The organism is Abyssogena phaseoliformis symbiont OG214, from assembly GCF_016592595.1.
Classification (GTDB): Bacteria; Pseudomonadota; Gammaproteobacteria; order PS1; family Pseudothioglobaceae; genus Ruthia.
This window is the reverse complement of sequence record NZ_AP012977.1, coordinates 1232440-1288777: the sequence shown is the minus strand read 5'-3', so window position 1 is coordinate 1288777 and position 56338 is coordinate 1232440. Positions and strand designations below refer to the sequence as shown.

Here is a 56338-nt window from a genome sequence, read left to right as displayed (position 1 = left end):
ACAATAGGTGTGTAGGCATGTTGGGCATTATTTTTGGTAAAGTGTCCATCAAAAATACTTTGCACTTCAAATTCAAACATATTGGGCTGGATTGCTTGCATTGCTAATTGGTGCGCTTTGATTGAAATATTAGCAGCTTTTTGCATGGCGCTTATCTCAAGTTTGTCTTTAATAAGGCGCATCTCATGCAAAGTTGGGGCAAGTGATTTCAATTGATGGTTTGATAAAAGGCGTGCAATGTTGTTGTCTAATTGGCAAGTTTTAGCATCAAAATAAATTTGATTATTAAGGATTATTTGGAGTAATTTTTCTTTTAATAAATCTATAGAAAAAGCATGATTTGATTTTAAGACATGGGGTGCATCATCAACTCCTAAACGTTTTCCATCCCAAATTTCACGTGTTTTGTCTTTAGGGCGTAAAAATATTGTGTAGTTGTCTTTAGAAAAAACTGCCAGAGCCTCAGGTTCTTGGAAGCCAGTTAGATAGTAAAAATCACTATGTGCGCGGAAAGGATAATTAACATCACCAGAGCGATTTTGCTCAGGATTGGTACTAATAATAACAATTGCATTGCCGTCAAGCTGGTTTAGCAGTGCGTGTCGTCTTTTTTGATGTATCATTTTTTATCAAATATGGCTTAATTGTATGAACATTTCTATTCACTATTTATTACGCACAAAGATACCATGAAACACGTACGATTGTAGCAAAATCCCCCTTGAAAATTAATGAGAAATTAATGCTTGATGAATATGTATCACGCCATTTAGAAAAATTATTACGTTTTCCATAAGGTTAAGAGATTACTTTATTTAATGGTGATGGCAAGAACTATTTAGCCACACTTGTGCAAGTAAAAAAATATTGAGAGGTTGAAGTGCACACTTGCACTCAAAATACGTCTGAGTCTAGATTGGACATTACTTTGGTTCAAGGTATTGCCAAAGGTGAAAAGATGGATTTTTTAATGCAGAAATCGGTTGAATTGGGGGTGAATAAAATCATGCCTATTTTTAGTGAGCGCTGCGTGGTTCGACTCAAAGGCGAAAAATTACAAAAGCGTATGGCGTATTGGCAAAAAAATCATCATCATTGTTGCTTGCGAACAATCAGGTAGATCTATCGTGCCAAGTTTAGCACCAGCAATGAATTTTGAGGATTTTATTAACACTGAGTTTGGCGATGGGGGTTTGTGCTCCAGCATCGTGCTAAGCACTCATTATTAGAAATGAACAAGGTTAAATCAAGTAACTATTATTATCGGACCAGAAGGTGGATTGAGTAACCAAGAAATTGCAAATGCAAATGTGTAAGGCGCTCAAAGTTTGCTATTAGGCTCAAGAGTATTAAGAACTGAAACTGCCTCATTAGCAGCCATTGCCAATATGTAGTTGTTATGGGGTGGTTAATATGTTTAAGGCTTTTTGAATAGGCTCTAATACGTTGATAAGTTTTTTACGAATGGCAGAGCCTGTTAAATTGTGCGCTGAAATGGTGCTGACGACTAAGCGTTCACTCACGCCTGCTAATAACATTCTAGCAAAGAGTTTTTCTTTTTCATCTTTAATATCACGAGTGATGACATTGGCTTGATTAATAATATCGTCAATAGATTCTTTACAAGTCATTAAGGGGTGAGATAGATATCGTCCAAGCACGTCCAATGTGCGATACAAAATAGTTTCTTGGTTGATTTTTTTTAAGATGTGAATTAAAGTTGCTAGTAGTAATTGCGCCTGTTCGCTAGAAACGATTTGCAGATCTTGATGTTTGAAATCAAGCGGAATTATGTCAATTTTCCTGGGTAGATTGTTTTTCATGCGCTCAATAAAACCAACTAAAATTGCTGTTTTCCTTTGGCCTTGTTTCCATAATTTAGCCTTTTCTTCTTTGTTAATCAAATCTTTTTGTAATATCAAATTGGTAGTATCAATTAATTGTTCTACATCCTGTGTAAATGGCAAAAACTCTAGTAAATAGTGGGCAATATCTTTGCCAACTTCGGTATTAATACATAAGCCTTTGGTAAGTAAGAAACGCCCAATTTCGGCTTGATTGTCAGTATTGGTGGCGCACCACCAAGCTAGTTTTAGTAAATCTTTATCAAGGTTGGTTGCATTTGACACCGCTACAACTGCTTCAACTTCACCCAGTTTGAGTAATGATGCAAGGTTTGATGATGCCACTTGCCCCATTCTTGACCAGCGTTTTAAATATGACGGGTAGCCACCCGTTGCACCTAGTATTTGGTTAATCAGAAGTTTTTTGACTGCCTTAATATAGGCGTCGCTATCACCCACTGGGTTTAAATTAATCACTTGTTCTTTGAATTGTGCATTGAGTCCAACCACGACCAATTTGTAAGTATCAATACGAATTGCAATTGAGGTGGCAATAAGAACATTTAGTTTAAGGGTATCTTCAGCGCTTAACATTTAAAAGTCTATTGAGTTGTGATAATGAGTGATTGGTAACAGAGTCTTTAAAAATAACTAGAGACTGTTTACCGATGTTGATTATCACTAAAAATCTAGATTGATATGCACAGTAAGTTTGAGGTTATTTATGAGTCTGATGGTGGTTATTTATTGTTTTAATTGAGCCTTTGGTAAGGTTAATTTCTTTAATGGCATTGTTTGTTAGTAATAAAATCTGCCTACTCAAATAATACCAATGCGCAATAAGCTAATAACAAGACTAGTATATAAATTAAATGCGTACTGCCAAACAGTAAACAAAGTTAATAGATGTAACAGCGTTGATAAAATAAAATAACTTTTTGAGGGTTTAAGTTTGATGTTTAATGATTCACTCATCACGACCCAGTTCTATACCTATCTCATTTGCTCTATCAAAAGCAGCACGCATTGCATGGGCAATAATCACTTCAAAATCCTGATCTTGGAAAGACTCAATTGCTGCTTGAGTTGTGCCATTTTTTGAGGTGACTTTATTGCGAAGTTGTTGGGGCGAATCCTTAGAGCTGCTTGCCATCATACTTGCGCCCAATGCAGTTTGAATGCTTAATTTTTGTGCCACTACCTCATCCAGCCCTAATGCCGCACCAGCTTTAGTCATCGATTCAAGCATTAAGAAAAAATACGCAGGGCCACTGCCAGAAACTGCCGTGATTGCATCCAGCAAACCTTCATCGTCTACCCATAAGCATTTGCCCACAGAGTTGAGTATGTTCTCTGCTAAGGATTTTTGCTTGCTTGATACTTGCTTATTAGCAAATAAACCTGTGATACCTTGGTTGAGTAAGGCAGGTGTGTTGGGCATTGTGCGTACAATGGCTTGGCTATCACCTAGCCAGCGCTCAATATCACGTGATCTAACGCCTGCAGCAATGGATATAATGAGCGTGTTGGTTGTAAGTTTGTCTTTTAAGTCTTTACAAATACTAGATAATGCCTGTGGTTTAACAGCAAGAACAATAACGTTACACTGTGTTGCGAGTTTGGTATTATCCGTAAAAACCTCAAGGTTAAATTCAACCTTTCGAAGGGATAATAACGCCTCATTGGTGTCACTAATTTTGATTTGATTGTGCTTAGTACCATTGTTAATAAGCCCAGAAATGATAGCATGTGCCATGTTGCCAGCGCCGATAAAACCGATGAGTGAGTTTTGCATAATGAATGTTTGAAGAACATAATAATGTATATTCTACCAAAATAGTGTTGTTAAAAAATACAAGGATGACAATGAAAAATTTTAACCCAAAATTAATTATGATTGATGTAGATGGAACCTTGGTTGATAGTGTTCCAGATTTGGCTTATTGTGTTGATGAATTGATGAAAGCGATGAATAGAGCGCCATGGGGCGAGGCCAAGGTGCGTCATTGGGTTGGTAATGGCGTACCAAAACTAGTAGAAAGGTCACTGACTGGCGAGCTTGAAGCCAGCGTTAATAAACAAGATTTTGACAAAGCCTATCCAATTTTTTTAGAACTATATAGCGTTAATACTTCTGTGCGTTCATGTTTATATAGTGGTGTAAAAGAGGGTTTGGATTATCTAAAACAACAAGGTTATATACTAGGTTGCGTAACCAATAAGGCTGAACAATTCACCTTGCCAATTTTGAAAGATTTGGGTATTTTTGATTATTTTGGGTTGGTGGTTTCTGGTGATACCTTGGTAAAGAAAAAGCCAGACCCGTTGCCACTATTACACAGTGCTGAATTTTTTAACATCAATCCACAAGATTGCTTAATGCTTGGTGATTCAATCAGTGATGTAGTCGCCTCACGTGCTGCTGGATTTGAAGTTATTTGTATGTCGTATGGGTACAATCACGGCGAGGATATTCAAAATGCCAATCCAGACTTGGTGATTGATTCAATGGCTGAACTTAAAGATTGTTTATAGCCAGTATCAGTAAAATGTATTCATATGAATACATTTGATAACCAACATATTTGGCACCCATATGCCAAAATTCCTAACGAGGTTCCCACCTATTTAGTTGAATCGGCTAAGGGTGTTTATTTAACTTTAGAAGGCGGCAAGCGTGTTATTGATGGCATGAGTTCATGGTGGTCAGCCATTCATGGTTATAACCACCCAGTACTTAATAAAGCAATTGAAACCCAGTTAGGGAAAATGTCCCATGTCATGTTTGGCGGGTTAACCCATCAGCCTGCAATTGACCTTACTAAAACGTTATTGAAAATCACGCCTGATCATTTAACCAAGGTATTTTTTACCGATTCTGGCTCAGTATCAGTAGAAGTTGCACTCAAAATGGTACTCCAATATTGGCATAATAAGCACCAAGCCAATAAGCAAAAATTTATCACCATTCGGGGTGGTTATCATGGCGATACGTTTGGTGCCATGAGCGTGTGCGATCCAGACAATGGCATGCACCATTTATTTTCAGGTGTATTGCCACAACACTTTTTTGTTAAAAGCCCGTCTATCGTATCCATGAATGAGGCATTATCAGATTTAGAAGTTGTATTAAAGCAAAATGCCAATTCAATTGCAGCCATGATTTTAGAACCTGTTATACAAAATGCAGGTGGTATGAGAATATATAGCCCACAATATCTACTTAAAGCCAAAGCGCTTTGTGAGCAATATCATGTTTTATTCATCTTAGATGAGATTGCCACTGGTTTTGGTCGTACTGGACGATTATTTGCACTTGAATATGCTAATGTTAAGCCTGATATCTTATGCCTAGGCAAGGCATTAACAGGTGGCTATATGACCTTAGCAGTCACACTAACCACTGATGATGTCTCAAATGCAGTAGGTACGCTCATGCATGGTCCTACCTTTATGGCAAATCCTTTGGCTTGTGCTGTAGCCAAAGCCAGTATTGAATTATTGCTTAATTGCCCTTGGCAAAACAATATTGCCAATATCGAGAAAATATTGAGTGCAGAATTACTACCTCTTCAAAAGCACACACAAGTCAAAGATGTGCGAGTTTTGGGCGCTATTGGCATAATAGAACTCACACATGAAGTTGACACACAAACAATTCAAAAATATTTAATCGAACTGGGTGTTTGGTTAAGACCGTATGGAAAATTACTCTATACCATGCCACCATTTATAGTTACTGATGGCGAACTTTTAACAATTACTAATGCTATTAAAACTATAGCAAGTAGACTATAACGCTTGAATTTAGTTAGTGCAATAGACTGCTAAATGAAATTACTTGTTACTATTTGCTACAGTTGCCCTTTTCAGCCAGTTCTAATTTAGAAACAGCCCTCATGCCTTTATTAGCATTGATAAGTTCAAGCCTAGCACCGTCAACGAAAAAACCAAATTTTATATATTGCCGTATAAAATAATTCTGCCCTGTTTTTGTTGTTATAACCAAATCATTCGGCGAAAATTCCGATATCTGTAGATATAGCATGTTTTTTATTACCATCAACTTCTTCATAGAAGAATATATCTGGAGCTGACTCTCCAATACACTTACCATCAACCCAAATGTCTTTTTTTAGAGCGGCGCCAACAAAAGAGTCTCTATAAATATATAATCCAGAATCCCCTTTTGATGGTTGGTTAAACTGTTTAGCTTTATTAGATTCTTTTACAGTTTTTAGAGGAGCTGTTGCACAACCTCCTAAAAATAAATAGCGTTGTTATTTTGGACATTTTTACTCCTTTTAGGTTTGGATTAAAATTCATAATGATGTTGTAAAAAAGTTCTATTTTATACAAAAAACATCACTTAATGCTCAACAGCTAGTGATTTGGAGTGGGTAATGTGGGAGCTAGAAAAAAAGCACTCAAGTACAGGCTTTATTAATTTTTTTAATAATTAATATTTGTATTTTTTCTTATTTTTTTTTTGGAATAATTAAAGATGTTGTGAGCGCAAACAATCAAAAGTAATAATATTGCTTACCATTCTGCCTTATTTCCTTAGTTTATTCTGAGTTTTTGTCTCATTTTTCAAATCTTTGCACATTTCTTATTTTTATCTTTAACAAATCTGCTATTTCAGCTTGTGTATAGCCCTCTATCTTCCTTACTAATTTTAATTTTTCGTTAAATTTCATAAAACACTTGACGCGACCATATAGCCGTATCTTTGCTGGTATGGCTATTTAGCCTGTTTAAAACCAAATTAAACCAAAAATATACTATAATTTTAGCATGTTAGTAGATGGATTTACCCAAGAATATATAGAGACGGTTGTCAGATGCTATGTTAATATATTTATTACTATGGCAGTATCTCCAGTAACTGAAATTTCATTTGAAAAATATGCTGATATGACTGGTATTCCTCACAAACGTGTTAAAGATTGGTGCTTACAAGGTGTCTTAACTTGTAGGCGATTGGACGACAATGGTAAAGAAATATCAGATTGGTCTAAAACCCCAAAATTAGGTCATTGGTATATTGATATTGCAAAATGCATAGGCGAATGTTAGGTGATAATAAGTCACCTATTATTCAACTGGGTCAATATCTAAATACCAGCGTACTTTGTTTTTGAGTTTAAGTGTGCTGATATGTTGATTGAAAGTGGATAGCATTTGGTGGAGTGTTGCTCGGTTGTTGGATTGTAGGTACAAGTTGAAGTAGTAGTAGTCTGATTTTTTTTCAATGGTGTTAGCCACTGGTCCCCAAATTTCTACTGAATCCATTTGTATGCTTTTTAATAAAACGGCTGCTTCACGCAAGAAATCCTCAGCATTTTGTTTGTTTTTTGCATTGGCACATAATAACGCTTGGTGTGAAAAAGGCGGCATCATTGCGCTTAGGCGTTGTTTGAGGAGTTGGCTGGCAAATTGCGTGTAGCGGGATGATAAAACAAAGTTAAAGATTGGATGGTCTGGATAGCGGGTTTGGATAACGACTTCGCCTTTTTCTTTATGTCTGCCAGCACGGCCTGATACTTGAATGAGTAATTGAGCTAAATACTCAGTTGCCCGAAAGTTAAGGGATAAAAATCCAGCATCAATATCCAAAATACCAACCATTGCAAGGTTGGAAAAATCATGCCCTTTAGCTAACATTTGCGTGCCAATAATAATACAAGGTTCGCCAGCGTTAATTTGCTCTAAGTGTTGTGCAAAAGCTTTTTTACGTCGTGTGGTGTCACGATCAATGCGGATAATGGGGGTATCTACAAAATGTGAAGATAGTGTTTCTTCTAATCTTTCTGTGCCATAACCTAATACTTCAAGGCTTTGCTCAGAACAGTTTGGGCAAGTGTGTTCTGGCATTTTCTCATCACCACAATGATGGCATTTAAGACGATTGATATGGCGGTGATAAACCATGGTCGAATCGCAATGGTCGCATTGCGCTTTCCAGCCGCATTGTGTGCAATAATAAACAGGCGCATAACCTCGACGGTTAATAAACAACATGACTTGTTTACCGGCGGATAAATATTGTTTGGTTTTTTCAACCAGCATTTTAGACAATGCGCCATCAGTGTTGCTGCGCATGTCAATCAAACTGACCTTTGGTAAGGTGGCACTACCTGCGCGTTTGGTGAGTGTGATGCGTGCGATTTTTTGATCCATCACATTTTTTAACAATTCTAATGAAGGTGTTGCTGTGCCTAAAACTAGTGGGATATTGGCCTGTTTAGCGCGGATAAAGCTTAGATCTTTAGCAGAATATCGAAAATTCGATTGTTGTTTAAACGAATTGTCATGCTCTTCGTCAATAATAATTAAGCCTAAGTTTGGCATCGGTGCAAAAATGGCGCTTCGTGTGCCGAGTACCACACCAGCCTCACCGTTTTTAGCCATAAGATAAGCATCTAGTTTTTGAGTTTCGTTGAGTTGTGAATGAATTGCCACTACACGTGTTTTTAGGCGTGATTCAAAATGCGTAATCATTTGTGGCGTTAGCCCAATTTCTGGCACCAATACTAGTACTTGTTTTTTTTGGTTAAGCATTGCTTGGGTGATATGTAAATACACCTCAGTTTTGCCACTACCAGTCACGCCGTGGAGTAAAAAAGCGTGATATTGATGGGTCGATTTTAAGATTTGCGCGATGGCAATGTTTTGTTCATCTGTGGGCTTAAAGTCTGGTTCCTGTGTTTTATTTGGCAAGCCTATGACTTTTTTAATGTTTGCTTCTTTACCTAAACGCAGACTCTTAGGCAGTGCAGCTGAAATCACCTCACCAATTGGATGATGGTAATAATTGGCTGACCAAAATAAGAAATCCAAGGTTGGTTTGTCTAAAATTGGTGTTTTGTCTAACACTTCTTCAACGGATTTAAGTTTATCAAAATCACTTTTATCCTTAATAGCTAGTACAATACCGATTACTTTTTTACGCACAAAAGGCACTTTAACGCGCGCGCCCACAAGCACCTCATCATCACATAGATAGTCAAAAGTTTTATTTAGTGGTACGGGTATAGCAACTTCAACGATTGATGACAAGATAATAGACTTTTGATAAAATAAGCTATTTTATCAACAAATATCATTAAGCCCGAGATTAAGTATGGTGGTTATTCAAAATAGTATTCATGATTTATCTATTAATGAGCATGATTTAAGCTGCACTTTGCAGACAGTAATTAAAGAGCTGGGTAAGGGTGAAAGCGAGTTGTTGATTCGATTGGTTAATGAAGCAGAAATTCAAAATCTTAATAAAATTTATCGTCATCAGGACAAGCCCACTAATGTATTGTCATTCCTAAGTGATTTGCCGATTGAAATTGATGAGGCGATTTTAGGCGATGTGGTAATTTGCACGCAGGTTGTTTTAAAAGAGTCTATTGAACAGCATAAATCTTTTAATGACCACTTAACTCATATGGCAATTCACAGTACGTTGCATTTATTAGGCTATGACCATATTGATACTAAAGATGCGCAGCAAATGGAAAGCCTAGAGGTGCAAATTTTAGCAAAAATTGGAATTAACAATCCTTACTAAGCTAGCAAGAAACATCACTATTCACTTGGAATAAGCAAGATTTATTTCTCTAAGCATTAGATACTTTACCGATACGCTCAATAGCGCATAATTTATTATCAATGTAATACATTTTTAACTGACTCCTTTCCCAAGGCGGAATACTAGCCTCTTGTAAGACTTTTTTTAGTGATTGAGTGTGCGTTTTTCCTAGTAATTTAATGCGCTGACCTTCTTGTCGATAACGAATTGAAAATTTTTTAAAATTCTTAAATTCTTCATAAAATGGACAAGATTCGTTTTTTCTTAGTAGGGCTTTATTGATGAAATATAATTCATTTTGGTAACGTCTAATCTCATATTTATCCCAACACACCAAAGGGTTGGCATCTTCTTTTGTGTGTAGTAGTTCAATAATTTGGTGCATTATTTTATCGCTAGGTGTTAAAAAGTTAAGCAAATTTAGATGATGACGAAGAATATTTTTAATTCTGTGGGTTTCAAGTTTGATAAGTTTGCTTGTATCGATGCGATTGGTATTATTGATAATGTGATGTGTCTTAATATCTATATCAGCTAATTCACATATAAGTTTTAAGGCTTCTGATTGGTGTTTTGCGCTTCTGGCAAGTGTTCTGGTTAAATTTTTATACACGTCAGATAATTTAGGTAGAATTTCTAAGCGCAAAAAATTACGCCTAAAATCGGTATTTTTGTTGCTATCGTCTTCTAACCAGTTTAATTTGTTATTATTAGCATAATCAATAATTTGAGACTTGTTAATTGTTAAAAAAGGACGATAGTGAACACCTTTGCCTAAAGGTTTTTCTTTAGGCATGGCGGCTAATCCTTTGACGCCACTACCACGGAACAGTTGTAGAAGTAGGGTTTCTGCTTGGTCGTTCTGATGGTGCGCCGTGCAAAGCACCTCATTTTTTTTTAATGAGTTAGATAGCGAATGATAGCGTTTTTTGCGTGCATTTTCTTCGATATTAGATGTATTATCAAAAAATAAATCAATACTTAAATAGGTAATATTAAGGCTTAAGCATAGTTTTTCGCAAAACTTATCCCATTCGTTACAATATTGAGACAAATGATGGTTGTAATGAATGATGCTTATTTTATTGGGATAGTGCGTGTTTAAATAATGCAACAGTACGATAGAATCAATACCACCACTAAGACCAAGGATAATTTGCTTACCCTTAAGAAATAAATCTTTAGTCTTTAAATCTTCCAAAACTTAAGAGTTTTTCTTGTCTGTTTTGTAACAACTGCTCTATTGGCAGTTGTTTAATCTTATTGAGTTGTTGTGTTAACACCTCTTTTAGTAGCACTTTTGCTTGCGAAGGGTCGCGGTGGATGCCGCCTAATGGCTCATCAATAATGATGTCAATCAATCCTTCTTCTTTAAGATGGGTTGAGGTTAACTTTAAGGATTCAGCTGCAAGGTTAGCCTTGGTGGCATCTTTATATAAAATGGAAGCGCAGCCTTCTGGGGAAATCACGGAGTAAATACTGTATTTAAACATCATGATTGTATCTGCCACACCAATTGCTAGCGCACCACCAGAACCGCCTTCACCAATAATTACCGAGATAATGGGTGTTGCAAGGGTTGACATTTCAAATAGGTTTTTAGCAATGGCCCCACTTTGACCTCGCTCTTCAGCACCAATACCAGGGTAGGCACCAGGCGTGTCAATAAAAGTAACAACGGGCATTGAGAATTTTTCAGCCAGTTTCATTAAACGCAAGGCTTTGCGATAGCCCTCAGGCCTAGGCATGCCAAAATTGTATTTGAGTTTTTCTTGAGTGGTTCGTCCTTTTTGCTGACCAATAAACATTACTGGCTGGGCATCTAATGTTGCAATGCCGCCAATAATAGCATGGTCATCACCATAGGCACGATCGCCGTGTAATTCAGTAAACTCATCAAATACATGAGCAATATAATCAAGTGTATAAAGACGTTTAGGGTGGCGTGCTAGTTGGGATATTTGCCAATCACTTAAAGAGGAGAATATTTTTTTGGTTAAAGCACTGCTCTTGACTTTAAGCGCCTTCATTTCATTAACAATGTCTGCTTTGTCCTTAATATTGTCAAGCGCTTGTATTTTTTCCTCTAGCTCGGCAATGGGTTGTTCAAAATCAAGATAATCTAAGTTCATACTCTGGTTTAAAATTCGTTCATATATCAATGTTTAGAATTATAGCAGAAACACTGGTATTTTTAGCTTTTGTCACTTTTGTCACTTTTGTCACTTTTGTATTTGTTATTTGAATGTATTTGAGTTAGTTTTGTAAAATTTATATAGACATTTTGTGCAATTTAAATGAGTAAGATTTGATACATTTTTGTTAATTATGAGAAAATTAATGCAAAATTCTTACTAATGGTTAAAAAAATAAAAGACATTAATGTTGTTTTTTAGTAAAAAAGGAAGAAAAATGGATGTAATTTATTGGCTAATTCCCAGTATGATTTTTGTTGGCGTTGTTCTTGTTATTCTTTTAATGATAAGCATTAAAAATGGTCAATTTGACGATTTAGAAGGAGAGGGGTGGCGCATTTTATTTGACGAAGAGCAGACAAACTTAGAACTTAAAAAAAATATGAAAAATAAGGTTAACAACTCATCTTTTTGATAGAAAATTTGCATTTAAAGATATTAAAAAAAATAAGGTAAATAAAATGGCTAAAAATATAATTGACGGCCTATTTGGTAAATCACCCATTAGTCCATTACAAAAACATATGACACAAGTGCACTCATGCATTTCAGAGCTCAACGGTTTTATGGTCGCCATCCATGCTCAAGATTGGGTGCAAGCTGAAGAAATTAGAAGCGATATCGGTACCAAAGAAGGCGAGGCAGACATTCTTAAAAAGAAGTTGCGTTTGAGTTTGCCTTCAACATTTATGATGCCTTTTTCACGTAGAGACTTGCTTGATTTATTGCTGGTTCAAGACTCTATTGCCAACATTACTAAGGATGTTTCGGGTTTGATGATTAATCGTAAGATGGCTTTGCCAGATGAGATTTTTGATGATGTTATAGAACTGACTAAGGTTTGTATCAAAACATCATCCATGGCGCTTAAAGCCGTTAATGAGTTGGATGAGTTGCTAGAAACTGCATTTGGTAGTCGTGAGCGTAAAGTTGTTGGTTCTATTATTAAGGATGTGAATGAGCTTGAAAGTAAATCTGACAAAATTCAGCATGAAATTCGTGCTAAATTATTTCCACTAGAGTCTAGTTTACCACCTGTTGATGTTATGTTTTATTATCGTGCTGTGGAATGGTTGGGTGAGCTTGCAGATGCTGCGCAAAAAGTTGGTTCAAGACTAGAAGTACTACTAGCAAGATAAGGAGACTGTCATGGATATTATTGCAAATTATGCTGATATTTTTATTATGTTGGCGATTGGATTTGGGTTATTTATGGCTTGGGGTATTGGTGCTAACGATGTTGCTAATGCCATGGGAACTTCGGTGGGTTCTGGCGCTATTACCTTTAGGCAAGCAGTTGTTATTGCAATTATTTTTGAATTTGCAGGTGCAATTCTTGCGGGTGGAGAGGTGACCGCCACTATTCGTAAAGGCATTTTAGATACAACATTATTCACCGATAGCCCGCACTTATTAGTATATGGCATGCTTGCTTCGCTTTTAGCGGCAGGCACATGGTTGTTGATTGCCTCATCTTTAGGCTGGCCAGTTTCTACGACACATTCAATTGTTGGTGCTATTGTTGGTTTTGGTGCAGTAGGCGTAGGCGTTGATGCAGTTGCTTGGGATAAAGTGATTAAAATTGTGATGAGTTGGGTGGCATCCCCAGTGCTTGCCGGTACGCTCGCTGTTATTATCTTTAAAAGTTTACAATCCTTGGTGATTGACACCAAAGACCCACTAGCCAATGCTAAAAAATACTTACCATTTTATGTATTTTTTGTTGGTTTTATCATTGCATTGGTCACGCTATTTAAAGGCCTCAAACATGTCGAGGCTTTAAAATATATCTCTAAAGATGCCTCCTTAAGTGTGATGATTGCAGTTGCAGTTGGTATCTTGGCAGCTGTGATTGCTGCGTTTATTATGAGGCGTATCAAGATAGACCCTAAGGACGACAAAGATTTCCATTACGCCAATATGGAAAAGCTTTTTGCTGTGCTTATGGTAATTACCGCATCTGCCATGGCATTTGCACATGGCTCTAACGATGTTGCTAATGCCATTGGCCCGCTGGCTGCGGTCTATAGTATTGTGGAAGTTGGTGGCGATATTGCTTCAAAAAGTGCCGTACCTTCGTGGGTTTTGCTGGTTGGTGGTGGTGGTATTGTATTTGGTTTGGTGACTTATGGATTTAAAGTGATGAAAACCATTGGTAAAGGCATTACAGAACTTACCCCTTCTCGTGGCTTTGCCGCTGAATTGGCTGCTGCAACAACGGTAGTTTTGGCTTCATCAACAGGCATTCCTGTGTCAACCACGCAGGTTTTGGTAGGGGCAGTATTGGGTGTTGGTATTGCTAGAGGTGTGGCAGCACTTAACATGCGGGTTATTAATACAATTTTCTTATCTTGGTTAATTACTTTACCCGCAGGTGCAATCATGTCTATTTTATTTTTCTTTGCACTTAAAGGCACGTTTGGAGTATAGGTGATGATATTAGAAGAAATTCAAGCAAAAATTCAAGCAGGAATAGAAAATTCAACAGTTACTATGGAGGGTGATGGTTGTAGTTGTTCAACAAAAGTAGTGTCGCCAATTTTTGAGGGTATGTCACTATTGGCTAGGCAAAAAATGGTACTTGCTGTTATGAATGAAGAAATTACCAATGGTACACTTCATGCACTCAGTATCAAAACACGTACGCCAGAAGAAGACACCTAAAAACTTTTAAAGCTTATTCATTTTCATGGGTCACTTGTAAATGTACTTGTTGATCAAAGTCTATATTAATTGGATGACAACAAACTGAACAATCTTCTATGTGGTGAAGCTTTGATTAGGTGCCGAACAATCAATGTTCAGTTCAATTAACTCGCCACAATAAGGGTATTGGACGCTTTGTTGTTGGCATTTATTCATCGATATTTCGCTCTTTAAGATCCTTTATAAGGGGGCTGACAATATACAGCACCTCAGATGGACTTTTAACAGTCTGATATTTATTTATATATCCATTATAGGATGCTAATGTAAAATGCCTGTCTTTATTTAAAATATTCTCTAATATGGGTTTTTCAAAATTAGGCTTGTCTGATTTAATTCTTAAAGCCATCGAGCAGCAAGGATACAGCGAGCCATCACCAATACAAGTTCAAGCTATTCCAGCTATTTTAAAAGGCAAAGATGTTATGGCCGCCGCTCAAACCGGCACGGGAAAAACAGCAGGATTCACTCTACCTATTCTTGAAATATTATCAAAAGGTAGCCCCACAAAATCCAATCAGGTTCGTACACTAATTCTAACCCCCACGCGTGAATTAGCCGCACAAGTCAGCGATAGTGTAACGACTTATGGCAAGCATTTACCGCTTAAATCAAGTGTGGTGTTTGGTGGTGTAAAGATTAATCCACAAATGCGAAAGTTGCGTGGTGGCGTTGATATCTTAGTCGCCACGCCAGGGCGGTTGTTGGATTTATATTCTCAAAATACAGTGAAATTTGACACGCTAGAAATCGTTGTATTTGATGAAGCAGATAGAATGCTAGACATGGGGTTTATTTATGATATTAAGCGAATTCTAAAGATTCTACCACCAAAAAAACAAACACTCATGTTTTCAGCCACTTTTTCTAATGACATTCGAACACTGGCAAAGAGTCTGGTTAATAATCCTGTGGAAATATCAGTTACCCCGAGAAATTCCACCGTTAAAGCGGTAAAGCAGTGGATTCATCCTGTTGATAAATCCAAAAAACAAGCACTACTCACACACCTTATTCAAGAACATAGCTGGTACCAGGTGCTGGTATTTAGTCGTACTAAGCACGGTGCAAATCGCATTGCCACTCAATTAGAAAAGAAAAAAATTAGTGCAACTGCTATTCATAGCAACAAAAGCCAAGGCGCTCGCACAAGAGCTTTGGCAGATTTTAAAAATGCCAAGGTGAATGTGTTAGTGGCAACTGATATTGCAGCAAGGGGTATTGATATTGATCAATTGCCACATGTCGTTAACTTTGACCTGCCACATGTACCAGAAGATTATGTGCATCGTATTGGTCGTACGGGTCGTGCTGGTTCAAAAGGCGAGGCGATTTCATTAGTTAGTGCTGATGAAGCTAAGCAATTATTTGATATTGAACACCTCATTCAAAATAAATTAGATCGCGTAATGGTAGAAGGATTTGTACCAGAACACAATTTGCCAAAATCGGGCAAAAAAACCTTACCGCCAAAAACTAAAAAACCAAAAAAAAATAAGAGTCGTAATAAGCCTAGATACAACAAAAATAGCTTTTCTCAAGAAAACAAATCAAACAATAAAAAATCTACAAGGAAAACAACATGAGAATTAAGTTAATCGCATTTATTGTCATACTACTTTTAACCCCAGCTCATGCTGGGTTGTGGGAAAAAATAACTACAATGGGCGTTAAAACAGTCACGCCAACCTCAGAATATTTAATTGAAACACCAGGCTGGAATGTTCGAGTATACGAATGGACACCTGCTGATAATCCCAATACGCGTTGCCTATTTGCAGCAGGCTCACAAAAGGGCGGTGTGGCTTGTTATTCGATTAACGATTAATTGACGTGTTTTAGAAATAGCCAATAATGGCTTAATTTGGTGGAGATGGCGGGAATTGAACCCGCGTCCGAAAACTTTCAAACAAGAAGTCTACATGCTTAGCTTGGTCTATTTTAGTTAGCCGCCTACCACCCGACCATCAGGGACGTAAGTAGCGATTTCCAACAAGTTTTAACCGAATTACGTGGAAAAAATAATTCTAGCGAGTCTGTAAGCGACCGTCATCCTAAAAGTACAGACACCCTCTAAGCAACGGCTAGCTATGCAGCTAGAGCGTAGTTGTTTTCGTTTGCAACTATCTTTTTAAAGCGTATTTTACGAGTTGTCTTTATCCTCGGCATGCGTTCTTGAGATCCAACTCCTCGTCGAAGCCATGTCATCCCCCAGGGTCATTATAACACTTTTTTATTGAATTGTCACTCTTACGAATTTGTGTTTGCCTACTTGATAAACGTTTGTGCCAGTTTCTGGCTCAAGGTTTTTGTCTATGATTTTTTCGCCATTGATTTTAGCGCCACCTTGTTTAATCATTTGGTAGGCGTTTGAGGTACTGGGACAAAGTCCAACATCTTTAAGTAAATTGGCAATTTTTATGCCAACTTTAAAGCTGAATTCACCCATTTCATCAGGCATTTTATTTTTACTAAAGCGATCAATAAAATTTTGCTGCGCTTGTTCGGCAGCACTAATATTATGAAAGCGGGTGATGATCTCATCAGCCAGGATAAATTTAATATCTCTTGGATTTTTACCTTGCGCCATTGCTTGTTTTAAATCAGCAATGGCCTCTAAACTTTGGAAACTTAACAACTCAAAATAACGCCACATTAATTCATCAGAAATTGACATAATTTTGCCAAACATCTTATCAGGCGCATCATCAATACCGATGTAGTTGTCTAAGGATTTTGACATTTTTTGCGCACCGTCCAAGCCTTCTAAAATCGGCATGGTGAGAATAACTTGTTGCTCTTGTCCTGCTTGTTTTTGTAGTTCCCTGCCCACTAATAAGTTAAATTTTTGATCCGTGCCACCGATTTCTACATCGCTTTTTAGTTCAACAGAATCATTGCCTTGAACCAAAGGGTATAAGAATTCGTGGGTAGAAATAGCTTGCCCTGATTTGTAGCGTTTGGAAAAATCATCGCGTTCTAACATTCTAGCAACCGTTTGTTTACTAGCGAGTTGGATAAATGCCATTGATGTCATTTTGTCCATCCACTGCGAGTTAAATACGACCGTGGTTTTGTCTTTATCCAAGATTTTGAATACTTGTTTGGTGTAGCTTTTGGCGTTTTCTTGAACTTGTTGTCGTGAGAGTGGAGGGCGAGTTTTATTCTTGCCTGTTGGGTCGCCAATCATGGCGGTGAAATCACCAATTAAAAACAATATTTCATGCCCCAAACCTTGTAATTGCTTGAGTTTATTGATTAAAACCGTGTGCCCTAAATGTAAATCAGGCGCGGTTGGATCAAAACCTGCTTTGATGCGTAGTGGTTTGTCTTTTTTAAGTTTTTCCTTGAGTTCATCAAGTGGCAATATCTCATCAGCGCCATGCACAAAAATAGCCAGTGCTTGTTCTATGTCCATGTTTTTTTATTGTCTGATGTGTCCGTCACCTAGGACGATAAATTTTTGTGAGGTTAATCCTTCCAAGCCAACAGGGCCACGCACGTGGAATTTGTCAGTACTGATACCGATTTCTGCACCCAAGCCATATTCAAAGCCATCGGCAAAGCCAGTGGAGGCATTAATCATGACTGAGGCAGAATCTACTTCGGTAATAAAACGGCGTGAACGAGTGTAGTTTTCACTCACGATTGATTCAGTGTGACCTGAACTATATTTATCAATATGTTTAATGGCATCACTCATTGAGTTAACAACCCGAATGGATAAAATTGCATCTAAATATTCTGTATTCCAGTCTTTTTCGGTGGCTGCAATGATTTTATTTGACAGCTTTATAGTCTCTTCACAACCGCGTAATTCCACTCCTTTTACTAAGTATTGCTCGATCAGTTCGGGTAATATTCTACCTACTACCGATCTGTGAACTAGCAAGGTTTCAGTGGCATTACACACACCATAACGGCGCGTTTTGGCATTAAAGGCAATGCTGATGGCTTTCTGTGTATCGGCATCTTTATCAATGTAAGTGTGGCAAATGCCATCTAAATGTTTGATAACAGGCACTTTGGCGCTGTTACTAATAGCTTCAACCAAGCCTTTACCGCCTCTAGGAATAATAGCATCAATATAATCACTTGCTTTAACCAGCTCAATCACAGCTTCACGATCTTGAGTGTCAATGAGTTGTGCGCAATTTTCATTAAGGCCTGCTTGTGTTATGCCTTGCTTGACACAGGCATAAAGCGCATGATTAGAATGTATGGCTTCTGACCCACCACGTAGAATAACACTATTGCCTGATTTTAAACAAAGTGCTGCAGCATCAATAGTAACATTAGGACGAGATTCATAAATAATCCCCAATACACCGAGTGGCACGCGCATCTTACCCACTTGAATACCACTTGGTTGGTATTTTAAGTCTGTAATTTCACCAATAGGGTCTGGCAGATTGCCAATTTGATTCAGACTTTCAATAATGCCATTAAGACGCTCATTATCAAGCATGAGCCTATCAAATAGCGTCACTTCCAGCCCTTTATTTTTGCCATTGGTAAGGTCTTGCTCGTTAGCTTTAAGTATGTTCGTCCTATTTTGGTCAATTTGATTGGCAATATTGATTAGTGCACTGTTTTTAGCTACTGTTGTGGCACTACGTAGTGTTTTTGCAGCGTTTTTTGCATTTTCACCCAGTGTAGTGATTAAATTTTTTATTGAGCCCATTGTGTTTTTCCAGCCAAACTTAGTAATAATGTGTGCAATTCATCAATGACATTAAGATTATCCATGCCTTTGATTGAGCGGTCAATACGACCTAGTGATAATAATAATTTTTGCAAACGCTGATAAGGATGGCGTTTTAGTGCATTAGTAATAACAGGTTTTCTTTTATTCAAAACTCGATGGTTTTGTAAGACTGTATTAATATCTTTCACCTGTTTAAGCTCAATTGACATTTCAATCACTGATTTAATTTCTCGGTACAAGGAGCTACTTAGTTGAATTGGCATAGCCATATCAGAGATTAAGGTTTGATAAATTTTATTAACCTGATTGCTATTGCCAAATAAAGCTGCATCAATTAAGCCATAAACAGTGTATTTAGATTGCTGATTGGCTTGTTCAAGATATTCTTGTGTGTTGATTTTGCCATTTGGATAGGCCATTTTTAGTTTTTGAATTTCTTGCATAGAGGCGGTCAGATTGCCTTCTGTGCAAAAAGCAATACTTTGTGCAATTTCTGTATTGGCCTCAAGCTCTAATTTTGCCATGTGATTTGCAATCCAGCCAACTAAATGATTGCTTTGCACTTCAAAATATTGGACAACACTGCCAAATTGTTCTAGTGTTTTAAACCATTTACTCTTTTGCTGTGCCATGTCCAGTTTGCCAGTGGAAACAATCAACAAAATATCATCAGGTAGAGTGCTGGCAATTTCAGCCAATGCTTTGGCGCCTTTAATGCTAATTTTTCCTGTTTTTAATCGGCATTTAATAATGCGTTTTGGTGAAAAAAGCGAGGCGGCTGAGATTTCTCCAAAGATTTGATTCCAATCAAAATTAGCATCAATCTCAAAGCTTACTTGTTCGTCAAACTCAGCTTGTTTTGCTGCTTTGTTTATTTGTGTTAGACTTTGCTCAATGAGTAAAATTTCGGCACCAAAAACAAAATAAATAGTATCAAGTTTATTGGCTAATTGGGTGTTGAGTTGCTGCGGTTTAATTTTCATTAAGTTTGGATAATTTTCTTAACAGCTGCCTGATTATTAAATGGCGCAATTGCTGGTAACCCTCTTCAATTTGAAGTCTGTCTGCTTGGGATGCGCCCATCTTATTCAGGTACGTATTAGCACTGAAAGTTTGGGACAGTAATAGTTTTTTGTGCTGATTAAAGACTTTAATAGGCACGCTTAGGCTTAGTGTGTAACTACTGGCTTCATTGCTTGAGGTGTATGAAGCCGTGCGTTGATTTTGATTTTCAGCACCCACTTGAACAACTAGAGTTTGAGGCATGTCTTGATTAAAACGCTTTTGTAATTCATCAGCAAAAGCATTATGACGGCTACTGGCAATAGAGGCATTCATGGCTGAGTTTTTATATGGCGCATGAAACCCGCAAGAATTAAGGAGTGTTATGATAATAGTAGCGGCTAATAAGTTGATTTTTGACACGATTCTAATAGTATCTATTAATTAAGATAAGAATTATGACAGAATTTGAATTCATTTGTAGATAAACCTTTAAAAAACGCCATCAGACCATATACAAGTACGCAATAGGGTATAATCATCCTCTTATTTTTTTTACAATATTTTTTACATTATGTTTAAGAATTTATTACTTTGGTTGGTTTTAGGTAGTGTCCTTACTTCGATTTTCAGTCAGTTCCAAGTGGGCGATCAAAAAAACGATATTACTTATTCTCAGTTTATTCAAAGCATTAAGCAAGGCGACGTATCCAAAGTAACGATTGCTGGTAGTAATATTACTGGTGTGGGCGCTGGTGGTGAGCAATTTTCAACTTATAGCCCAGGTGATTTAGGCCTGATGGGCGATTTATTGAACAACGGCGTTAACGTGGTTGCTAAACCGCCTGAAAAAGACGGATTTTTCAAGCAATTAATCATTTCTTTAGCACCAATTTTATTATTAATTGGTGTCGTTCTTTACACCATGAAGGGCATTGGCGGTGCAATGGGCGGAAAAAACCCAATGAGTTTTGGTAAATCCAAAGCACGCTTAATTACCAAGGACGAATCTGATACTACTTTTGATGATGTAGCCGGTGTTGATGAAGCTAAAGATGATGTGAGTGAACTGGTAGATTTCTTATCCGACCCCGGAAAATTCACTAAAGTAGGCGGAAAAATCCCCAAAGGTGTGCTTTTGGTGGGTCCTCCAGGCACAGGAAAAACCTTATTAGCTAAAGCGATTGCGGGTGAAGCCGATGTGCCATTTTTTTTTATTTCAGGCTCTGATTTTGTAGAAATGTTTGTTGGTGTTGGAGCGTCACGCGTTCGTGATATGTTTGAACAAGCAAAGAAAAACGCACCCTGTATTATTTTTATTGATGAAATTGATGCTGTAGGCCGCCAACGTGGTGCTGGTATGGGTGGTGGTCATGATGAGCGCGAACAAACATTAAACCAAATGTTGGTTGAAATGGATGGTTTTGAAGGTTCTGAAGGTGTGATTGTCATTGCTGCAACCAATAGACCAGATGTGTTAGATCCTGCTTTATTAAGACCAGGTCGTTTTGATCGTCAAGTTACGGTAGGTTTGCCTGATATTAATGGCCGTGATGCGATTTTAAAAATCCACATGCGCAAATTACCTATTGCAAAAAATGTTAAATCAATCAATATTGCCAAAGGCACACCAGGGTTTTCTGGCGCAGACCTTGCTAATTTGACTAATGAGGCTGCGTTAATTGCAGCGGGTAAGGATAAAAAATTAGTTGGTATGCAAGAGTTTGAAAAAGCCAAAGATAAAATTATGATGGGCTCTGAACGCAAATCTATGGCAATGGATGAGGCCGAAAAAGAAATGACTGCTTATCATGAAGCAGGTCACGCTATTGTAGGTCGGTTAGTGCCTGAGCATGACCCTGTGTATAAAGTAAGCATCATTCCAAGGGGTAGAGCATTAGGTGTGACGATGTTCTTGCCAGAAAAAGACAGTTATAGCATTTCTAAGCGCAAGCTAAATTCTCAAGTGGCCTCGCTTTTTGGTGGGCGCATTGCAGAAGAGTTAATTTACGGTGCAGATAGCGTCACCACTGGTGCGAGTAATGATATTGAACGCGCAACAGAAATTGCACACAAAATGGTCAAACAATGGGGTATGTCTGAGACATTAGGACCTTTAGCGTACGGCGAAGATGAGGGGGAAGTGTTTTTAGGTCGACAAGTTACCAAGCATAAGCATATTTCAGAAGACACCTTTAAAACCATTGATGTTGAAATTCGTAAAATTATTGATAGCAATTATCAAATAGCTGCAAAAATTTTAAAAGACAATAAAGACATCTTAATTGAAATGAGCAAAGCTTTAATGGAGTTTGAAACCATTGACAAAGAGCAAATTGACGATTTGATGAACAGGAAACCAATACGTGAATCAGCCGTAATTGTTGATTCTGATGTTGCCTCTACCGAGTTGGGTTCGGGTGTTGAACTGGATAACGGTAATAAAGATTCTGACGAAAAGCCATTAAGTGGAGGTTCTACCGAACAAGTCGCTTAGTTTTCTTTGTCCTGTTTTTGAACATTGCCGCCACATCATGATGCAATCTCCTAATACAATGATTATGGGTGTGCTTAATGCCACGCCCGATTCTTTTTCAGATGGCGGGCAATATCTTGCCATTGATAAAGCCATTAATCAGGCTCAACTGATGGTCGACCAAGGTGCTGATATGATTGATATTGGTGGCGAATCAACCAGACCAAATGCCCCACAAGTGTCAATTGATGACGAAGTCAGCCGTGTTATTCCTGTTATTAAAGCGTTATCTAAGTTAATCAGTGTGCCAATTTCCATTGACACTTCAAAAGCACAAATCATGCAACTTGCCATTGAGGCAGGGGCAAGTATGATTAATGATGTACGCGCTTTGCAGACTAAATCATCCCTTGAAGTGGCAGCATCAACTGCTAAGGACGTATGCCTTATGCACATGCAAGGCGAACCTAAAACAATGCAAAATAACCCTGTTTATACAGATGTCATTGATGAAATAAAACACTTTTTTGATCAAAGAATTGAAGCTTGCATTGGTGTCGGTATTAGCCAAAATAAGATTATTCTAGACCCAGGTTTTGGCTTTGGCAAAACACTCAATCAAAATCTTGAAATTCTACGTCGCCTTGACGAGTTTAAAAGCTTTGGTTTGAGAATTTTGGTTGGCATGTCACGCAAGTCAATGATTGGTAGTATGCTTAATAATAGAAACACAGACGGAAGAATGATTGGCAGTGTAACAACCGTTATAATAGCATCTCAAAACGGTGCAAATATTGTACGTGTGCACGATGTTTTAGAAACTAAAGATGCGTTTAAGGTTTTACAAAGCGTAGCAGGAGAGTAAATTGGGTAATTATTTTGGTACTGATGGCATACGTGGTAAGGTGGGTGTTGAGCCTATTACCGCTGATTTTTTCTTAAAATTAGGTTGGGCAGTTGGCTCGGTACTAGCCAAACAAGGTAAAGCCAGTGTTATTATTGGCAAAGATACTCGCGTATCTGGCTATTTATTTGAATCTGCACTTGAGGCAGGTTTTTTATCTGCCGGTGTTGATGTTGGCTTGCTAGGTCCGATGCCAACACCTGCAGTTGCTTACCTAACGCAAACTTATAATGCCAGTGCTGGCGTAGTCATTAGCGCTTCACATAATCATTTTCAAGACAATGGTGTCAAGTTTTTTTCCGCCAAAGGCCTTAAATTAAGCAGCCAAGACCAAAGCGAAATTGAGAAAAAATTAGCCGAGCCTATGGTTAGTGTGGGTGCTGACAAGATTGGCAAAGCCCATAGACACGAACAACCGCTTGGGCGTTATATCGAATTTTGCAAATCAACGTTTGATCGAGCACAAAGTCTTTTAGGGCTTAATATCGTCATTGATTGCGCAAATGGCGCTACTTATCACATTGCCCAAAGCGTGTTCTCAGAGCTGGGTGCAAATATTAATATCATCAACAACACACCAGATGGCTTTAATATTAATGAGCATTGTGGTGCAACCGACACCAAACATCTGCAACAAGTTGTATTAGAGTCAAAAGCAGATTTGGGCATTGCTTTTGATGGCGATGGCGATCGCTTAATGATGGTTGATGAAAATGGCGAGTTGGTTGATGGCGACGAGCTGGTATTTATTATCGCCAAAGCTTGGCAATCTCAAGGCAGGCTAGTTAATAACACAGTGGTCGGTACAAAAATGAGTAACTTAGGTATGCACCATGCACTAAGAGATTTAGACATTAAATTTATCGAAACTGATGTGGGTGATCGCTTTGTGATGGAGCAAATGCAAAAAAGCGGTTCAATATTAGGTGGCGAAGGTTCAGGGCATATTATATGCCTGAATAAAACCACCTCTGGCGATGGCATTGTTTCTGCTTTGCAAGTATTAGAAGTACTGGCAAAAAGCCAATCCAGCCTTGCTAAGTTAAAGCAATCAATGAGTAAATATCCACAAGTTTTAATTAATGTTAAAACCCAAACAAGAATTAATCTTGAAAATCACACCAAACTACAACAAACTCAATTCGAAGTTGAGCAAACACTTGGTGATGAGGGTCGAGTATTAATCCGCATTTCAGGCACAGAGTCACTTATTAGAGTGATGGTTGAAGCTAAAGATAAAATTATTGCTCAACAAGGTGCTGAAAAACTATCAAACATTTTCAAATAGAGTAAAAAATACAATCCATTTGCATATTATTTGGAAATAACCCATCTTGAATTGTTATTCTTCTCTAAATTTAGCCTTTAATCCGTTTTTAATTCTATTATCAACAGCTGTTCTCATTCCTCGGTATTTAAAATTAAGAATACAAAGTTTGTCATCATAAGAGTCAAGAATTAATTCGCCAATCTTTGTTTTGTAATATTGAATGTTGATTTGCTTCATTTTACGATTTTTCTTTTCTTAAAAATTATAACGCTTGAATTCGACGAACTAGTAAATTACCTAATGAGGATTAATCTGGAAGTTTTACAACCAATTCCATCTCAACTTGTAAATCAGGTGCAGCAAGTACCTCCATACTAACACCAGTGATACAAGGTTGAGCGCCTTAAAAAGTGGCTAAAAACGAAGGTATAACTTCTTCTAATCTTTTAGGTGTAAGGTTAATCATGTAAATACGCGCAATGACGACATCATGTGGTTTGGCTCCAACAGCATCTAGTGCAGCTTTTGCATTTAATGCTTGAATTCAGTCGATGCGTAAGCAGTTGGTTGGTATGATTTGTTAGATGACTTTCCACTCAGATTCGATTGTGTCTGCTGATAAGTCCGACCCACAATCCCACTCAATAAAATATTTTCCATTTCTGATTTTTATAAAATTATCATTATCTTGTAGATCTACAAATGCTTCAGAGTTCAAATAGGGTAACACATCAAATAAACCTGTCCGACCATCTTTTGTAGATATACGTAACTTGTGGTTTACTTGTGGTTCTATTTGAGTGATTATCATTGGTCAAGTCCTCTAATAGGAAAGGGCTTTTTACCATTAACAGCAAGCCCCAATCTGCCTTTAAATCATCATAATGATTTCAATCCAAGTAACGACTAATTTATGTTTTTTAGGGGGTAAATTACCTGAAAGCAATTGACCGTCTTTTATCGCATAAACGCCAACTTCTCCTTGATATTCTGCATGAATATGTGGCGAGCGGTGTCTGCCCGTATCATGAAAAAATATTCTGATAAGAACACCATAAAACATGGATATAGTTGGCATAAATTATTCTTACTGTTTGCTTTTTAGCATAGTCTGAATTTCAGAGAGTTTTTGCTTAATACTTTTCTCTTGTTCTGTTTGGATTTTGTTTTTGAAGAGTGCTGTATTTTTTAAAATCTCCATCTGTAAAATTCTCCAAATCTTTGCTTTCTAATAATTGAATTTTCTCTTTATATTGAAAGAAACAGGCTATTTAGGCATAAATTTTTCTGGAATACCTATGGGTATTTAGTGTTGCAAGAAGTAGCCTGCTTCATTAATCTAATAGTCATAAACTTGCTGGTTTTTAACCAAACGACTTAATCTTTTCCTCACAAAGCCGCTTGGTTAGAGTTTGCAAGTGAACGACTCTCTCACTTAAATAGTTTAACTCTTCTTCGGTGATTTTATAATGCCTAGAATAGCGTGCTTTAACATAGGCTTCTTTGAGTAGTTAAAAACAACGGTGTTTATAAACTTACTGTCTTGTGGGAAGACAGCCATTAATGCTTCATCTTGATGGACTGCCATTGAGCCAAGTTGTTGTAAATTATGATTTGTATTGAGTTAGCACCAAAGACAAGCAAGAGTAATAGTAATAGTATTCAGTAGCTTGGTGGAGTTCAAACGCAGATAGTTTGTAACTTCCTCTCTTAAAATTTGCCTTATAACTAATTAAGAGTTCATTAGCGCCACCAAACCACTCTTCATAGTCTATTATTGCCATTTTCTTGCATGCTTTTTGGGTTAAGTACCCCGGTACAGCCAATTCTTTCCTATTAAACTCATACAACACAACTCCCTGATCCCTTTGTATCAGTAAAGAAGTATTATCCTTCTTTAAGCGAATTATTAACCTCATCTAGCGTATGTACAGTCAAGTTACATTCTGGTTTAAAAGGTGGTGTCAAAAAGACTCTTACTCTATCCTCAATCGTATTCCACAAATCAAGCTTTGCCACTAAGTCATATTGATTAACAATCACCAAAATATCATAATCACTGATATAACCAATCTCTGGTTTATTCACCCACTTACCCGTAGCATGCGAACCAAACAGAATAACCTTAATCAACTTACCCGTTTTCCTTTTGCCCGAAGCCGTACCCACAACCGAGTCAAACTCCTCACGAATAACTTGGAGAATTCGCCTTAAGTGGATTTGCTTTGTTATTAGGTAAGTGCTTTAGGGAGTCTTTCATTTAGTTTGGTTAAGGGTGTTTATTGGTTAGGTGTTAATGTTATTCTTGGCAAGAATTATACAGATACAATGGTAGATGTGAGGTGGAGGGTAGGGGTTAGGAATTTTTAATTCTTTAACCTTGGGTGTGTAAGGCGTGGTTTAATGCTTTGTTATGTGGTTTTTCCTGTTTTAAGAATCAGATACCCAACTATACCAGATACGAATGAACCAATAAGTATTGCCAATTTATCCGTGTATTGAAAAAGACTATCATCTTCAAATACCAAAGAAACTATAAATAAACTCATAGTAAATCCGATGCCAGTTAATACAGACACACCATATGGTTGTATCCAGTTGCTACCCTTAGGCAGTTTTGCTAACTTTAATTTGATGGCTAAAAAACTAAAACCAAATACACCAAGTTGTTTACCCAAAAAAAGACCTGGCATAATGCCAAGTGGCACGCCTCCAGACATTTGACTAATTGATATTTCTGTAATATTTACCCCTGTATTTACAAAAGCAAAGAACGGGAGAATAAAAAAAGCAACCCAAGAATGAAGGCTATGTTCTATCTCCTTAAGAGGAGAAAATGGTTGTTTATTTTCATCCCTTGCATTGAGTGGAATTGTAAACGCTAACGCAACACCTGCTAACGTAGCGTGAACGCCTGATTTTAAAAACACCTATCCATAATATTGTACCAACAATAAAGTAGGCTGCTTTTTTTTCGACACACCGAAAAAATTCAACATAATTAAAATAGCTATGATGACAATTGCACCTAAATCATCAATAATGGCCAACGCTTGAATTCAGCCGACGCGTTAGCGGTCGGCTGGAATGATTTGTTATGCATAACCAATCATTCCAAGAATAAGACCAAGTAAGAAACCAACAATTCCTAATTGCATTGGTACTCTGTAATCTGGATCAGGGCGCTTCCAATGGGCTAAAAATTTTCCGAAAAACCCAGCTTTTTGAACTCTTAATGCACTCGAATAAAGACCATTTTCACATTTTAGCTGGAACTCTACACTTTGCCTTAATTCTAAATGTGAGTCGTAATCAATTTCCATTGATTTCATTGTGAAACCAATGGATGGTCTTGCTTCTAAAGCAATTCGATAAATATAATTCTCACCATTGCTAATTTTGACCCATATATCCCCCCAAGTTTTTTGAGAATTTTGGGGTGTATCCTAACAACGGAAAATGCATAACTATTTAGTATAAGGACATATTCCTTTATACACGCTATTAAAAATAATACTATGTAAAAAATGTTGTATTCTTGCCACTTTCTTGGTCTAAAATAAATTTTTACTTAATATGTGCTATTTAAGTAAAAAAATTAATTACATAATTTAATCTAATTATCATGATAATAGAAAATAAACTCGTCATTCAGAAAATGCGAGAGCTGATGCGGCGGATGCATTATGCTTATAAAACAGAAAATACATATTGCGATTGGGTTAAGCGATTTATTAAGTTTTCACAAATGAGGGACAAACAGGAACTGTTTGAGAATTCTGAACATAAGGTTGAGCATTTTTTAACGGATTTATCGGTAAAGCAAAATGTGGCAGCAAGCACTCAAAATCAGGCGTTAAATTCGTTGGTTTTTCTCTACAGTAAGGTGCTAAGCAAACCACTCGAAAATGTGCAGGCGGTACGTAGCAAGAAACAACCACGCATTCCTGCAGTGTTAAGTATCGAAGAGGTAAAAAAAGTGTTGTCGAAACTTAGTGGCACAAATATTTTAATGGTGCAGTTACTATATGGCGGTGGTTTGCGAATTTCTGAGTTGGTGCGCTTGAGGGTTCAGGATATTGATTTTGAATATTGTCAAATAACTATTCGGGATGGCAAGGGTAAAAAGGATAGGGTGACGCCACTTGCTAATAAATTAATCCCGTTATTAAAAGCCTGTTTGTTGCAAAGAAAAGAAAGGCACTTGATGGATCTAAAAGAGGGTTATGGCGGTGTTTATTTACCGAATGCTTTGGCTAAAAAATATCCGAATGCTAATAAGGAGTTTGGCTGGCAATATGTATTTGCTAGTAGAAATATTGCAACTGATCCAAGAAGTGGTGTTGAGAGAAGACATCATATTGACCAATCAGCGGTGAACAAAGCCATTAAAGTGGCGGTTAAAAAATGTAGAAGTATTGATAAAAAAGTATCAGCGCACACATTTAGGCATTCATTTGCCACGCATTTATTGCAAACAGGTACGGATATTCGCACCATTCAGGCATTATTAGGGCATAGCGATATACAAACAACGATGATTTATACGCATGTATTACGCCAAGGCGGACAAGAGGTGGTGTCGCCGTTGGATAGGCTGTAGTGTTGGTAAATAGTTAAGAATATGGTCTTTTCTAATACAGAATTATTTTTAGTGGGCCTGATTTTTATGTGGGCAGGGTTTGTGCGCACGGGGCTTGGGTTTGGTGGTGCGGCACTTGGATTGCCGCTGATGTTGCTAGTGGGCGCATCACCTGTTTATTGGTTGCCTATAATTGGGCTTCATTTGTTGTTTTTCTCTTCATTGACTTTGTTTAAGTCTATTAAGCAAGTGGATTGGTGTTACCTCAAGCAATCACTCTTATGGATTATTCCTCCGACTTTGATTGGGGTATTTGGGTTGCTATCACTCCCTGATAAGGTGATGATTGTGTTTGTGTATTCAATCACGATTTTTTATTCAATTATTTGGATTTCTAACCAAAAAATTACCTCACATCGACCGTGGGCGGATAAATTACTACTCATATTGGGTGGCTATGTGGCAGGTATTTCGCTCACTGGTGCGCCTTTGATTGTGGTTGTGTATATGCGCCATGTGGCGAAGGAATATCTGCGTAATACTTTGTTTGTATTGTGGTTTATTTTGGTGGGTATTAAGATGAGCACTTTTGTGACATTTGGCGTGATGATTGATTGGCAATTGTCTCTGAGTTTGATTCCTATAGCTGCAGTTGGGCATATTATCGGGCTTAAATTGCACCAAAGAATTATAGAGAATGACGATTTATTTAAGCGCTGGGTGGGTGGTGCATTATTGTTGGTTAGTTCGTTTGGGGTTGCAAAAGTAGTTATGCAATTTTAATATTGCATTATAATGTTACATAGTGATTTGACAAAATAGGAGAATGTAATGATTCAGGCGACCATGGCAGATATGCGTAAATCGGTTGATTTTTTCCAAACTGACCAAGTGATTAATATCATTAATGGTAGAAAGAAGCAGGAAATTGGCTATTTTGTGCCTAGTAAATTCAAGGTTGATTTTTTAAAATTTTTAACTGAACTTAACAACAAAGAGCGCCTTGAAAATGCCAAACGTGCAGCGCAAGCCCAAATACTTGATCCGATAGGAGATGGAACGGCAGGAGATGACATTGAGCAAACTTAATAAAGGCGATATTTGTCTGGTTGATTTTGAGCCTACGCAGATGGGCGAAATTGGACAATTAAGACCTGCTATTATTCTAAGCGATAATCAGGATTTAGCGCTATTTACAACTGTTGTGGTTGTGCCGCTTTCAAGCTTGGTGATTAAGAATAACCAGCCTTATCGTTATTTTATTAATAAAAGACAGTAACTCAAAAAGGACTCAGACGCTTGTATTTATGAAATCCGTTCTTTGTCAAAGGGCAGAGTGAGCGCCAAAATTGGCAATATAACAAGCGGTGAGTTAGATGGTATTCGTCAGGCTTTGTGTGATTTATTATGAATGAGTATGTCTTGATCGTAGTGAGTACGATTTTAGTTAATAATTTTGTCTTGGTTAAGTTTTTGGGCTTGTGCCCATTTATGGGAGTTTCAAGAAAGATTGACACTGCAATTGGTATGGGGTTTGCTACGACTTTTGTACTGACTTTGGCGAGTATTTCTAGTTATTTAATTAACACCTATATTTTGGTTCCATTTGAAATGGAATATCTAAGAACCATTGCTTTTATCGTGACTATTGCTGGCGTGGTTGGCTTTACTGAGTTGGTAGTTAATAAAATCTCCCCTGTTCTACACCAGTCTTTAGGTGTATTTTTGCCCTTGATTACGACTAACTGTGCTGTGCTAGGTGTGGCATTGTTAAATGTTAATCAGGATAATGGATTTTTAGCATCGGGTGTTTATGGTTTTGGAGCTGCCATTGGATTTTCATTTGTATTGGTGTTGTTCTCAGCTATACGTGAGCGGATTGACGTGGCGGATGTGCCAGAAGCTTTTAAAGGCGCACCCATTGCGCTGATTACAGCAGGATTGATGTCGATGGCATTTATGGGCTTTATTGGGCTTGCTTGAGTTGTTTGATTCAGTCCTAATTTTCTCGGTTTTGACACTGGTGTTGGGCTTGGTGTTGGGATATGCTGGGGTTAAATTCAAGCTAAAGGACAATCCTTTGGTTGACCAAATAGATGCGATTTTGCCACAAACCCAATGCGGTCAATGCGATTATCCTGGGTGTCGTCCTTATGCACAGGCAATTGCCTGTGGCGAGGTGCAAATTAATCAATGTCCGCCTGGTGGACAAGAAGGGGCTGATGCACTGGCAGAGCTTTTAGGGGTTGAAACTTTAGCACTGAATGCTGAGCATGGTGAGACCAAACCTAGCCATGTGGTATTTGTGGATGAGGCTGTTTGTATTGGCTGTACTTTGTGTATTCAGGCTTGCCCTGTGGATGCATTCGTGGGTGCTTCTAAGGTGATGACCCAAGTGATTATTGATGAATGTACAGGGTGTGATTTGTGCATTCCTGTGTGCCCTGTTGATTGTATTCATATGCAGGAAATTGAGCCTACATTAACCACATTTGTACCCGATATATCCAAGGCTAACCATGGCTGATTATTCATTTAATGGTGGTATTGTGATTAGCAATCCTTATCCAGTGGATAAGGTGGAGATTATCCAAGCACCATTACCAAAAAAAGTAACCATACCCTTACAACAGCGTATTGGTGAGCGGGCTAAACCTTGTGTGAGTGTTGGCGATTATGTGCTTACTGGACAAGTAATTGCCAGTACTAAAGACAGTTTTGGTGTGTTTATTCATGCCTCAGTTTCTGGTGTGGTTTTAAGTATTAATGAGCAAGTGATACCGCATAAATTAGGGCTTAAATCTCAGTGTATTACGATTGAATCTGATGGTAAAGACAAATGGATAGATAATTCAGGTTGCGGTATTGATTTTTTGCATTGCTCAGCACAGACCATGATTGATTATATTCAAAAATCAGGTATTGTAGGTTTAGGTGGTGCAGGGTTTCCAACACACGCCAAACTTGGCAAAATTAAACAATGCCATACCTTAATTATTAACGGCACTGAGTGCGAACCAGGGGTTATGTGCGATGATGCTTTGATGCAGCTTCATCCAAGAGAAATTATTCGTGGTGTGGAAATTTTGCTGCATATTTGTGGTGCAAAGCGTGCGATTATTGCTATTGAGGATGATAAACAAGCGGCTTACCAGGCATTATTAATGTTTAATCATAATGACAGAATTAGCATTAGCCAAATCCCAACTAAATACACCTCTGGTGCTGAAAAACTACTCATTAAGGCTTTACTTGGTGTTGAAATCTCATCAGGAGGTTTTGCTGTGGATAGGGGTATTGCTTGCCAAAACGTAGCCACTACTAAGGCAGTATTTGATGCAGTGGTTGATCATAAGCCATTAGTATCACGTATTGTTACGGTTACGGGTAGTGGTGTTAAGCCTAATAATTTTGAGGTGCGTTTGGGCACATCGTTTAAAAGCCTTATTTCAATGGCCAGCCCTAATCAAAAAGCGCATGACTATCGTATGGGTGGTATGATGATGGGTGTTGATGTGGCTGATATCCAAGCTCCTATTTGCAAGATTACCAATGCTATTTTTGTGAACAATCACATACACAAGCCCGCCATTCAAGAATGTATTCGTTGTGGTCAATGTTCAGAAGTTTGTCCTGTGGGGTTACTTCCTCAGCAGCTTTATTGGCATGCTAAAAGTGAGAATATTGAGAAAGCTATAAATTATAATTTATTTGATTGTATTGAATGTGCTTGTTGTGATTATGTCTGTCCAAGCCACATACTACTAGCAAACTATTTTTCTTTTGCTAAGGCGCTTAACAAGCAACAAACTCGTGAGCAGGATAGAATTAACATTGCCAGAGAAAGATTTGAGTTTAGAGAATATCGTCTGGAGCGTAATAAACTTGAGCGCGTGCAAATGATGGCAGATAAGAAAAAAGCTTTAAAAGAAAAAATGGCAAAAGAGCAGTCTCAAAAACAAAAAATTGCTAAGGCAATGCAGCGAGTACAACAAGCGAAGGATAAAAAAAATGACACCAATATTTAACTCAACTTCATGGATGATGCGCCAAGTAATTTATGCCTTAGCATTAGGTGTGATGGCGGCTTATTATTTCTTTGGTTGGGGTGTTTTGTTGCAAATAGTGCTGGGCGTAGTTACAGCCATTGCAGTTGAATCAGCATTTCTAGCACTTAGAGGTCGTGATGTTATCAGCTCAATTAGTGATGGCTCAGTAGTACTCACAGCAATCCTACTCGCCATTTCCATTCCTAGTATTGCGCCGTGGTGGGTGATTGTGGTGGGTGTGAGTTTTGCCATTATTTTTGGCAAGCAGTTGTACGGCGGTTTGGGTAATAACCCATTTAATCCTGCCATGCTAGGCTACGTATTTTTACTGATTTCTTATCCGCTACAAATGAGCACTTGGCAGATTGATTTTTTAAGCCTTAGTCAAGCTTTAGACGTGGTGTTTGATTTAAGTAATATTGATGTTATCAGTGGCGCAACAAAACTGGATGAGGTAAAAAACGGCTTATCACTCGCAGGGTCAATTCAGCAATTAGACCTGCATTCACCCTCTCAAGCATGGATTAACGCAGGGTTTTTATTGGGTGGTTTGTATTTACTATTCAGAAAAGTTATTTTTTGGCAAATTCCGGCGGCTTTTTTAGCAGGCATTGTGATTAGCTCAATATTATTGTCTGTTAGCAATACTGATTTATACTTGCCCACTCAAAATCATCTTATGCTTGGTGGTACGATGTTAGGCGCATTTTTTATTGCAACCGATCCAGTGTCTGCCAGCACCACACCCAAAGGCAGAATAATTTATGGCTTTTTGATAGGCGTATTAATTGTTATCATCCGTACTTTTGGCGGCTATCCTGATGGTATTGCTTTTGCGGTATTATTAATGAACATGACCGTGCCACTTATTGATAGCTTTACGCAACCCAAGGTATTTGGGCGATAATGTTAGGCGCTATTTTAAAATCAGGGGTTTTGTTGTTTGTGTTCACAGTGGTGAGTGTATTCTTTGTCTCACTGACACAAACCAACACCAAAGACGTCATTACTTACAATGAAAAGCAATTATTAATCCAACGCTTGGGTGAGCTGGTTAGTGATTATAGTAATGATATATTGGCAGATAAATACACTAAAACGCTTAAATTACACAACGTCACACAAGTTGTTAATATTTATCCAGTAAAAAAGAATCATAAAATATTTGCCTATTTGATTGAACACACCTATCCCAATGGTTATAACGGCGATATTCGCCTATTAACAGGCGTGGGTATTGATAAAAAACTCTTAGGTGTTCGCATTATAACACATAAAGAAACTCCAGGCTTGGGTGATAAAATCGAGCTCAAAAAATCAAATTGGATTGAGCAATTTCTTGGGCTTTCACTCTCAAATCCAAGCAAGAAAAATTGGAAAGTGAAACGAGACGGCGGTACATTTGACACGTTTACTGGTGCAACCATTACCCCGCGTGCTATTGTTACTGCTACTTATCAAGTTTTAGAGCTACTAAACAAGCCTTGCTTACTTAGCAAAAAACCATGCAATTAAAAGATTTTTATTTTGACTTACACACCTCACTTATCACCCAAAATCCACCAAAAAATAGAACAGATTCACGGCTTTTAATCAAACAATCAAGCATTATAGATACACAATTTAATCAAATAGGCAGTTTTCTTCAATCAGGTGATTTACTGATAATGAATAATACCAAAGTTATTCCAGCACGCTTGTTTGGCACAAAAACAACAGGCGGTAAAGTTGAAATTATGATTGAACGCCTTTTAGATGAAAAGCAAGCACTGGCAATGATTAGGGCCAGCAGGGCGCCTAAAGTCGGCAGTTGCATTATTTTAGAAAATGGCGTTCACGTCACAGTTCAGCAAAAGAATAACGGCTTTTATACGCTAATATTTGAAACCAATTCTTTACTTGATTTACTTGATAATATTGGCCATATCCCATTACCTCCTTATATCGAAAGAGCAGATAATACCCAAGACTTAAAAAGCCGCTACCAAACCGTGTACGTATTTCAAAATGGCGCAGTGGCAGCGCCAACCGCAGGGCTATATTTTGATGATAAATTGTTAACAGAGTTAAAAAAACAAGGCATTGGTTACTCATTTGTTACACTGTATGTTGGTGCAGGTACGTTTGTCCCTGTCAAAACTGACAACATTAAAGACCATGTTATGCACAGTGAGACGTTTAAGATTAACCAAGCAACCATTGATAAAATTAACCAAACCAAGGCTAAATGGTGGGTGCATTATTGCAGTTGGCACAACTGCTGTGCGGGTTTTAGAGTCCAGTGTTAAAAATGGTAAACTCACCGCTCAGCAAGATGAAACTGATATTTTTATTTATCGTGGCTATCAATTTCCATTTACCAAAATCCTCATTACTAATGTTGGTAATGCCTTTATCGGATGCATACAAATGATGGATATTTACCAACATACCAGTAATCAAAAATATCGATTTTTCTCTTATGGCGATGCGATGCTTTTGGAGAAAAATAATGATTTATGAAAATACGTTAATCACCCTAGAAATTGAACCTAGCGAAATTCCTTGGGTTAAGGTATTCACCAAGCGCAATATTAAAGAATTCAGCGAATGTACATTGGATGAAAAAACTGAAATTTTTAGAATTATTGACATTACTGAAAAGTTAATGTTAAGTTATTTCAATGCCGATAAAGTTAATATCGCCTCTTTTGGTAATGTATTGCCAAAAGTTCACTGGCATATTATGGCGCGTTTTAAAACAGATAGTTATTTTCCTGAGCCAATGTGGGGCAAAAAACAAAGACAATCTCAACTAGATTTACCCAGTTTCGAGGTGTTTTTTACCCAGTTAAAAGAAAAGCTATGATTAACATTAAGGGCCAAACTCAACTAAGTGTCTTAAAGCATAAAAAAGAAGCAGTATTGGTATTATTTGGCGGTGCCAGTTGTGGCGTATGTCAAGCCATTAAGCCACAGATTGAGACAAAATTTTTGGCTAAATTTCCAAATTTAGTCATGGTTTATATTGATTGCGAGCAGCTGCAAGAAGTCTGTGCCCAACATGGTGTATTTTCCCTACCCATGGTTCAAGTATTTTTTATGGGGCAAAAATTTATCGAAGAAGTTCGGGAGTTTAGTTTGCTAGCTTTAGAGCAAAAGATTGGGAAGATTTTTACCAAGATGAATAGTTAAAAATGTTTGCTTCCAATCTTTTTTAGTGTCGGTACAGATAGATTAAACATTTTTGCCAATTCAAGTGCGCGCTTTAGTCTTGCGGGTGCGGATCTGCCCATGCATTTGTGTTCTAAATCGCCTTGGAAGGCTTTTATCATGCCTTGTTCTAAATCGCTTTCACTAAAAGTTTTACCTGTGAGTGCGCTTTGAAGTTTTAACACATCGCTTGATATATCAAGCATTAAGTCTAGATATTGATTGTGTAAGTCATCAACTGTTGCGCCTTTTTCAATGGCCAGCCCTGCAATGTTGGTGGTTAGAATGTAAAGATTTTTTAAAACTAATTCAAATAATAGCGCTTCTTCAGAGTTAAGCATGTGGGCGGGAATGTCAATCAAAGCTAAAGAGTCAACTAGGATTTGTGCTTTTTTGCCATAGGTAGGGGATGAGATTAATATTTTAGAATCCATACTTTTCTTTTTTTCAAACCAGACTGAAATCACAGCAGGGTTTGTAAAATTGTGCGTTTGCCAATCACGAGGCAGGAGTTCATTTTGCATCATGGCAACTCTATCTTTCCACTGCTTAGGAATAGATTGAAGGGCATTTTGTAAATCGGCTTCTGCTGTGCAAACCAAGATAAGTTCTGGATTGATGGTATTTGCCAACTCATCAATATTAGTTTGTCGGGTGATGGGGTAAACAGGGTAATTATTCTTTAAAAAAGCACGAGAGAAAACACTCCCTAACTCGCCAATACCTAAGACAACAATGGGTTTTTTCATGCTAATACTTCGAGTAAGGTTGCGCCCATGGTTGCGGGTGTGGGCGCAATTGCCACGCCGACTTTTTTTAAGGCATTGATTTTATCGATTGCTTTGCCAGTGCCAGCACTAATCACTGCACCTGCGTGCCCCATGCACTTGCCTTTTGGTGCGCTTAGCCCTGCAATATAAGACATCACAGGTTTAGACACGTGAGACTGAATGTATTCTGCCGCCTCCTCTTCAGCTGAACCGCCAATTTCACCTACCATAATGATAGACTGAGTTTGTGGATCTGCTTCAAATAGGGCGAAGCAATCAATAAAACTCATGCCTTGAATGGGGTCGCCACCAATGCCAATACAGGTGCTTTGTCCTAAGCCTGCTTGGGTGGTTTGATGCACAGCTTCATAAGTAAGCGTGCCTGAGCGTGATATGACGCCAACACTACCAGCTTGGTGAATGTTGCCAGGCATAATGCCTAATTTGCACTCATCAGGTGTAATGGCACCTGGGCAATTAGGGCCAATCAAAATTGAGTTTGATGTTTTTAAAATGGCTTTAATTTTAAGCATATCTTGCACGGGAATGCCTTCGGTAATGCAAGCAATCACGGGTATTTGTGCTTCAATGGCTTCAAGTATTGAGGCGTAAGCAAATTGGGGCGGCACATAAATCATGCTGGCATTAGCACCCGTTTCACGCATTGCCTGTACTACTGTGTTAAAAACAGGCAAATCTAGGTGCTTTTGCCCACCTTTGTTTGGCGTTACCCCACCGACAAATTGTGTGCCATAGGCAATGGATTGCCGCGAGTGGAATGTACCTTGTTTACCTGTAAAGCCTTGGGTGATTACTCGTGTATTTTTGTCAATTAGAACGCTCATTTAATCAGCTCCATAATTTTTATAGCGGCTTTGGTTAAATCAGATTCTACATGGATATTAAATCCAGACTCACCAAGCAAGTTTAACCCTGCTGGGGCATTAGTACCTTCCAAACGCACCACAATTGGCAGGGTTAAGCCAACCGTTTCGATGGCTTGTAATATGCCTTGTGCAATCAAATCACAGCGTACAATACCACCAAAAATATTCACCAAAATGCCTTCAACATTTGTCTCAGTTTGAATCAGCTCAAAGGCTTTAGCAACCCTATCAGCAGTGGTTCCACCACCCACGTCTAAAAAATTAGCAGGCGAGCCACCAAAATGCTCAATTAAATCCATTGTTGCCATTGCCAGTCCTGCACCATTCACCATGCAACCAATTGTGCCATCAAGTGAAATATAGTTAAGTTGATATTCACTGGCAAGCCTTTCTTTTTCATCTTCTTGTGAAATATCACGCAACGTGGCAATATCCTCATGGCGATACAGTGCATTATCGTCAAAATCAATCTTGCCATCAAGTGCTAATAGCTGATTTTCTTTAGTAACAATAAGTGGATTAATTTCAATCAGATTAACATCTTTTTGAGTAAAAATTTCATACAAGCCCAAAAGGGTTTTGTTAAATTGCTTGGTAAGTTCAGCATTAAGCCCTAGTTTTTCTGCCATCAAAGTACAATCTTGTACAGACAAATCACCTAATGGATCAATGCTAAATTTAATAATTTTATCAGGCGTTTCACTGGCAACTTTTTCAATATCCATGCCACCCTCAGTAGAGGTCAAAACAGTTATTTTTTGCGTTTGCCTATCAATCAACAAACCAAGATACAATTCACGCTCAATATTTTGTCCTACTTCAATTAATAATTGACTCACTGGCAACCCTTTAGCATCTGTTTGTGGCGTAATCAGTTGCGAGCCTAATAATTGACTACACGCACGCTCAACCTCTTCAACGCTATGACACAAAACAACACCACCACCCTTGCCACGCCCCCCAGCATGAACTTGAGCTTTAACGACCCAAACATCACTCCCCAAAGCCTTGCAAGCATCGTTAGCCTTGGCAGTGCTATCAATAAGAATACCTTTGGGAATTTGAATGTGTCTATGGCTAAATAATGTTTTAGCTTGGTATTCGTGTATGTGCATAAGGTTTTATTTTAATGTGTTTTTAAATACTACTGTCTAATTGTGCTTGATAGAAGTCTTTCACTTCTTCCATTTGATAAGGAGGTCTGGCTCTATGAATAACACGATGACAACTAGCACAAACTGGAATTAGATTTGATATTGCGTTATCTATAGTTCTTTGCTCGTCTTCGCCTTGATACATATATATGTATCAAGGCGGTGCATTTCGATATACCCTGTTGCAGGCTCCCCATAAGTTTTTTCAAAATCAAAATCGCAGATATCAAAAAATAAACCATTAATCTTTTCTGAGTAATATTCAATGGCTTGCTTTCGTAATTTATGCGATCTTGCTTATGTCTTTGATAAAGTATATTTACTACCGCCTTCTGTTATAACTATATCTTCATCAAATTCTTCAAAATTTCCCAAATGACTCGTGAGATTGTTTAGTGCTACAATAGCATCTTGCCATTCAAAATTATTTCCAATTAGATAATCCAGTGAACTTTTGTTTTGCTTAAGAATATTTTTTCCCTTCTTCTGTTATTTCAAACCGACTATTTTCTCTTGAATAAATAGCAAATCTAAGCTTTTCAAGTTTATCATGGGATTTTAAATTTCTCACTTTTTGAGAAAATCTACTGTTATTCCTATTTTTTAAAATTTCTAAATCCTTGCCAGTTCAGTTACAGTGAAGATTTTTGGTAACTTTATTTGTAGTGTTGAAGTGTCAACAAAGCCAGTTCTGTTCATAATAAGTAGTGCAGGAAGCACCAATTCTAATTCTGTTATTCTTTCAGTCATAATTATCCTTAATGCTGAGTTAGTAGTTGGTAATCATTAGGTGATTAACATTTTTATTATTTCTATTTTGAAAACTTACTAAATACTTTTTATCAAAAGATGATAAATTGAGCTTAGCATTATCGTTTAAATTAAAAATAAAATCTGTATTTTTAATTTAAACGATAATGCATTTTGCAGAGCAATTATTTATAAGATAGTTAGCCAATCTTGTTTGATCACTTCTATTAAATTCATTTTCAGCGTATGTTGAAAACTCACTACTATTAAGGAGGGTCTAAAAATATGGAGTCGTGTTTTGTTGGTTTATTATCTTTTAAAAAATTCTCAAAATCTTTGTTTTCGATTATTGTGCTCTCAAGATGGCTTTTCAGTGTATCTTCTTTAAAGTAATTGTATTTTTGTAATAAGCATTTTTTGTTGTAACCTATTTCTCCATAAGGAACATTGAAATCACCATTTTTGTTGTATCTAAACATGCCAGAATAAGTATTATTTCTAATAAAAAAGAATAGCGCAGTCGCAAATGATTCATTAAAAGAATATTTATCTATATTATTGTATAAATATCTAAAGTGAATGTATAGTGCGCTTTTTAAAGCGCTTTCAAAATTATCAACGATGTCGTTATCTGGGAGTTTTCCTTTTTCAAATTCAATTTTTTTCATTCGTTTGATTTTATTAAAAATACTTTTTTCGATTTCTTTTATAAAGTTTTTAATATTGGTATTAAACGATGAGTTCAACATGCCATTAAATTCAATGGAGTTTTTTAAAATAAATTCAGTAATCCAGTCTTTTAATTCTTGCCCTGATAAAGAATTGTTAGAATAGTTTTTGTATGTTGAAATAATAATGTGTTCGTGCTTTTTTGCAATTTTGTTCAATAGTTCCCAGTTATGTGCTATTTCTTCAATGCTATCCAAAAACTTCTCGTCTTGTTTCTTTACCATTTTTGTATAGTGAGACTAATTCATGAGAAAAATCATTGACTATTTTTTCCACATCACCATCGATTGAAAAATATAAGGCACCACCACCTAGAAAGGGCTCAAAGTATCTATTGAATTTCTTAGGTATATTTGGGTGGATGTATCTTAACTCCCTAGTTTTTCCACCAGCCCATTTAACAAGGGGCGATAATTTCTCTTGCCTTATCAATACATCCCGAAGTTTATAGCTTGTGTTGCTCTCTTTGATTTTTGGCGATTTCATATTTATGCAAAGGCCTCTTAATTAAGAGGATATAACTTTTATCCCTTATTATTACCTAGTTATTTTACAAACAAAATTTGGCATGGTTTGATATTTGCGTAAAATGAGACGTTTTATTTTTGTGGTTTTTAAAAAATGGTAAATTATTCTACCAACCAATTCAAAAACGGCTTAAAACTCATGTTAGATGGCAATCCTTGTTCGATTGTGAATAACGAGATTGTTAAGCCTGGTAAGGGTCAGGCGTTTAATCGAGTAAAATTTAAAGATTTAATTACTGGTAAAACACTGATTAAAACCTTTAAGTCTGGTGAGTCTCTAGAGGGTGCTGATGTGATGGAGTTGGATTTACAATATCTTTATAACGATGGTAGTGCGTGGAATTTTATGGATCCAGACTCATTTGAGCAATATGCCATTGATGGCACTGCGATGAGTGATGCCAAGGGTTATTTGGTTGAACAGGACATGTGCACGGCGACACTTTGGAATGATAACCCCATTTCAGTTACTCCGTCTAATCATGTTATTCTTGAAGTGCTTGATACTGACCCAGGTTTAAAAGGCGATACGGCAGGTACAGGCGGTAAACCAGCAACCATGAATACAGGTGTTGTGGTGCAAGTACCTCTTTTTGTTAGTATTGGCGATAAGGTTAAAGTAGATACGCGCACTAATGAATATGCAGGGCGTGCATAGTATTATCTTAGTTATTCACTATCTATTTTTTGGAATGAGTCTTGCTTGTTTCTTTGCTTATGATGCGAAATGCACTTATTAAAAGACAGCGAGTTATTCAAAAAATTAGACAGTTCTTTGAACAACAAGCAGTCTTGGAAGTTCAAACACCAACACTGCTAAACACACCGACAAGTGATGTTTATATTGACAGTATTTCATTGAGTGTGAACGCTGATATCGGCATGCAAAGCACCCAGTATCTACACACCTCCCCAGAATTAGAAATGAAAAAGCTACTGGCGCAAGGTAGTGGAGATATTTACCAAGTTTGCCAAGTATTTCGTGATAATGAGTACGGTAAGCGCAATTCTAATGAATTTACTCTGCTTGAATATTATCGCTTGGGCTTTGATATTTATCAGTTAATGGATGATATGGTTAGTTTATTGCAAGTATTGGGTATTAAAGGTAAAGTGCAGCGGTTCTCTTATGTTCAAGTTTTTAGTCAATATGCTGATATTGATATTTTAAATACTGATTTTGATACGCTTAAAATTCTCGCTGAAAAATTAGGCTTGAGTACTGATTTTGTTTGGATTGAAGAGCTGCAAATGTTGCTTTTTGTGCACTTGGTTGAGCCGAAGTTAAAAGAGTTGCCTTTGTGTTTTATTTATGATTACCCTAAATCACAATCTGCACTTGCTAAAGTAGAAGGTCAAGTAGCACACCGTTTTGAATTATATTCAAATGGTGTTGAAGTGGCAAATGGTTATGATGAGTTACAAATTAAGAGTGAATATGAGCAAGTTTTTATGCATGAAACTACTAAGCGAAAGCAGCTTGGTAAGTCTATATCGCCAGTTGATGTATCGTTTTTATCCAAACTTGACAATCCTTTGCCTCAATGTGCGGGTGTGGCAATAGGTATTAATCGATTATTAACACAAATTAGTTAAACTCAGATTAAAATAGGGCTAATTATATTAGCCAATAAAACAAAAAATCATGATTAAATTTATCTACCTTGTTCTTTTATTTTCTTTACCAATACAGGCATTGCAGATTTTACAGCTTACTAATGACAACCAAGTTATCCAACAGCAATTAGACACGCCTCAATTAAATACGCCATTGTCTGCTGAACAGTTATTGACCAAATTAAAAACATCAGCCAAGCGTGGCGATGCTAGATCGCAATTTAGTTTGGCCAATATGTACCATAATGGTATTAATGTAACAAAAGACGATAAATTAGCTTTTTATTGGTACTTACAGGTGGCTGAACAGGACTATGTAAGTGCGCAATTTAATGTGGCTAATAGTTATTACTATGGACTAGGGGTTGGTAAAGATTTAGAGCGGGCATTATATTGGTATGAAAAATCAGCCACACAAAATTTTGTGAATGCGCAATATAATTTGGCAATGATGTACCGTCGTGGCGAGGGTACGCCAATTGATAATGTTCAGGCATTATCTTGGTATGAAAAAGCAGCATTATTGGGATATGGGGCAGCACAACTTAATCTTGCTAAGTTATACGAGGTGGGTATTGGTGTCGATAGAGACCTAACGCTAGCACAGCGATGGTATGAAGCAGCAGCCAATCAATTCGACCCTGAAGCACAATTTTACTTGGCTGATTTTTATGAGCGTGAAGGAGATTCTAATAAAGCATTAGATTATTATAAAAAGTCTGCAAATCAGGGTTTTGTTGATGCTCAGGCTAGATTATCAATGCTGTATCGAATTGGCTATTTGGTTAAACAAGATGATGTTAAGGCCTTACATTGGGCGTTAATGGCAGCCAATCAAGGTGATGCGCAGTCACAGTTTTTAGTAGGCGTAATTTATCGAAAAAGCGCCAAAGTTAAGCGCAATTTACCTAGTGCAATTGCTTGGTATAAAAAAGCAGCAAAGAACGGCCATACACAAGCGCAATATAACTTAGCAATCTTGTATCTAAATGGTAATAATATTGAGAAAGACATCTATAAAGCTATCGATTTATACACAAAATCTGCCCAACAAGGCTTTGCAAATGCACAATATTCTTTAGCGCTTAGATATTTGCTTGGTGAAGGTGTTGAAAAAAATCATCAAGCGGCAGTGAAGTGGTTATTAAAAGCTGCTCAGGCAGGGCATAAGTTGGCACAATATTCACTGGCACTGCGTTACCAATTAGCTCAAGGTGTTAAAAAAGACATGAAGCAAACTGCTTATTGGTATCAAAAAGCAGCTGAACAAGAACATCTGGAGGCGCGTTATCATTTAGCATTATTGCAATTGGAAGGAAATGGAATTGATAAAGATGTTAAGAAAGCCTTAGCCACGTTATTTGATTTGTCAGCTAAGGGTCATAAAGTATCACAATATCAATTGTATTTGATTTATAACAAAGGTGATGTTACGGTTAAGAATGAAATACTGGCCAAGACTTATTTACTTAAAGCTGCAAAGGCGGGGTATGTTAAAGCTCAATACCAGTTAGGTAAAAGTTTCTTTAATCAAGATATGGTTAAAGAGGCTGCCCATTATTTAGAATTGGCAGCAAATCAAAACAACGCATCGGCGGTTAGATTGTTAAAAAGATTGCAATCTAAACAGAAACAAAACATTATTCAAATTGTTACCAATATTGCCAAGCCAGTGGTTGCTATTAAGCCAGTTATAGCAGAGACGCCTCAGCAGTCTGTTGCTCCTGCTATTGATTCTAATCTAAATGAGCAATTATTTGACAATACAACTAGTCTTATTCCTGATCAGGATGAGATTGCCAAATCGCTTAGTCATCATATTAAATCAAATATTAATTTGGAAACGTTACTTGCTAATGTTGAACAGGGCAATCCTATTGTTCAATATAATTTGAGTGCGCTTTATTATAAAGGTGAAGTTGTACGCAAGGATAATAGAGCGGCATTTATATTAATGCGTCAGTCTGCTAACCAAGGTATTACTCAGTCGCAAAATACCTTGGCTATAATGTATATGAATGGTATTGGCATTCAGACAGATTACAATAAGGCTTATTATTGGGCAAGCATAACAACGCGCAAGGGCAGTCAACAGGGTAAACGCATTTTGCTATATTTAATTGCTAATTTATGACAGTTGATGTTTTAAATTTTTGGGAAAATACAGCATTAGAAGACATGATACATGTGCAGTGGGAATCTTTATGCGATAATTGTGGGCGTTGTTGCTTGCATAAGCTTGAGGACGAGGATACGGGTGATATTTATTTTACTGATGTGGTTTGTCACTATATAGATGAACAAAGTTGTCAATGTCCACATTATGAGGCGCGCCAACAACTGGTGCCAGACTGTTTAACGATTGATTCGAATTGGGGTGATAAATTTAATTGGCTACCCAGTACATGCGCTTATCGACTTTTACATGAAAAAAAGCCATTGTTTGACTGGCATCCACTGATTAGTGGTGATGTAGAAACTGTGCATTTGGCGGGTATTTCTGTACGTGGGCGTACTTTTTCAGATGACGAAGTGAACGAAAAGGAAATTGATTTACATATAATTAACTGGGTGAAATAATGAAAAAATATACCTTATTCCTATTAGGACTTTTGGCTAATGTTGCTTTAGCAAGTTGGCCACATGAGTATATATCAACGGCCATTTTTTGCCAAATCAGTTGAAGATAGAACGCCCATTGAGATAATTACAGAAGCTGATAGCTCTCTAGGTAAAATCTACTTTTTTACCAATATTCGTAATTTAACGGATGATAAAGTTACGCATCGTTGGCGCTATAAGGACAAGGTTAAAGCTGAAATTAGTTTTAACATTAAAGGAAAACGTTAGCATGTGTGGTCGAGTAAAAATATTTGGCACACATGGACGACAGGGGGGTGGAAAGTTAAAGTTTTAAACCAACAAAATGAAATATTATTAACCAAAACATTCACATATAAAAAGAAAGGCGAATAAGGTTATATTTGCCTTAAAAGAAAAATGAACAAAACTAATATAAACAAAGTGGTTCTTGCCTATTCAGGCGGACTGGATACAAGCATTATTATTAAATGGTTACAAGATACTTATCAATGCGAAGTGGTGACTTTTACCGCTGATATGGGTCAAGGCGAAGAAGTAGAGCCTGCACGTGCTAAGGCAAAAGCTGCAGGTGTCAAAGAGGTTTACATTGAAGATTTGCGTGAAGAATTTGCACGTGATTTTGTATTCCCGATGTTTCGTGCTAATGCTATTTATGAAGGTGAATATTTATTAGGCACCTCCATTGCTCGTCCGCTTATCTCTAAGCGCTTAGTAGAAATCGCTCATCAGGTAGGTGCGGATGCAATCAGCCACGGCGCAACAGGCAAAGGTAATGATCAAGTTCGTTTTGAGTTAAATGCTTATGCATTGGACGCAGATATCCAAGTGATTGCGCCGTGGCGTGAGTGGGATTTGTCCTCGCGTGAAAGTTTAATGGATTATGCACAAAAGCATAGCATTGAGATTGATTATAAAAAGCAATCAAAAAAATCCCCCTACTCAATGGATGCAAATTTACTGCATATTTCTTATGAAGGCGATATTTTAGAAGACCCTTGGGCAGAGCCTGAAAAAGACATGTGGCGTTGGACAGTTTCACCTGAAAATGCACCTGATAAGGAAGAATACGTTGAAATTACTTTCAAAAAAGGTGATATTATGGCCATCAATGGCGAAGCAATGAGCCCCGCTTCAGTGATGGAAGATTTAAACAAACGTGCAGGTGCACACGGCATTGGTCGTGATGATATTGTGGAAAATCGTTTTGTGGGTATGAAATCTCGTGGTTGTTATGAAACACCTGCAGGCACTGTCATGCTAAAGGCGCATCGCGCCATGGAATCACTCACCCTTGACCGTGCAGCAGCACATCTTAAGGATGAACTTATGCCTAAATACGCCGAAATGGTTTATAACGGTTTTTGGTTTGCGCCAGAACGTGAAATGCTACAAGCTGCTATTGACAATACTCAAGAAACAGTTAATGGTGTTGTTCGCCTTAAATTCTACAAAGGTAATGTCACTGTTGTAGGTCGACAATCTAAGGATAGTTTATTCAGCGAAAAAATTGCCACTTTTGAGGATGATGAAGGCGCATACAATCAAAAAGATGCTGCTGGATTTATCAAGCTCAATGCATTGCGTTTGCGCCTTAAGGCATTAAAGTAATATATGTTTTCTTGGGCTAAGCAAAATTAGATTGTAAATATTTGATTTAGAATAAAAAAATCAAATGAGGTGTGTGGAAGGCTGGGACCGGAGTCGAACCGGTTTGTAAGGCTTTGCAGGCCCCTGCATAACCGCTTTGCTACCCAGCCATGTGAAAACTTGCAAAGGCCGATAATAAAAAGACTTGTATGCATCCTTTTTGGAAAAACCAGGCCTTTAAATTTGGAGCGGGAAACGAGATTCGAACTCGCGACATTCACGTTGGCAACGTGATGCTCTACCAGCTGAGCTATTCCCGCATAGGTGATGAATTATAGTGTTTTTTAGATAATAGTCAAGTCAGATTTGGCATTAATTATTAAAAGTTTTGCGCCCTTCTTTTAGATAGATAAACCCAGACCATAAGGTTAAGAAAGTTGCTATTAATAATAAAACAACACCGATTTCAAAACTTGGCAGTCCAAAAAAAGGTTGCTGATATAACAAAAATAAAATGGCAAATATTTGTACAAAGGTTTTCATTTTGCCCATCCAAGAAACACTGACATTTGATCTTTGTCCAATAGTCCCCATCCATTCTCTAAGTGCTGAGACTAGAATTTCACGTGAAATAATAATAAGCGCACAAACACTAACATACCAATGTGTGTCAGTTGGGTAGAAGTCCACTAAAAGGATAAGCGCAGTGGAGACCATGAGTTTATCCGCAACAGGGTCTAAAAAAGCACCAAGTTGTGAGGTCATATTAAGCTTTCTTGCTAGGTAGCCATCAAAATAATCCGTGGCACTAATGAGTGCATAAGTACCTGTAAGTAGGAAATTAATCCAAGTAAACGCAGGCGTTATAGAGTAGGCAGGTTGAAAATAATACAAACTTACAAACACTGGAATTAGAAAAATTCTTGACAGGGTTAGAATGTTTGGAATTGTGGTCATAGGTTGGTTGTTATGACAAGTGTTGAAAAAAATATATGGTGCGCTCGGCGGGAGTCGAACCTGCAACCGCTCGGTTCGTAGCCGAGTACTCTATCCAATTGAGCCACGAGCGCATTAAGGGCATTATTATCGCTATATTTGCATTAAAGGTCAAGGTCAATTGAGTTTATTTTTTTAGTAAATCAACCAACTCATTCAGCTTTGCCGTTCTAGAGCCTTTTATTAGTACAGTAGCATTGGTATGATTGGTTAACAGGTGGTCGGCTAATTGCTGTTTGCTGTCAAAGTGAATACCACAGTAATGTTGTGCCAGTTTGCCATAGCTATAAAAAGTATCGGCAGATTTTTTGGCTAATTGTCCGATTTTAAGGTGGAGCGTTTCCGAATCACTGCCTAATTCTCCCATAACACCGAGTACGACAATTTTTTCTCCAGAAAAATCTTGTAACGCTTTAAGGGCGGCAGTTGTAGAATATGGATTAGCATTGTAAGTGTCATCAATGATTCTAAATTTTTTGGTGTTGATAATCTCTAATCTGCCATGCTCTGCCTTCGTCGCTTCCAAGCCTTGCTTGATTAAATTGATATTAATTCCTAGGGCGTAAGCACAAGCACTAGCCGCTAAGGCATTTTCAATGTTATGCGCACCAATTAAGTTAAGTGTGACTGATATTTTTTGCTGATGAATATTTAAATCAAATTTGTTATTAACAAGTTTGCTAGCAAAAATATCACCACCTTTACCAAAACTAACATCACCCGTAAAAGTGCTTTGAGTATTAACAATATTCTGCGAGTTATTTGAGTAAATTTCACCCTTGGCTTTGACTAAATTATCAAACCCGCCAAATTCGCCAATATGCGCATCAAGCGTATTGGTCACAATGGCAATATCAGGATTAACTAAGGAGCAAAGATGTGCAATTTCTCCCAAATAGTTAGCGCCCATTTCAATCACTGCATATTGGTGTTGTTCTTCCAGTGTCAATAAGGTCATTGGCACACCCAGATGGTTATTCAAATTACCCTGAGTTTTTAGCGTTGGTGCTTGTAAATTTAAGATATTTGCTAGCATGTTTTTGGTGGTGGTTTTGCCGTTACTACCTGTAATAGCAAGCACAATAGGTTTGATGTTTTTAAGATGCCAACTGGCAATTGTACTCAGTGCAATTTGTGTGTCATCCACCACTAATGTTGGCAGTTGACTATTTACAGATTTGCTAGCAACAATTGCCACTGCACCCATCTGTTGTGCTTGGTCAATGTAGTCATGCGCATCAAAGTTATCACCAACTAAAGCTAAAAACAGAGCACCATCCATACGTTTGCGAGTGTCAGTACAAACGCCTTTAAATTCAACATCGGCAGTACAAGCTGTTTTTAATATTTGGGCAATGGTGTTTGTGGTAGTTTGTAGCATGAGGGCTTATGATTAGTTCGCTTCATTATAAAACGTCTTCAAAGAAACAACACACATCTATTTGCAAAATTTTAGCAATTTTTAATAAGCGCTCAACGTTGAAATGCTTGCTGTTTATTCCGATTTCGCTTATAGATACGATACTTACTGATTTATAACCCATTTCCAATGCCAATGTTAGTTGTGATATGCCTTTTTTCATGTGCTGTTTTTTGACATTATTACCAATAATTAAATGGGCTTGATTGATGTTTATATCCAAAAAAAACTCCTATCGTAATATTTATTAAAGTAGTTTATTTTTTAGGATATAATCCTGTTCAATAACGAGCCCGTCATCAACGATAGTTGTGGCAGAAGATGCTATATATTTTGGTGTTGGGTTTGTTAAGTCATCGTTTAGTAAAACCGATGATGGCGGCGTAAAATCAGAGTATACTGAAAGAAATTACAAGTTATTAATCGGTAATCGTCTTTCTGACAGTATGTCTATTGAAATACAATACGCTGATTTTTCTACAGGCGATATAACTTTCAACGATAAAAAGAGAATAACAGTAAACGGAGTCCAATTGTCATCGACACAGTCTGGCAGGAGTATTGGTGTAGCAAGATTATATCATTTTAACCGGAATGCAGCATTTTCGCCATTTGTCAAGTTTGGTATGCATTATTGGGATATTAAAGCCAATCTAAAATTAGACGATAAAAGAGTAACAGGAAAGGATGATGGATTTGATATGTTTTATAGTGTTGGTGTAGATGGTAAAATACCGTTTAGCGTATGAAAATGAAAGTAGGTAGTAATGTGGACATGGGTAATATTGGCATTGGCTTTTGTTTTCTAAACAAAACAAAAGCCTTATCTGCTAATAAAAATCAACAAATAAGGCTTTTTTCTAGCCGAAAGTTAAGTAGCTTTAATACTATTTTGTGCAATTTTTAAGTCATTCAGATGGATTTTTTTATCAGAGAACTGTTGTATAGTTTCATGTCCTTTACCAGCAATTAGTATGCATTCATTTTCTTTGAGTGTTGTCATTGCTGTCTCAATGGCGATCTGCCTGTCTTCAATAATGTCTAATTCATAACTATCATCAATACCACTTAAAATGTCATTAATAATGGTCTTTGGGTCTTCAAACCTAGGATTGTCGTTGGTTAAAATAATGGTATCTGCTAGTTTTGAGGCAATTTTGCCCATTTTTGCACGTTTGTCTTTGTCTCGATTACCACCACAACCAAAGACAATGCGAATTTTAAAGTCTGGATGGTGTTTTTGCAAAGTAGTGATGGCGTTTTCAATGGCATCAGGCGTGTGGGCATAATCTATCCAAGCAAAATGAGAGGCAATTTTTTGCATTCTGCCAGGTGGTGGCGATAGTTGATAAAGTAGCGGAATAATGTCATCGCGTTTAAATCCAAGCGCTTCAACACTGCTTAATGCTGCTAAAACGTTCAGCAAATTAAACGTACCTAAAAATGGGATTTCAAAAACATAATGGTCTAATCGCACTAAAAAGCCTTGTTCAGTGATTTTGACTGAGTCAAAATCACTTAGAGAGTAGCTGATTTGTTTTTTACCTTTAGCAGCATTTAGAAAATGCTTGTAATAACTATCATCTTGGTTAAGAATAACGAATTCAACACAATCAAGAGCGAATAGTTTTTGTTTGGTTGCTTGATATTCATCAAGTGTGTGATGATAGTCAAGATGATCTTGAGTAAGGTTGGTAAATATTGCTTGTTTAATAGTCAGTCCAGCAATTCTATCTTGAGCGAGTGCGTGTGAAGAGATTTCAAGTACAGCGTACTTGATATCGTTTTGGTAATAATCATTCAACACTCGGTAAAGTGTCAAAATGTCTGGCGTTGTATTAAAAGATGGCTGTTCATTATGAGCAATACCCAAAGTGCCAATTAAACCATTTTTAACCCCAAGTTTGGTTAGTAATTGCGAGATAAAGTAGGAGACAGAAGTTTTGCCATTTGTGCCTGTGATACCTGTGATATTAACTTTTGTGGCGTTGCTATAAAAGGCGCTTGCCAGTGTTTGTAAATATTGAGATAAGTTGTCAATACGAATAGATGGAATGGCACATTCTATCTCTTTTGAGTCAACTAATATAGCAACGCAGCCTTTATCAATCACTTGATTGATATAATCAGCGCCGTGTGCCGATGCTCCTTGAAGAGCAATAAACAAATCGCCAGGTTGTGCGTTTTGAGTATTAAGACACAGACCTTTTATCTCTATGTCTATTTTAGTTTGTACAATGTTGGCTAAAAGTTGGGCAATATTCATATCGATATTATAAGATTTTTTACAAGTTATATAGTGATACTGTAAATTTTTTTATAAAATTATCTTTAAATTGTCCACTTTTCGTTATACTCCACACTAATCCTAATGTTTTTTCTTGATTTTGAACAAAGGCGTTATTTTTTTAGTGCATCTTTTTGGGCGAAAAAAATCAGTTAGAATTTTGGTTATGTTTTTAACAAATAGTTTTCTAGGGAGAGAGTATGGCGGCGTTAACACGTAGAGATTTTATTAAAGTATTGGGTGCTGGTTCGGCAGCAGGTTTGATTAGTGGTTGTGGGAACGATGCAGATAAGTTGTCTTCTCAAGACAATAGATACGAGGTGGCAAAAACAGGCAATGCCCGTATTTTGCATATCACTGATACTCATGGTAACTTACTCCCTAATTATTTTCGTGAGCCAAACGTTAATCTAGGTTTTGGTCCTACCTTTGGGCAGTTGCCACATGTTGTGGGCAACAAGCTACTTAAGCAAATTGGCGTTAAGGCGGGCTCGGCCGATGCTTATGTTTTTACTTACAACAACTTTGAAGATTTAGCGGCTAAATATGGCAAGACGGGCGGTTTTGGTCAAATTAAAACCGTACTAGACTCATTACGTGAAAGTGCAGGCGGCGTACAAAATACACTAACTTTAGATGGTGGCGACACTTGGCAAGGTTCAGGTACGTCACTTTGGACGCGTGGTGCTGATATGGTTGAAGCTTGTAATATTCTAGGGGTAGATGTCATGGTTGGCCATTGGGAGTTTACTTACAAAGAAGAAGAAACACTAAAAAACATTGGCTTTTTTAAAGGTGACTTCTTAGGTCAAAATGTACGCATTATAGAAGATGCATTAATGGGTGATGAGTACATCACCATGACTGAAAAGTATGGTGGTAACGGCCTGTTTAATGAGGATGAAGGGCTACCATTCAAACCTTATGTGATTAAAAATGTTGGCAGTCATCGTATTGCAGTGATTGGTCAAGCTTTTCCAAGAACATCAAACTCCAACCCACAAAAATACTTCTTCCCAGATTGGTCGTTTGGTTTGCGTGAGGATGAAATGATCGAGTTGGTTGTTGATATTCGTAAAAATGAAAAACCAGATGCTGTCATTGTAATTTCTCATAATGGTATGGATGTTGATATCAAAATGGCATCACGTATTAGTGGTATTGATGCAATTTTTGGTGGTCATACGCATGATGGCATGCCTACGCCAGTTGAGGTTAAAAATGCAGGTGGCGTTACTGTTGTTACTAATGCAGGCTGTTCAGGTAAGTATATTGGTGTGATGGATTTGAACATTAAAGACCATAAAGTCATGGGTTATGAATACAAAATGCTGCCTATTTTGACTGACTTTATTAAGCCTGATGCAGCTATGGTGTCGTTTATTAAAAAAATGCGGGCTACTAAATATGACAAAAATGTGGTGGAAGCGCGTAGTGCTAAGATGTCAAACAATCCTGACCGTGTTGGCAAAACTTATGATGCAATTTTGACAGAAAAACTGTGTATGACCGAGCAAACACTTTATCGCCGTGGTAATTTTATAGGTACTTGGGATCAAGTATTGGTTAACTCATTACGTGAGGAGCACAATGCAGATTTTGCCATGTCAGCAGGTGTACGTTGGGGTACAAGCGTGCTAGCAGGGTACGACGTAACGATGGAAGATTTAATGAGCAACACCTCAATGACCTATGGTGAAACTTATGTGAGTGAGTTTAAAGGGGCACAACTTAAAGAAATCTTAGAAGGTATTGCTGAGAACTTGTTTGTACAAGATCCATATTTGCAGTCAGGTGGCGATATGGTGCGTATGGGTGGTATGGATTATACGATTGACCCAGCTTTAGGCCTTGGTCAGCGTATTAGCAATATGAAAGATGATGAAGGTACGCCTATTGATCCGAATAAATCTTATAAAGTATCAGGTTGGGCGCAGGTAGGTAGTGTTGGTAGTGGTCGTTTAATGTGGGATGTGGCAGCAGATTATTTGCGCAAACAAAAGCATCTTAATTTGACTAAAGTTAATTACCCAACCATTAAGGGCGTGAACAACAATCCTGGTATTGAAAACTATGATGGTGAGCTGATTTAGATTTTTTAATAAATATTATTTTGGTTTTAACGTGTTAGATAAACTAAAAAGTATCATTAAAAACCTTTGGTTTCGTGATTTAGGTGAGGACCCTATACATATTAATGATACTGCTGTACGCGTTCGTGCAGGTATTTTGTTGATTATTCCAATTTATATGATTTTCACCTTGATTGATGTGGTGTATGGCCCAACTTGGAATGTGGTTCTCAATACCACCTCAGTGGACACCTTTGAAACTGATTGGGATGATCATATTATTTATCAGGTAGAGGCAACAAAAAGAGTGTTTGACTATTCTTTTCAAACCAAATTACTGGTTTATGCTTTGATTGAAATGCTACTAGGTATGTCAATTATTGGCGCACGATTTTCCCCCACAATTTTATTGGCCAGTTTTTTGGTGATTGGCAGAAAGCCCGAATGGAAGCCTATCGGCCCTAAGCGTTGTGCTTGGATAATAGGGGCGAGTTTTATCTCTGTGTGTATTGTCTTTTTTAATCCAGACGCAGTCGCACTTTGGGTTAACAATCTATTAGGTACTAGTATTCCTGTTGATGAAAATTATGTACCTTCCTGGTTGGCGCTTAACTTGGTGTGGATATGCTTGTTATTTATGTGGCTAGAGGCAATTGTGGGTTTTTGTGCAGGTTGTAAAATCTATGCGCTGTTAGTCAAAATAGGCATTGTTAATCGCTATTGTGAGGCTTGTGAGAACATTGATTGGGATGAGATTAAGCGTAAAAAACAACAGCGCTTAGATAAGAAAAATAAAAAATAAATGTCATATTTGATCAAGATCATCGCCTTATTTTGGCTGTTGATTGGTGTGTCAATAGCAGATGTGGTCAAGCCTGCTTTGGTGGAAATCTCAATCTATCCTGATAAAAAAGTCACAGTTGTAATTGATTTAAGTCTTGAAACTTTAATGACTGGCATTGGCACTCAATATAAAAATACCACAGATGCACCAAACTCAGCACAATACGATACACTTCGTTCATTAACAGCAGATGATTTGAGAGAGCAATTCAAGACTTTTGAAACTGAATTTTTGAATTATATTTTATTAACAATCAATGAAAGACCTCAACAGCTAACACTCACTTCAGCAAAGATTGATATTGTGGGCTATAAGAAAAGACCTAGAAAAACCCTATTGACTTACTCAACCCAACTGAAAAAATGGCCAAAGACCCTGTCATGGCAATACAATAAAACCTATGGGGATAGCGCATTACGTTATCAAGTATATAAAGAGGGTGAATATAATTGGAGTCAGTGGCGTTGGTTACGTAATGGTGCAACAAGTGGTATGATTGATATCAACCATCCAGAACCAATAACAACCATGCAAAGGATACTGCAATTTGTAAGCATTGGTTTTGACCACGTTATTCCATTAGGCTGGGATCACATTCTATTTATTATTGGTATGGTATTGTCTTCAATGAAGTGGCGACGATTGTTATTATTGGTCAGCGCTTTTACGCTAGCACACACTTTAACATTGGGTTTGGCAATGCTTGGCATCGTACAAATATCAGGGCGAATTATTGAACCGCTGATTGCCTTTTCAATTGCTTATGTGGCAATTGAAAATTTATTACCCAATCAGTCTATTAAGCGAAAAAGTATCATTGTATTCTTGTTTGGACTTGTGCATGGACTAGGTTTTGCTAGCATGTTAAAAAGTTTTAAAATGTCGTCAGACAATTTTTTGACCACATTAATCAGTTTTAATGTCGGCGTTGAGTTGGCACAAATTGTGATTGTATTAGGCGTGGTATTACTTTTATTTTTCATAAAATCACTGAATTTAGATTATAAAAAAATAGTTATCATTCCAATCTCAATTGTTATTTCTTTAATTGGAATTTGGTGGGGTATAGACCGGTTAATAGGCTAAATAATTTTTGCTTGCATCAGGGTGTGGGTATTAATCGCACCAACGACTTGGTTGTGATTATCAACGACAGGTAATGAGTTTAGGTTAAATTCATCCATCATTTGCACTGCTGACATAGCAGGCTTGTCTTTTGAGATTGATTGGAAATTAGACGTCATAACTTCGCCAATGGTTAAGCTTTGGATGTTTGAATGTGTTTCAAGTACGCGTCTTAAATCACCATCTGTAAAAATACCTTTTAAAATGTTGTTGTCGGTAATTAATACCATGCCTAAAGTTTTTTGACTCATTACCAATAAGGCGTCTAGCAATTTAGTATCAGCATTGACGATGGGTATATCATCGCCTGTTTTCATAATGGTGCTGACAAAGGTTAGCAAGCGACGACCTAGTGCGCCTGATGGGTGTGAGCGGGCAAAGTCATCCACACTAAATCCTTTATTGGTTAGTAAGCTGATTGCTAGCGCATCACCCATGACTAAGGCCACTGTGGTT

The 56338-nt window shown here is 37.5% G+C and carries 65 protein-coding genes, 3 tRNA genes, 1 other RNA gene and 3 pseudogenes (2 of these 72 running past the window's edge); 39 read left to right on the top strand and 33 right to left on the bottom strand.

What is annotated here, in order from left to right; translation table 11 throughout:
- Positions 1–623: the 5' portion of an aminopeptidase P N-terminal domain-containing protein gene (locus tag CVPH_RS08175; protein WP_201341253.1), read on the bottom strand. 595 nt of this gene lie to the left of the window's left edge; only the first 623 of its 1218 coding nucleotides appear in the window; the start codon lies at positions 621–623; its stop codon lies off the left edge, out of view.
- Positions 624–880: 257 nt separating this feature from the next.
- Here CVPH_RS08175 and CVPH_RS10310 point away from each other — a divergent pair, with 257 nt between their 5' ends.
- The gene (locus CVPH_RS10310; protein WP_225879687.1) at positions 881–1120 is read left to right on the top strand and encodes an RsmE family RNA methyltransferase; all 240 of its coding nucleotides are present in this window, start codon (positions 881–883) and stop codon (positions 1118–1120) included.
- A gap of 28 nt (positions 1121–1148) precedes the next feature.
- A pseudogene (locus CVPH_RS11055) lies at positions 1149–1394 on the top strand (RsmE family RNA methyltransferase).
- A 3-nt stretch (positions 1395–1397) separates the two neighbouring features.
- On the opposite strand, the gene CVPH_RS08165 reads toward CVPH_RS11055, so the two are convergent.
- Entirely contained in the window at positions 1398–2438 is a 1041-nt protein-coding gene (locus CVPH_RS08165; protein WP_201341252.1) for a hypothetical protein, read from the bottom strand.
- A 373-nt stretch (positions 2439–2811) separates the two neighbouring features.
- Positions 2812–3639, bottom strand: a complete 828-nt coding sequence (proC, locus tag CVPH_RS08160; protein ID WP_201341251.1) for a pyrroline-5-carboxylate reductase — start codon at positions 3637–3639, stop codon at positions 2812–2814.
- A gap of 71 nt (positions 3640–3710) precedes the next feature.
- Between proC and CVPH_RS08155 the strand changes: the two genes are divergently transcribed.
- The gene (locus CVPH_RS08155; RefSeq protein ID WP_201341250.1) at positions 3711–4379 is read left to right on the top strand and encodes a phosphoglycolate phosphatase; all 669 of its coding nucleotides are present in this window, start codon (positions 3711–3713) and stop codon (positions 4377–4379) included.
- A 24-nt stretch (positions 4380–4403) separates the two neighbouring features.
- Positions 4404–5642, top strand: coding sequence for an adenosylmethionine--8-amino-7-oxononanoate transaminase (gene bioA / locus CVPH_RS08150; RefSeq protein ID WP_201341249.1), 1239 nt, complete (start codon positions 4404–4406; stop codon positions 5640–5642).
- Between the two features lie 49 nt (positions 5643–5691).
- On the opposite strand, the pseudogene CVPH_RS08145 reads toward bioA, so the two are convergent.
- A pseudogene (locus CVPH_RS08145) lies at positions 5692–6115 on the bottom strand (DUF2846 domain-containing protein); the annotation flags it as partial.
- A gap of 526 nt (positions 6116–6641) precedes the next feature.
- On the opposite strand from CVPH_RS08145, the gene CVPH_RS08140 reads away from it, so the two are divergent.
- On the top strand, positions 6642–6923 hold the full coding sequence (locus CVPH_RS08140) for a hypothetical protein (protein WP_201341248.1): 282 nt from the start codon (positions 6642–6644) through the stop codon (positions 6921–6923).
- Between the two features lie 18 nt (positions 6924–6941).
- On the opposite strand, the gene priA is transcribed toward CVPH_RS08140, so the two are convergent.
- Positions 6942–8906 (bottom strand): replication restart helicase PriA, encoded by a 1965-nt coding sequence (priA, locus tag CVPH_RS08135; protein WP_201341247.1) that lies wholly within the window; start codon positions 8904–8906, stop codon positions 6942–6944.
- A gap of 64 nt (positions 8907–8970) precedes the next feature.
- On the opposite strand from priA, the gene ybeY reads away from it, so the two are divergent.
- Positions 8971–9408, top strand: a complete 438-nt coding sequence (gene ybeY / locus CVPH_RS08130) for an rRNA maturation RNase YbeY (protein WP_201341246.1) — start codon at positions 8971–8973, stop codon at positions 9406–9408.
- Between the two features lie 49 nt (positions 9409–9457).
- On the opposite strand, the gene tilS is transcribed toward ybeY, so the two are convergent.
- A complete protein-coding gene (tilS, locus tag CVPH_RS08125) occupies positions 9458–10630 on the bottom strand; it encodes a tRNA lysidine(34) synthetase TilS (protein ID WP_201341245.1) in 1173 nt (390 codons plus the stop codon).
- Positions 10611–11561, bottom strand: a complete 951-nt coding sequence (locus tag CVPH_RS08120) for an acetyl-CoA carboxylase carboxyltransferase subunit alpha (protein WP_201341244.1) — start codon at positions 11559–11561, stop codon at positions 10611–10613. Before CVPH_RS08120 ends, tilS begins: the two co-directional genes overlap by 20 nt.
- A gap of 280 nt (positions 11562–11841) precedes the next feature.
- On the opposite strand from CVPH_RS08120, the gene ccoS reads away from it, so the two are divergent.
- From ccoS to CVPH_RS08090, 6 genes are all read left to right on the top strand, one after another.
- Positions 11842–12039, top strand: a complete 198-nt coding sequence (ccoS, locus tag CVPH_RS08115) for a cbb3-type cytochrome oxidase assembly protein CcoS (RefSeq protein ID WP_201341243.1) — start codon at positions 11842–11844, stop codon at positions 12037–12039.
- A 46-nt stretch (positions 12040–12085) separates the two neighbouring features.
- Positions 12086–12763: a TIGR00153 family protein gene (locus tag CVPH_RS08110; RefSeq protein WP_201341242.1), complete on the top strand. Its 678-nt coding sequence runs from the start codon at positions 12086–12088 to the stop codon at positions 12761–12763.
- Between the two features lie 10 nt (positions 12764–12773).
- Positions 12774–14054, top strand: a complete 1281-nt coding sequence (locus tag CVPH_RS08105; RefSeq protein WP_201341241.1) for an inorganic phosphate transporter — start codon at positions 12774–12776, stop codon at positions 14052–14054.
- 3 nt (positions 14055–14057) lie between these two features.
- Complete coding sequence (locus tag CVPH_RS08100; RefSeq protein ID WP_201341240.1) at positions 14058–14288, top strand: BolA family protein; 231 nt, start codon at positions 14058–14060, stop codon at positions 14286–14288.
- Between the two features lie 344 nt (positions 14289–14632).
- Positions 14633–15916, top strand: coding sequence for a DEAD/DEAH box helicase (locus CVPH_RS08095; protein ID WP_201341239.1), 1284 nt, complete (start codon positions 14633–14635; stop codon positions 15914–15916).
- Positions 15913–16158, top strand: a complete 246-nt coding sequence (locus CVPH_RS08090) for a hypothetical protein (RefSeq protein WP_201341238.1) — start codon at positions 15913–15915, stop codon at positions 16156–16158. Before CVPH_RS08095 ends, CVPH_RS08090 begins: the two co-directional genes overlap by 4 nt.
- A gap of 37 nt (positions 16159–16195) precedes the next feature.
- Here the strand turns inward: CVPH_RS08090 and ssrA are convergent.
- The 5 genes from ssrA to lptE form a co-directional block, all read right to left on the bottom strand.
- Positions 16196–16542, bottom strand: a transfer-messenger RNA (tmRNA) gene (gene ssrA, locus CVPH_RS08085).
- Positions 16543–16563: 21 nt separating this feature from the next.
- Positions 16564–17748, bottom strand: a complete 1185-nt coding sequence (gene tyrS, locus CVPH_RS08080; protein WP_201341237.1) for a tyrosine--tRNA ligase — start codon at positions 17746–17748, stop codon at positions 16564–16566.
- A 6-nt stretch (positions 17749–17754) separates the two neighbouring features.
- Positions 17755–19014, bottom strand: coding sequence for a glutamate-5-semialdehyde dehydrogenase (locus CVPH_RS08075; RefSeq protein WP_201341236.1), 1260 nt, complete (start codon positions 19012–19014; stop codon positions 17755–17757).
- Entirely contained in the window at positions 19002–20021 is a 1020-nt protein-coding gene (holA, locus tag CVPH_RS08070) for a DNA polymerase III subunit delta (RefSeq protein WP_201341235.1), read from the bottom strand. The genes CVPH_RS08075 and holA overlap by 13 nt, the downstream gene beginning before the upstream one ends.
- The gene (gene lptE, locus CVPH_RS08065; RefSeq protein ID WP_201341234.1) at positions 20011–20463 is read right to left on the bottom strand and encodes an LPS assembly lipoprotein LptE; all 453 of its coding nucleotides are present in this window, start codon (positions 20461–20463) and stop codon (positions 20011–20013) included. Before lptE ends, holA begins: the two co-directional genes overlap by 11 nt.
- Before the next feature lie 151 nt (positions 20464–20614).
- On the opposite strand from lptE, the gene ftsH reads away from it, so the two are divergent.
- Genes ftsH through glmM form a run of 3 tightly spaced genes read left to right on the top strand, consistent with a single transcriptional unit; the run spans position 20615 to position 24708 of the window.
- Positions 20615–22537, top strand: a complete 1923-nt coding sequence (gene ftsH, locus CVPH_RS08060) for an ATP-dependent zinc metalloprotease FtsH (protein WP_201341233.1) — start codon at positions 20615–20617, stop codon at positions 22535–22537.
- A gap of 40 nt (positions 22538–22577) precedes the next feature.
- The gene (gene folP, locus CVPH_RS08055) at positions 22578–23381 is read left to right on the top strand and encodes a dihydropteroate synthase (RefSeq protein ID WP_201342461.1); all 804 of its coding nucleotides are present in this window, start codon (positions 22578–22580) and stop codon (positions 23379–23381) included.
- Between the two features lies 1 nt (position 23382).
- Positions 23383–24708 carry a phosphoglucosamine mutase gene (gene glmM / locus CVPH_RS08050; RefSeq protein ID WP_201341232.1) on the top strand — a complete coding sequence of 442 codons (1326 nt, stop codon included), beginning with the start codon at positions 23383–23385 and terminating at the stop codon, positions 24706–24708.
- A 562-nt stretch (positions 24709–25270) separates the two neighbouring features.
- Here the strand turns inward: glmM and CVPH_RS08045 are convergent.
- The 6 genes and pseudogenes from CVPH_RS08045 to CVPH_RS11310 form a co-directional block, all read right to left on the bottom strand.
- Entirely contained in the window at positions 25271–25501 is a 231-nt protein-coding gene (locus CVPH_RS08045; RefSeq protein WP_201341231.1) for a DUF2442 domain-containing protein, read from the bottom strand.
- 60 nt (positions 25502–25561) lie between these two features.
- Positions 25562–25768 carry a DUF4160 domain-containing protein gene (locus CVPH_RS08040; protein ID WP_225879686.1) on the bottom strand — a complete coding sequence of 69 codons (207 nt, stop codon included), beginning with the start codon at positions 25766–25768 and terminating at the stop codon, positions 25562–25564.
- Positions 25769–26297: 529 nt separating this feature from the next.
- Complete coding sequence (locus CVPH_RS08035; protein WP_201341230.1) at positions 26298–26609, bottom strand: HEPN domain-containing protein; 312 nt, start codon at positions 26607–26609, stop codon at positions 26298–26300.
- Positions 26578–26823 carry a nucleotidyltransferase domain-containing protein gene (locus tag CVPH_RS08030; RefSeq protein ID WP_201341229.1) on the bottom strand — a complete coding sequence of 82 codons (246 nt, stop codon included), beginning with the start codon at positions 26821–26823 and terminating at the stop codon, positions 26578–26580. Before CVPH_RS08030 ends, CVPH_RS08035 begins: the two co-directional genes overlap by 32 nt.
- A gap of 278 nt (positions 26824–27101) precedes the next feature.
- Positions 27102–27749: pseudogene (locus CVPH_RS08025) on the bottom strand (Na+/H+ antiporter NhaA); the annotation flags it as partial.
- A gap of 36 nt (positions 27750–27785) precedes the next feature.
- Positions 27786–28022, bottom strand: coding sequence for a hypothetical protein (locus CVPH_RS11310; RefSeq protein ID WP_425353115.1), 237 nt, complete (start codon positions 28020–28022; stop codon positions 27786–27788).
- Positions 28023–28315: 293 nt separating this feature from the next.
- Between CVPH_RS11310 and CVPH_RS08020 the strand changes: the two genes are divergently transcribed.
- The 13 genes from CVPH_RS08020 to CVPH_RS07965 all read left to right on the top strand — a co-directional run bounded on the left by CVPH_RS08020 (position 28316) and on the right by CVPH_RS07965 (position 36495).
- Positions 28316–29293, top strand: coding sequence for an integron integrase (locus CVPH_RS08020; RefSeq protein WP_201341228.1), 978 nt, complete (start codon positions 28316–28318; stop codon positions 29291–29293).
- A 21-nt stretch (positions 29294–29314) separates the two neighbouring features.
- On the top strand, positions 29315–30055 hold the full coding sequence (locus CVPH_RS08015) for a TSUP family transporter (protein WP_201341227.1): 741 nt from the start codon (positions 29315–29317) through the stop codon (positions 30053–30055).
- Positions 30056–30103: 48 nt separating this feature from the next.
- Positions 30104–30361 carry a hypothetical protein gene (locus CVPH_RS08010; protein WP_201341226.1) on the top strand — a complete coding sequence of 86 codons (258 nt, stop codon included), beginning with the start codon at positions 30104–30106 and terminating at the stop codon, positions 30359–30361.
- The gene (locus CVPH_RS08005) at positions 30348–30551 is read left to right on the top strand and encodes a type II toxin-antitoxin system PemK/MazF family toxin (RefSeq protein WP_201341225.1); all 204 of its coding nucleotides are present in this window, start codon (positions 30348–30350) and stop codon (positions 30549–30551) included. Before CVPH_RS08010 ends, CVPH_RS08005 begins: the two co-directional genes overlap by 14 nt.
- Positions 30552–30679: 128 nt before the next feature.
- Positions 30680–31255, top strand: a complete 576-nt coding sequence (gene rsxA / locus CVPH_RS08000; protein ID WP_201341224.1) for an electron transport complex subunit RsxA — start codon at positions 30680–30682, stop codon at positions 31253–31255.
- Between the two features lies 1 nt (position 31256).
- Positions 31257–31799 (top strand): electron transport complex subunit RsxB, encoded by a 543-nt coding sequence (gene rsxB, locus CVPH_RS07995; protein ID WP_201341223.1) that lies wholly within the window; start codon positions 31257–31259, stop codon positions 31797–31799.
- On the top strand, positions 31792–33300 hold the full coding sequence (gene rsxC / locus CVPH_RS07990; protein WP_201341222.1) for an electron transport complex subunit RsxC: 1509 nt from the start codon (positions 31792–31794) through the stop codon (positions 33298–33300). Before rsxB ends, rsxC begins: the two co-directional genes overlap by 8 nt.
- Positions 33284–34228, top strand: a complete 945-nt coding sequence (locus CVPH_RS07985) for an RnfABCDGE type electron transport complex subunit D (RefSeq protein WP_201341221.1) — start codon at positions 33284–33286, stop codon at positions 34226–34228. Before rsxC ends, CVPH_RS07985 begins: the two co-directional genes overlap by 17 nt.
- Positions 34228–34836: an electron transport complex subunit RsxG gene (gene rsxG / locus CVPH_RS07980; protein ID WP_201341220.1), complete on the top strand. Its 609-nt coding sequence runs from the start codon at positions 34228–34230 to the stop codon at positions 34834–34836. The genes CVPH_RS07985 and rsxG overlap by 1 nt, the downstream gene beginning before the upstream one ends.
- Positions 34827–35609: an S-adenosylmethionine:tRNA ribosyltransferase-isomerase gene (locus tag CVPH_RS07975; protein WP_425353114.1), complete on the top strand. Its 783-nt coding sequence runs from the start codon at positions 34827–34829 to the stop codon at positions 35607–35609. The genes rsxG and CVPH_RS07975 overlap by 10 nt, the downstream gene beginning before the upstream one ends.
- A complete protein-coding gene (locus CVPH_RS11305) occupies positions 35584–35823 on the top strand; it encodes an S-adenosylmethionine:tRNA ribosyltransferase-isomerase (RefSeq protein WP_425353113.1) in 240 nt (79 codons plus the stop codon). Before CVPH_RS07975 ends, CVPH_RS11305 begins: the two co-directional genes overlap by 26 nt.
- Positions 35813–36169, top strand: a complete 357-nt coding sequence (locus CVPH_RS07970; RefSeq protein ID WP_201341219.1) for an HIT family protein — start codon at positions 35813–35815, stop codon at positions 36167–36169. Before CVPH_RS11305 ends, CVPH_RS07970 begins: the two co-directional genes overlap by 11 nt.
- On the top strand, positions 36166–36495 hold the full coding sequence (locus CVPH_RS07965) for a thioredoxin family protein (RefSeq protein WP_201341218.1): 330 nt from the start codon (positions 36166–36168) through the stop codon (positions 36493–36495). Before CVPH_RS07970 ends, CVPH_RS07965 begins: the two co-directional genes overlap by 4 nt.
- On the opposite strand, the gene CVPH_RS07960 is transcribed toward CVPH_RS07965, so the two are convergent.
- The 7 genes from CVPH_RS07960 to CVPH_RS10295 form a co-directional block, all read right to left on the bottom strand.
- On the bottom strand, positions 36492–37262 hold the full coding sequence (locus CVPH_RS07960; protein ID WP_201341217.1) for a hypothetical protein: 771 nt from the start codon (positions 37260–37262) through the stop codon (positions 36492–36494). The two genes, CVPH_RS07965 and CVPH_RS07960, sit on opposite strands and share 4 nt — an antisense overlap.
- A complete protein-coding gene (gene sucD, locus CVPH_RS07955; protein ID WP_201341216.1) occupies positions 37259–38128 on the bottom strand; it encodes a succinate--CoA ligase subunit alpha in 870 nt (289 codons plus the stop codon). The genes CVPH_RS07960 and sucD overlap by 4 nt, the downstream gene beginning before the upstream one ends.
- Positions 38125–39285, bottom strand: a complete 1161-nt coding sequence (gene sucC / locus CVPH_RS07950; protein ID WP_201341215.1) for an ADP-forming succinate--CoA ligase subunit beta — start codon at positions 39283–39285, stop codon at positions 38125–38127. The genes sucD and sucC overlap by 4 nt, the downstream gene beginning before the upstream one ends.
- Before the next feature lie 22 nt (positions 39286–39307).
- Positions 39308–39469 carry a hypothetical protein gene (locus CVPH_RS07945; protein WP_201341214.1) on the bottom strand — a complete coding sequence of 54 codons (162 nt, stop codon included), beginning with the start codon at positions 39467–39469 and terminating at the stop codon, positions 39308–39310.
- Between the two features lie 467 nt (positions 39470–39936).
- Positions 39937–40074, bottom strand: coding sequence for a hypothetical protein (locus CVPH_RS07940; RefSeq protein ID WP_201341213.1), 138 nt, complete (start codon positions 40072–40074; stop codon positions 39937–39939).
- Between the two features lie 266 nt (positions 40075–40340).
- Positions 40341–41000 (bottom strand): DNA adenine methylase, encoded by a 660-nt coding sequence (locus tag CVPH_RS10300; protein WP_225879685.1) that lies wholly within the window; start codon positions 40998–41000, stop codon positions 40341–40343.
- Positions 40993–41289, bottom strand: coding sequence for a DNA adenine methylase (locus tag CVPH_RS10295; RefSeq protein ID WP_225879684.1), 297 nt, complete (start codon positions 41287–41289; stop codon positions 40993–40995). The genes CVPH_RS10300 and CVPH_RS10295 overlap by 8 nt, the downstream gene beginning before the upstream one ends.
- Before the next feature lie 135 nt (positions 41290–41424).
- Here CVPH_RS10295 and efp point away from each other — a divergent pair, with 135 nt between their 5' ends.
- The 7 genes from efp to CVPH_RS07905 all read left to right on the top strand — a co-directional run bounded on the left by efp (position 41425) and on the right by CVPH_RS07905 (position 47159).
- Entirely contained in the window at positions 41425–41988 is a 564-nt protein-coding gene (gene efp / locus CVPH_RS07930; RefSeq protein WP_201341212.1) for an elongation factor P, read from the top strand.
- A 59-nt stretch (positions 41989–42047) separates the two neighbouring features.
- Positions 42048–42926, top strand: coding sequence for an EF-P lysine aminoacylase EpmA (gene epmA / locus CVPH_RS07925; RefSeq protein WP_201342460.1), 879 nt, complete (start codon positions 42048–42050; stop codon positions 42924–42926).
- A 49-nt stretch (positions 42927–42975) separates the two neighbouring features.
- Positions 42976–45081 carry a tetratricopeptide repeat protein gene (locus tag CVPH_RS07920; protein WP_201341211.1) on the top strand — a complete coding sequence of 702 codons (2106 nt, stop codon included), beginning with the start codon at positions 42976–42978 and terminating at the stop codon, positions 45079–45081.
- Positions 45078–45527, top strand: a complete 450-nt coding sequence (locus tag CVPH_RS07915) for a YcgN family cysteine cluster protein (protein WP_201341210.1) — start codon at positions 45078–45080, stop codon at positions 45525–45527. The genes CVPH_RS07920 and CVPH_RS07915 overlap by 4 nt, the downstream gene beginning before the upstream one ends.
- A gap of 63 nt (positions 45528–45590) precedes the next feature.
- Positions 45591–45797, top strand: a complete 207-nt coding sequence (locus CVPH_RS10290) for a hypothetical protein (protein WP_225879683.1) — start codon at positions 45591–45593, stop codon at positions 45795–45797.
- 3 nt (positions 45798–45800) lie between these two features.
- Complete coding sequence (locus CVPH_RS11300) at positions 45801–45923, top strand: DUF2914 domain-containing protein (RefSeq protein ID WP_425353112.1); 123 nt, start codon at positions 45801–45803, stop codon at positions 45921–45923.
- A 24-nt stretch (positions 45924–45947) separates the two neighbouring features.
- Positions 45948–47159, top strand: a complete 1212-nt coding sequence (locus CVPH_RS07905; protein WP_201341209.1) for an argininosuccinate synthase — start codon at positions 45948–45950, stop codon at positions 47157–47159.
- 78 nt (positions 47160–47237) lie between these two features.
- On the opposite strand, the gene CVPH_RS07900 is transcribed toward CVPH_RS07905, so the two are convergent.
- From CVPH_RS07900 to CVPH_RS07875, 6 genes are all read right to left on the bottom strand, one after another.
- Positions 47238–47308: transfer RNA gene (locus CVPH_RS07900), tRNA-Cys, on the bottom strand.
- Positions 47309–47382: 74 nt separating this feature from the next.
- Positions 47383–47458: transfer RNA gene (locus CVPH_RS07895), tRNA-Gly, on the bottom strand.
- A gap of 52 nt (positions 47459–47510) precedes the next feature.
- Positions 47511–48095 (bottom strand): CDP-diacylglycerol--glycerol-3-phosphate 3-phosphatidyltransferase, encoded by a 585-nt coding sequence (gene pgsA / locus CVPH_RS07890; protein ID WP_201341208.1) that lies wholly within the window; start codon positions 48093–48095, stop codon positions 47511–47513.
- A 36-nt stretch (positions 48096–48131) separates the two neighbouring features.
- A tRNA-Arg gene (locus tag CVPH_RS07885) sits at positions 48132–48208 on the bottom strand.
- 53 nt (positions 48209–48261) lie between these two features.
- A complete protein-coding gene (locus CVPH_RS07880; RefSeq protein ID WP_201341207.1) occupies positions 48262–49515 on the bottom strand; it encodes a UDP-N-acetylmuramoyl-tripeptide--D-alanyl-D-alanine ligase in 1254 nt (417 codons plus the stop codon).
- 25 nt (positions 49516–49540) lie between these two features.
- Positions 49541–49777 (bottom strand): helix-turn-helix domain-containing protein, encoded by a 237-nt coding sequence (locus tag CVPH_RS07875; protein ID WP_201341206.1) that lies wholly within the window; start codon positions 49775–49777, stop codon positions 49541–49543.
- Positions 49778–49865: 88 nt separating this feature from the next.
- Here CVPH_RS07875 and CVPH_RS07870 point away from each other — a divergent pair, with 88 nt between their 5' ends.
- Positions 49866–50303, top strand: a complete 438-nt coding sequence (locus CVPH_RS07870) for an outer membrane beta-barrel protein (protein WP_201341205.1) — start codon at positions 49866–49868, stop codon at positions 50301–50303.
- A 122-nt stretch (positions 50304–50425) separates the two neighbouring features.
- Here the strand turns inward: CVPH_RS07870 and CVPH_RS07865 are convergent, their stop codons facing one another.
- Positions 50426–51820, bottom strand: coding sequence for a UDP-N-acetylmuramoyl-L-alanyl-D-glutamate--2,6-diaminopimelate ligase (locus CVPH_RS07865; RefSeq protein WP_201341204.1), 1395 nt, complete (start codon positions 51818–51820; stop codon positions 50426–50428).
- 221 nt (positions 51821–52041) lie between these two features.
- On the opposite strand from CVPH_RS07865, the gene CVPH_RS07860 reads away from it, so the two are divergent.
- The 3 genes from CVPH_RS07860 to CVPH_RS07850 are packed head-to-tail and all read left to right on the top strand — an operon-like array spanning position 52042 to position 55843.
- On the top strand, positions 52042–53934 hold the full coding sequence (locus CVPH_RS07860; protein WP_201341203.1) for a 5'-nucleotidase C-terminal domain-containing protein: 1893 nt from the start codon (positions 52042–52044) through the stop codon (positions 53932–53934).
- A gap of 31 nt (positions 53935–53965) precedes the next feature.
- On the top strand, positions 53966–54715 hold the full coding sequence (locus CVPH_RS07855; protein ID WP_201341202.1) for a DUF4395 domain-containing protein: 750 nt from the start codon (positions 53966–53968) through the stop codon (positions 54713–54715).
- On the top strand, positions 54716–55843 hold the full coding sequence (locus tag CVPH_RS07850) for a HupE/UreJ family protein (RefSeq protein WP_201341201.1): 1128 nt from the start codon (positions 54716–54718) through the stop codon (positions 55841–55843).
- Here CVPH_RS07850 and CVPH_RS07845 read toward each other — a convergent pair.
- Positions 55840–56338 carry the 3' portion of a KpsF/GutQ family sugar-phosphate isomerase gene (locus tag CVPH_RS07845; RefSeq protein WP_201341200.1) on the bottom strand. Its footprint extends 482 nt past the window's final position, so only the last 499 of its 981 coding nucleotides appear in the window; its start codon lies beyond the right edge, outside the window — the gene reads right to left on this strand; it ends in the stop codon at positions 55840–55842. The two genes, CVPH_RS07850 and CVPH_RS07845, sit on opposite strands and share 4 nt — an antisense overlap.

Coding starts and splice junctions, on each gene's coding strand:
- CVPH_RS08165 (WP_201341252.1), bottom strand. CDS start 2,438: ATGTTAAGCGCTGAAGATACCCTTAAACTAAATGTTCTTATTGCCACC.
- proC (WP_201341251.1), bottom strand. CDS start 3,639: ATGCAAAACTCACTCATCGGTTTTATCGGCGCTGGCAACATGGCACAT.
- CVPH_RS08155 (WP_201341250.1), top strand. CDS start 3,711: ATGAAAAATTTTAACCCAAAATTAATTATGATTGATGTAGATGGAACC.
- bioA (WP_201341249.1), top strand. CDS start 4,404: ATGAATACATTTGATAACCAACATATTTGGCACCCATATGCCAAAATT.
- CVPH_RS08140 (WP_201341248.1), top strand. CDS start 6,642: ATGTTAGTAGATGGATTTACCCAAGAATATATAGAGACGGTTGTCAGA.
- ybeY (WP_201341246.1), top strand. CDS start 8,971: ATGGTGGTTATTCAAAATAGTATTCATGATTTATCTATTAATGAGCAT.
- CVPH_RS08120 (WP_201341244.1), bottom strand. CDS start 11,561: ATGAACTTAGATTATCTTGATTTTGAACAACCCATTGCCGAGCTAGAG.
- ccoS (WP_201341243.1), top strand. CDS start 11,842: ATGGATGTAATTTATTGGCTAATTCCCAGTATGATTTTTGTTGGCGTT.
- CVPH_RS08110 (WP_201341242.1), top strand. CDS start 12,086: ATGGCTAAAAATATAATTGACGGCCTATTTGGTAAATCACCCATTAGT.
- CVPH_RS08105 (WP_201341241.1), top strand. CDS start 12,774: ATGGATATTATTGCAAATTATGCTGATATTTTTATTATGTTGGCGATT.
- CVPH_RS08100 (WP_201341240.1), top strand. CDS start 14,058: ATGATATTAGAAGAAATTCAAGCAAAAATTCAAGCAGGAATAGAAAAT.
- CVPH_RS08095 (WP_201341239.1), top strand. CDS start 14,633: ATGGGTTTTTCAAAATTAGGCTTGTCTGATTTAATTCTTAAAGCCATC.
- CVPH_RS08090 (WP_201341238.1), top strand. CDS start 15,913: ATGAGAATTAAGTTAATCGCATTTATTGTCATACTACTTTTAACCCCA.
- tyrS (WP_201341237.1), bottom strand. CDS start 17,748: ATGGACATAGAACAAGCACTGGCTATTTTTGTGCATGGCGCTGATGAG.
- CVPH_RS08075 (WP_201341236.1), bottom strand. CDS start 19,014: ATGGGCTCAATAAAAAATTTAATCACTACACTGGGTGAAAATGCAAAA.
- holA (WP_201341235.1), bottom strand. CDS start 20,021: ATGAAAATTAAACCGCAGCAACTCAACACCCAATTAGCCAATAAACTT.
- ftsH (WP_201341233.1), top strand. CDS start 20,615: ATGTTTAAGAATTTATTACTTTGGTTGGTTTTAGGTAGTGTCCTTACT.
- folP (WP_201342461.1), top strand. CDS start 22,578: ATGCAATCTCCTAATACAATGATTATGGGTGTGCTTAATGCCACGCCC.
- CVPH_RS08045 (WP_201341231.1), bottom strand. CDS start 25,501: ATGATAATCACTCAAATAGAACCACAAGTAAACCACAAGTTACGTATA.
- CVPH_RS08040 (WP_225879686.1), bottom strand. CDS start 25,768: ATGCCAACTATATCCATGTTTTATGGTGTTCTTATCAGAATATTTTTT.
- CVPH_RS08035 (WP_201341230.1), bottom strand. CDS start 26,609: ATGAGGTTAATAATTCGCTTAAAGAAGGATAATACTTCTTTACTGATA.
- CVPH_RS11310 (WP_425353115.1), bottom strand. CDS start 28,022: ATGAAATCAATGGAAATTGATTACGACTCACATTTAGAATTAAGGCAA.
- CVPH_RS08020 (WP_201341228.1), top strand. CDS start 28,316: ATGATAATAGAAAATAAACTCGTCATTCAGAAAATGCGAGAGCTGATG.
- CVPH_RS08015 (WP_201341227.1), top strand. CDS start 29,315: ATGGTCTTTTCTAATACAGAATTATTTTTAGTGGGCCTGATTTTTATG.
- CVPH_RS08010 (WP_201341226.1), top strand. CDS start 30,104: ATGATTCAGGCGACCATGGCAGATATGCGTAAATCGGTTGATTTTTTC.
- rsxA (WP_201341224.1), top strand. CDS start 30,680: ATGAATGAGTATGTCTTGATCGTAGTGAGTACGATTTTAGTTAATAAT.
- rsxC (WP_201341222.1), top strand. CDS start 31,792: ATGGCTGATTATTCATTTAATGGTGGTATTGTGATTAGCAATCCTTAT.
- CVPH_RS07985 (WP_201341221.1), top strand. CDS start 33,284: ATGACACCAATATTTAACTCAACTTCATGGATGATGCGCCAAGTAATT.
- rsxG (WP_201341220.1), top strand. CDS start 34,228: ATGTTAGGCGCTATTTTAAAATCAGGGGTTTTGTTGTTTGTGTTCACA.
- CVPH_RS07975 (WP_425353114.1), top strand. CDS start 34,827: ATGCAATTAAAAGATTTTTATTTTGACTTACACACCTCACTTATCACC.
- CVPH_RS07970 (WP_201341219.1), top strand. CDS start 35,813: ATGATTTATGAAAATACGTTAATCACCCTAGAAATTGAACCTAGCGAA.
- CVPH_RS07965 (WP_201341218.1), top strand. CDS start 36,166: ATGATTAACATTAAGGGCCAAACTCAACTAAGTGTCTTAAAGCATAAA.
- CVPH_RS07960 (WP_201341217.1), bottom strand. CDS start 37,262: ATGAAAAAACCCATTGTTGTCTTAGGTATTGGCGAGTTAGGGAGTGTT.
- sucD (WP_201341216.1), bottom strand. CDS start 38,128: ATGAGCGTTCTAATTGACAAAAATACACGAGTAATCACCCAAGGCTTT.
- sucC (WP_201341215.1), bottom strand. CDS start 39,285: ATGCACATACACGAATACCAAGCTAAAACATTATTTAGCCATAGACAC.
- CVPH_RS07945 (WP_201341214.1), bottom strand. CDS start 39,469: ATGTATCAAGGCGAAGACGAGCAAAGAACTATAGATAACGCAATATCA.
- CVPH_RS07940 (WP_201341213.1), bottom strand. CDS start 40,074: ATGACTGAAAGAATAACAGAATTAGAATTGGTGCTTCCTGCACTACTT.
- CVPH_RS10295 (WP_225879684.1), bottom strand. CDS start 41,289: ATGAAATCGCCAAAAATCAAAGAGAGCAACACAAGCTATAAACTTCGG.
- efp (WP_201341212.1), top strand. CDS start 41,425: ATGGTAAATTATTCTACCAACCAATTCAAAAACGGCTTAAAACTCATG.
- epmA (WP_201342460.1), top strand. CDS start 42,048: ATGATGCGAAATGCACTTATTAAAAGACAGCGAGTTATTCAAAAAATT.
- CVPH_RS07920 (WP_201341211.1), top strand. CDS start 42,976: ATGATTAAATTTATCTACCTTGTTCTTTTATTTTCTTTACCAATACAG.
- CVPH_RS07915 (WP_201341210.1), top strand. CDS start 45,078: ATGACAGTTGATGTTTTAAATTTTTGGGAAAATACAGCATTAGAAGAC.
- CVPH_RS10290 (WP_225879683.1), top strand. CDS start 45,591: ATGAGTATATATCAACGGCCATTTTTTGCCAAATCAGTTGAAGATAGA.
- CVPH_RS07905 (WP_201341209.1), top strand. CDS start 45,948: ATGAACAAAACTAATATAAACAAAGTGGTTCTTGCCTATTCAGGCGGA.
- pgsA (WP_201341208.1), bottom strand. CDS start 48,095: ATGACCACAATTCCAAACATTCTAACCCTGTCAAGAATTTTTCTAATT.
- CVPH_RS07880 (WP_201341207.1), bottom strand. CDS start 49,515: ATGCTACAAACTACCACAAACACCATTGCCCAAATATTAAAAACAGCT.
- CVPH_RS07865 (WP_201341204.1), bottom strand. CDS start 51,820: ATGAATATTGCCCAACTTTTAGCCAACATTGTACAAACTAAAATAGAC.
- CVPH_RS07860 (WP_201341203.1), top strand. CDS start 52,042: ATGGCGGCGTTAACACGTAGAGATTTTATTAAAGTATTGGGTGCTGGT.
- CVPH_RS07850 (WP_201341201.1), top strand. CDS start 54,716: ATGTCATATTTGATCAAGATCATCGCCTTATTTTGGCTGTTGATTGGT.